The 56,878-nt window shown below is 46.0% G+C and carries 63 protein-coding genes and 1 pseudogene (2 of these 64 cut by a window edge); 23 read left to right on the forward strand and 41 right to left on the reverse strand.

The features are described from left to right. Both dhaK and MHI43_RS22730 read right to left on the reverse strand, forming a co-directional pair. On the reverse strand, positions 1–9 hold the start of the coding sequence (gene dhaK, locus MHI43_RS22725) for a dihydroxyacetone kinase subunit DhaK (RefSeq protein ID WP_036664218.1). It extends 1,752 nt beyond the left edge of the window; only the first 9 of its 1,761 coding nucleotides appear in the window; it begins with the start codon at positions 7–9; its stop codon lies beyond the left edge, outside the window. Between the two features lies 1 nt (position 10). Beyond that, entirely contained in the window at positions 11–1,147 is a 1,137-nt protein-coding gene (locus tag MHI43_RS22730) for a glycerol dehydrogenase (protein ID WP_036664220.1), read from the reverse strand. Positions 1,148–1,351: 204 nt separating this feature from the next. Between MHI43_RS22730 and MHI43_RS22735 the strand changes: the two genes are divergently transcribed. Next, complete coding sequence (locus MHI43_RS22735; RefSeq protein ID WP_036664222.1) at positions 1,352–2,398, forward strand: PocR ligand-binding domain-containing protein; 1,047 nt, start codon at positions 1,352–1,354, stop codon at positions 2,396–2,398. A gap of 89 nt (positions 2,399–2,487) precedes the next feature. Here MHI43_RS22735 and MHI43_RS22740 read toward each other — a convergent pair whose 3' ends face one another. The 9 genes and pseudogenes from MHI43_RS22740 to MHI43_RS22780 all read right to left on the reverse strand — a co-directional run. Continuing rightward, on the reverse strand, positions 2,488–3,066 hold the full coding sequence (locus MHI43_RS22740) for a GNAT family N-acetyltransferase (RefSeq protein ID WP_036664224.1): 579 nt from the start codon (positions 3,064–3,066) through the stop codon (positions 2,488–2,490). Further along, positions 3,057–4,040: a nucleoside-triphosphatase gene (locus MHI43_RS22745; protein WP_341283166.1), complete on the reverse strand. Its 984-nt coding sequence runs from the start codon at positions 4,038–4,040 to the stop codon at positions 3,057–3,059. The genes MHI43_RS22740 and MHI43_RS22745 overlap by 10 nt, the downstream gene beginning before the upstream one ends. A gap of 140 nt (positions 4,041–4,180) precedes the next feature. Continuing rightward, entirely contained in the window at positions 4,181–4,939 is a 759-nt protein-coding gene (locus MHI43_RS22750; RefSeq protein WP_036664228.1) for an ABC transporter ATP-binding protein, read from the reverse strand. A gap of 3 nt (positions 4,940–4,942) precedes the next feature. Further along, positions 4,943–7,258 carry an FtsX-like permease family protein gene (locus MHI43_RS22755; protein ID WP_036664230.1) on the reverse strand — a complete coding sequence of 772 codons (2,316 nt, stop codon included), beginning with the start codon at positions 7,256–7,258 and terminating at the stop codon, positions 4,943–4,945. A gap of 120 nt (positions 7,259–7,378) precedes the next feature. Beyond that, positions 7,379–8,032, reverse strand: coding sequence for a TetR/AcrR family transcriptional regulator (locus tag MHI43_RS22760; RefSeq protein WP_015736596.1), 654 nt, complete (start codon positions 8,030–8,032; stop codon positions 7,379–7,381). A 167-nt stretch (positions 8,033–8,199) separates the two neighbouring features. Next, positions 8,200–8,574, reverse strand: coding sequence for a hypothetical protein (locus MHI43_RS22765; protein ID WP_015736597.1), 375 nt, complete (start codon positions 8,572–8,574; stop codon positions 8,200–8,202). A gap of 133 nt (positions 8,575–8,707) precedes the next feature. Continuing rightward, positions 8,708–9,262 (reverse strand): GNAT family N-acetyltransferase, encoded by a 555-nt coding sequence (locus MHI43_RS22770; RefSeq protein WP_036664232.1) that lies wholly within the window; start codon positions 9,260–9,262, stop codon positions 8,708–8,710. After that, positions 9,259–9,567: an ATP-binding protein gene (locus MHI43_RS22775; RefSeq protein ID WP_036664234.1), complete on the reverse strand. Its 309-nt coding sequence runs from the start codon at positions 9,565–9,567 to the stop codon at positions 9,259–9,261. The genes MHI43_RS22770 and MHI43_RS22775 overlap by 4 nt, the downstream gene beginning before the upstream one ends. Positions 9,568–9,571: 4 nt before the next feature. Next, positions 9,572–10,030 (reverse strand): annotated as a pseudogene (locus MHI43_RS22780) (response regulator); the annotation flags it as partial. Positions 10,031–10,222: 192 nt separating this feature from the next. Between MHI43_RS22780 and MHI43_RS22785 the strand changes: the two are divergent. After that, positions 10,223–10,945 carry an ATP-binding cassette domain-containing protein gene (locus MHI43_RS22785; RefSeq protein ID WP_235201848.1) on the forward strand — a complete coding sequence of 241 codons (723 nt, stop codon included), beginning with the start codon at positions 10,223–10,225 and terminating at the stop codon, positions 10,943–10,945. Next, positions 10,938–11,636 (forward strand): ABC transporter permease, encoded by a 699-nt coding sequence (locus MHI43_RS22790; protein ID WP_036664238.1) that lies wholly within the window; start codon positions 10,938–10,940, stop codon positions 11,634–11,636. Before MHI43_RS22785 ends, MHI43_RS22790 begins: the two co-directional genes overlap by 8 nt. A 275-nt stretch (positions 11,637–11,911) precedes the next feature. Here MHI43_RS22790 and MHI43_RS22795 read toward each other — a convergent pair whose 3' ends face one another. Both MHI43_RS22795 and MHI43_RS22800 read right to left on the reverse strand, forming a co-directional pair. Continuing rightward, positions 11,912–12,664: a hypothetical protein gene (locus tag MHI43_RS22795; RefSeq protein ID WP_036664240.1), complete on the reverse strand. Its 753-nt coding sequence runs from the start codon at positions 12,662–12,664 to the stop codon at positions 11,912–11,914. Between the two features lie 56 nt (positions 12,665–12,720). After that, positions 12,721–13,185: a GyrI-like domain-containing protein gene (locus tag MHI43_RS22800; RefSeq protein ID WP_036664242.1), complete on the reverse strand. Its 465-nt coding sequence runs from the start codon at positions 13,183–13,185 to the stop codon at positions 12,721–12,723. 345 nt (positions 13,186–13,530) lie between these two features. On the opposite strand from MHI43_RS22800, the gene MHI43_RS22805 reads away from it, so the two are divergent. Further along, on the forward strand, positions 13,531–13,581 hold the full coding sequence (locus tag MHI43_RS22805; protein ID WP_229716897.1) for a putative holin-like toxin: 51 nt from the start codon (positions 13,531–13,533) through the stop codon (positions 13,579–13,581). Positions 13,582–13,778: 197 nt separating this feature from the next. Here the strand turns inward: MHI43_RS22805 and MHI43_RS22810 are convergent, their stop codons facing one another. Both MHI43_RS22810 and MHI43_RS22815 read right to left on the reverse strand, forming a co-directional pair. Continuing rightward, positions 13,779–14,552 carry an SDR family NAD(P)-dependent oxidoreductase gene (locus tag MHI43_RS22810; RefSeq protein WP_036664244.1) on the reverse strand — a complete coding sequence of 258 codons (774 nt, stop codon included), beginning with the start codon at positions 14,550–14,552 and terminating at the stop codon, positions 13,779–13,781. Between the two features lie 54 nt (positions 14,553–14,606). Further along, the gene (locus MHI43_RS22815; RefSeq protein ID WP_036664246.1) at positions 14,607–15,344 is read right to left on the reverse strand and encodes an SDR family NAD(P)-dependent oxidoreductase; all 738 of its coding nucleotides are present in this window, start codon (positions 15,342–15,344) and stop codon (positions 14,607–14,609) included. 196 nt (positions 15,345–15,540) lie between these two features. Here MHI43_RS22815 and MHI43_RS22820 point away from each other — a divergent pair, with 196 nt between their 5' ends. Beyond that, positions 15,541–16,155, forward strand: a complete 615-nt coding sequence (locus MHI43_RS22820; protein ID WP_015736607.1) for a TetR/AcrR family transcriptional regulator — start codon at positions 15,541–15,543, stop codon at positions 16,153–16,155. 35 nt (positions 16,156–16,190) lie between these two features. On the opposite strand, the gene MHI43_RS22825 is transcribed toward MHI43_RS22820, so the two are convergent. The 9 genes from MHI43_RS22825 to MHI43_RS22865 form a co-directional block, all read right to left on the reverse strand. Beyond that, the gene (locus tag MHI43_RS22825) at positions 16,191–16,838 is read right to left on the reverse strand and encodes an elongation factor G-binding protein (protein WP_015736608.1); all 648 of its coding nucleotides are present in this window, start codon (positions 16,836–16,838) and stop codon (positions 16,191–16,193) included. A gap of 250 nt (positions 16,839–17,088) precedes the next feature. Beyond that, a complete protein-coding gene (locus MHI43_RS22830) occupies positions 17,089–17,547 on the reverse strand; it encodes a GyrI-like domain-containing protein (protein ID WP_036664247.1) in 459 nt (152 codons plus the stop codon). Positions 17,548–17,754: 207 nt separating this feature from the next. After that, entirely contained in the window at positions 17,755–17,850 is a 96-nt protein-coding gene (locus MHI43_RS22835) for a putative holin-like toxin (RefSeq protein WP_015736610.1), read from the reverse strand. Between the two features lie 150 nt (positions 17,851–18,000). Continuing rightward, positions 18,001–18,750: a GNAT family N-acetyltransferase gene (locus MHI43_RS22840; RefSeq protein ID WP_036664248.1), complete on the reverse strand. Its 750-nt coding sequence runs from the start codon at positions 18,748–18,750 to the stop codon at positions 18,001–18,003. A 51-nt stretch (positions 18,751–18,801) separates the two neighbouring features. Further along, entirely contained in the window at positions 18,802–19,341 is a 540-nt protein-coding gene (locus MHI43_RS22845) for a DinB family protein (RefSeq protein WP_036664249.1), read from the reverse strand. Positions 19,342–19,395: 54 nt separating this feature from the next. Next, positions 19,396–19,803: an NUDIX domain-containing protein gene (locus tag MHI43_RS22850; RefSeq protein WP_036664250.1), complete on the reverse strand. Its 408-nt coding sequence runs from the start codon at positions 19,801–19,803 to the stop codon at positions 19,396–19,398. Next, positions 19,800–20,348: an HAD-IIIA family hydrolase gene (locus MHI43_RS22855; protein WP_036664251.1), complete on the reverse strand. Its 549-nt coding sequence runs from the start codon at positions 20,346–20,348 to the stop codon at positions 19,800–19,802. The genes MHI43_RS22850 and MHI43_RS22855 overlap by 4 nt, the downstream gene beginning before the upstream one ends. A 103-nt stretch (positions 20,349–20,451) precedes the next feature. Beyond that, on the reverse strand, positions 20,452–20,949 hold the full coding sequence (locus tag MHI43_RS22860) for a hypothetical protein (RefSeq protein WP_036664252.1): 498 nt from the start codon (positions 20,947–20,949) through the stop codon (positions 20,452–20,454). A 24-nt stretch (positions 20,950–20,973) separates the two neighbouring features. Beyond that, positions 20,974–21,480: a GNAT family N-acetyltransferase gene (locus MHI43_RS22865; RefSeq protein ID WP_036664253.1), complete on the reverse strand. Its 507-nt coding sequence runs from the start codon at positions 21,478–21,480 to the stop codon at positions 20,974–20,976. Positions 21,481–21,725: 245 nt separating this feature from the next. Here MHI43_RS22865 and MHI43_RS22870 point away from each other — a divergent pair, with 245 nt between their 5' ends. The 3 genes from MHI43_RS22870 to MHI43_RS22880 all read left to right on the forward strand — a co-directional run bounded on the left by MHI43_RS22870 (position 21,726) and on the right by MHI43_RS22880 (position 23,802). Continuing rightward, positions 21,726–22,157, forward strand: a complete 432-nt coding sequence (locus MHI43_RS22870) for a BlaI/MecI/CopY family transcriptional regulator (protein WP_036664254.1) — start codon at positions 21,726–21,728, stop codon at positions 22,155–22,157. Next, positions 22,154–22,954 (forward strand): M56 family metallopeptidase, encoded by an 801-nt coding sequence (locus MHI43_RS22875; RefSeq protein ID WP_036664255.1) that lies wholly within the window; start codon positions 22,154–22,156, stop codon positions 22,952–22,954. The genes MHI43_RS22870 and MHI43_RS22875 overlap by 4 nt, the downstream gene beginning before the upstream one ends. 89 nt (positions 22,955–23,043) lie before the next feature. Continuing rightward, the gene (locus MHI43_RS22880) at positions 23,044–23,802 is read left to right on the forward strand and encodes a prolipoprotein diacylglyceryl transferase (protein WP_036664256.1); all 759 of its coding nucleotides are present in this window, start codon (positions 23,044–23,046) and stop codon (positions 23,800–23,802) included. Positions 23,803–23,988: 186 nt separating this feature from the next. Here MHI43_RS22880 and MHI43_RS22885 read toward each other — a convergent pair whose 3' ends face one another. From MHI43_RS22885 to MHI43_RS22895, 3 genes are all read right to left on the reverse strand, one after another. Further along, the gene (locus MHI43_RS22885) at positions 23,989–25,173 is read right to left on the reverse strand and encodes a DHHA1 domain-containing protein (RefSeq protein ID WP_015736620.1); all 1,185 of its coding nucleotides are present in this window, start codon (positions 25,171–25,173) and stop codon (positions 23,989–23,991) included. Positions 25,174–25,398: 225 nt separating this feature from the next. Next, positions 25,399–25,752: an acylphosphatase gene (locus MHI43_RS22890; protein ID WP_051425392.1), complete on the reverse strand. Its 354-nt coding sequence runs from the start codon at positions 25,750–25,752 to the stop codon at positions 25,399–25,401. An 88-nt stretch (positions 25,753–25,840) separates the two neighbouring features. Beyond that, positions 25,841–26,389, reverse strand: a complete 549-nt coding sequence (locus tag MHI43_RS22895; RefSeq protein ID WP_036664257.1) for a GNAT family protein — start codon at positions 26,387–26,389, stop codon at positions 25,841–25,843. 178 nt (positions 26,390–26,567) lie between these two features. Here MHI43_RS22895 and MHI43_RS22900 point away from each other — a divergent pair, with 178 nt between their 5' ends. Further along, the gene (locus MHI43_RS22900) at positions 26,568–26,666 is read left to right on the forward strand and encodes a putative holin-like toxin (RefSeq protein ID WP_235201840.1); all 99 of its coding nucleotides are present in this window, start codon (positions 26,568–26,570) and stop codon (positions 26,664–26,666) included. 333 nt (positions 26,667–26,999) lie between these two features. Here MHI43_RS22900 and MHI43_RS22905 read toward each other — a convergent pair whose 3' ends face one another. Continuing rightward, entirely contained in the window at positions 27,000–27,614 is a 615-nt protein-coding gene (locus MHI43_RS22905) for an alpha/beta hydrolase (RefSeq protein ID WP_036664258.1), read from the reverse strand. A 774-nt stretch (positions 27,615–28,388) separates the two neighbouring features. Here MHI43_RS22905 and MHI43_RS22910 point away from each other — a divergent pair. From MHI43_RS22910 to MHI43_RS22925, 4 genes are read left to right on the forward strand one after another with little or no spacing between them, the layout of a single operon-like run. After that, the gene (locus MHI43_RS22910) at positions 28,389–29,552 is read left to right on the forward strand and encodes a betaine/proline/choline family ABC transporter ATP-binding protein (protein WP_036664260.1); all 1,164 of its coding nucleotides are present in this window, start codon (positions 28,389–28,391) and stop codon (positions 29,550–29,552) included. 1 nt (position 29,553) lies between these two features. Beyond that, positions 29,554–30,219 carry an ABC transporter permease gene (locus MHI43_RS22915; RefSeq protein ID WP_009589947.1) on the forward strand — a complete coding sequence of 222 codons (666 nt, stop codon included), beginning with the start codon at positions 29,554–29,556 and terminating at the stop codon, positions 30,217–30,219. Beyond that, positions 30,216–31,169, forward strand: a complete 954-nt coding sequence (locus MHI43_RS22920) for a glycine betaine ABC transporter substrate-binding protein (RefSeq protein ID WP_081746338.1) — start codon at positions 30,216–30,218, stop codon at positions 31,167–31,169. The genes MHI43_RS22915 and MHI43_RS22920 overlap by 4 nt, the downstream gene beginning before the upstream one ends. A 13-nt stretch (positions 31,170–31,182) precedes the next feature. After that, positions 31,183–31,884: an ABC transporter permease gene (locus MHI43_RS22925; protein ID WP_036664261.1), complete on the forward strand. Its 702-nt coding sequence runs from the start codon at positions 31,183–31,185 to the stop codon at positions 31,882–31,884. Between the two features lie 81 nt (positions 31,885–31,965). On the opposite strand, the gene MHI43_RS22930 is transcribed toward MHI43_RS22925, so the two are convergent. Both MHI43_RS22930 and MHI43_RS22935 read right to left on the reverse strand, forming a co-directional pair. After that, complete coding sequence (locus MHI43_RS22930) at positions 31,966–32,490, reverse strand: AAA family ATPase (protein WP_036664263.1); 525 nt, start codon at positions 32,488–32,490, stop codon at positions 31,966–31,968. 188 nt (positions 32,491–32,678) lie between these two features. After that, complete coding sequence (locus MHI43_RS22935) at positions 32,679–32,954, reverse strand: YciI family protein (RefSeq protein WP_015736629.1); 276 nt, start codon at positions 32,952–32,954, stop codon at positions 32,679–32,681. Positions 32,955–33,476: 522 nt separating this feature from the next. Here MHI43_RS22935 and MHI43_RS22940 point away from each other — a divergent pair. The 9 genes from MHI43_RS22940 to MHI43_RS22980 all read left to right on the forward strand — a co-directional run bounded on the left by MHI43_RS22940 (position 33,477) and on the right by MHI43_RS22980 (position 44,024). Next, positions 33,477–34,934, forward strand: coding sequence for an extracellular solute-binding protein (locus MHI43_RS22940; protein WP_341283167.1), 1,458 nt, complete (start codon positions 33,477–33,479; stop codon positions 34,932–34,934). A gap of 70 nt (positions 34,935–35,004) precedes the next feature. Continuing rightward, positions 35,005–35,967 carry an ABC transporter permease subunit gene (locus MHI43_RS22945; RefSeq protein WP_051425393.1) on the forward strand — a complete coding sequence of 321 codons (963 nt, stop codon included), beginning with the start codon at positions 35,005–35,007 and terminating at the stop codon, positions 35,965–35,967. Positions 35,968–35,979: 12 nt separating this feature from the next. Further along, complete coding sequence (locus MHI43_RS22950) at positions 35,980–36,861, forward strand: carbohydrate ABC transporter permease (protein WP_036664264.1); 882 nt, start codon at positions 35,980–35,982, stop codon at positions 36,859–36,861. A gap of 94 nt (positions 36,862–36,955) precedes the next feature. Next, positions 36,956–39,328, forward strand: a complete 2,373-nt coding sequence (locus tag MHI43_RS22955; protein ID WP_036664266.1) for an AraC family transcriptional regulator — start codon at positions 36,956–36,958, stop codon at positions 39,326–39,328. Between the two features lie 231 nt (positions 39,329–39,559). Continuing rightward, positions 39,560–40,987: a PQQ-dependent sugar dehydrogenase gene (locus tag MHI43_RS22960; RefSeq protein ID WP_036664267.1), complete on the forward strand. Its 1,428-nt coding sequence runs from the start codon at positions 39,560–39,562 to the stop codon at positions 40,985–40,987. Continuing rightward, positions 40,984–41,823, forward strand: coding sequence for an ATP-binding cassette domain-containing protein (locus MHI43_RS22965; protein WP_051425394.1), 840 nt, complete (start codon positions 40,984–40,986; stop codon positions 41,821–41,823). Before MHI43_RS22960 ends, MHI43_RS22965 begins: the two co-directional genes overlap by 4 nt. Next, the gene (locus MHI43_RS22970; RefSeq protein ID WP_036664269.1) at positions 41,823–42,680 is read left to right on the forward strand and encodes an ATP-binding cassette domain-containing protein; all 858 of its coding nucleotides are present in this window, start codon (positions 41,823–41,825) and stop codon (positions 42,678–42,680) included. Before MHI43_RS22965 ends, MHI43_RS22970 begins: the two co-directional genes overlap by 1 nt. A 1-nt stretch (position 42,681) precedes the next feature. Then, positions 42,682–43,446 carry an energy-coupling factor transporter transmembrane component T gene (locus MHI43_RS22975; protein ID WP_036664270.1) on the forward strand — a complete coding sequence of 255 codons (765 nt, stop codon included), beginning with the start codon at positions 42,682–42,684 and terminating at the stop codon, positions 43,444–43,446. 5 nt (positions 43,447–43,451) lie between these two features. Then, positions 43,452–44,024, forward strand: coding sequence for a hypothetical protein (locus tag MHI43_RS22980; RefSeq protein WP_341283168.1), 573 nt, complete (start codon positions 43,452–43,454; stop codon positions 44,022–44,024). A gap of 152 nt (positions 44,025–44,176) precedes the next feature. On the opposite strand, the gene MHI43_RS22985 is transcribed toward MHI43_RS22980, so the two are convergent. The 6 genes from MHI43_RS22985 to MHI43_RS23010 form a co-directional block, all read right to left on the reverse strand. Beyond that, positions 44,177–45,088 (reverse strand): aminoglycoside phosphotransferase family protein, encoded by a 912-nt coding sequence (locus MHI43_RS22985; protein WP_235201841.1) that lies wholly within the window; start codon positions 45,086–45,088, stop codon positions 44,177–44,179. A gap of 80 nt (positions 45,089–45,168) precedes the next feature. Then, positions 45,169–45,675, reverse strand: a complete 507-nt coding sequence (locus tag MHI43_RS22990; protein WP_036664274.1) for a DinB family protein — start codon at positions 45,673–45,675, stop codon at positions 45,169–45,171. A 388-nt stretch (positions 45,676–46,063) separates the two neighbouring features. Further along, positions 46,064–47,119: an ankyrin repeat domain-containing protein gene (locus MHI43_RS22995; RefSeq protein WP_036664275.1), complete on the reverse strand. Its 1,056-nt coding sequence runs from the start codon at positions 47,117–47,119 to the stop codon at positions 46,064–46,066. A 398-nt stretch (positions 47,120–47,517) separates the two neighbouring features. Further along, complete coding sequence (locus MHI43_RS23000; RefSeq protein ID WP_036664277.1) at positions 47,518–47,991, reverse strand: hypothetical protein; 474 nt, start codon at positions 47,989–47,991, stop codon at positions 47,518–47,520. Positions 47,992–48,556: 565 nt separating this feature from the next. After that, positions 48,557–49,018, reverse strand: coding sequence for a hypothetical protein (locus tag MHI43_RS23005; RefSeq protein ID WP_036664280.1), 462 nt, complete (start codon positions 49,016–49,018; stop codon positions 48,557–48,559). 438 nt (positions 49,019–49,456) lie between these two features. Further along, positions 49,457–50,848 (reverse strand): glycoside hydrolase family 4, encoded by a 1,392-nt coding sequence (locus MHI43_RS23010; protein ID WP_036664283.1) that lies wholly within the window; start codon positions 50,846–50,848, stop codon positions 49,457–49,459. Positions 50,849–51,021: 173 nt separating this feature from the next. On the opposite strand from MHI43_RS23010, the gene MHI43_RS23015 reads away from it, so the two are divergent. Next, positions 51,022–51,873: an AraC family transcriptional regulator gene (locus MHI43_RS23015; protein WP_036664285.1), complete on the forward strand. Its 852-nt coding sequence runs from the start codon at positions 51,022–51,024 to the stop codon at positions 51,871–51,873. Between the two features lie 151 nt (positions 51,874–52,024). On the opposite strand, the gene MHI43_RS23020 is transcribed toward MHI43_RS23015, so the two are convergent. The 5 genes from MHI43_RS23020 to MHI43_RS23040 all read right to left on the reverse strand — a co-directional run. After that, the gene (locus MHI43_RS23020; protein WP_036664287.1) at positions 52,025–53,107 is read right to left on the reverse strand and encodes a Gfo/Idh/MocA family oxidoreductase; all 1,083 of its coding nucleotides are present in this window, start codon (positions 53,105–53,107) and stop codon (positions 52,025–52,027) included. A gap of 18 nt (positions 53,108–53,125) precedes the next feature. Continuing rightward, positions 53,126–54,109: a Gfo/Idh/MocA family oxidoreductase gene (locus MHI43_RS23025; RefSeq protein WP_015736647.1), complete on the reverse strand. Its 984-nt coding sequence runs from the start codon at positions 54,107–54,109 to the stop codon at positions 53,126–53,128. 40 nt (positions 54,110–54,149) lie between these two features. Then, positions 54,150–54,938 (reverse strand): phytanoyl-CoA dioxygenase family protein, encoded by a 789-nt coding sequence (locus MHI43_RS23030; protein WP_036664289.1) that lies wholly within the window; start codon positions 54,936–54,938, stop codon positions 54,150–54,152. A gap of 81 nt (positions 54,939–55,019) precedes the next feature. After that, on the reverse strand, positions 55,020–56,711 hold the full coding sequence (locus MHI43_RS23035; protein WP_235201843.1) for an extracellular solute-binding protein: 1,692 nt from the start codon (positions 56,709–56,711) through the stop codon (positions 55,020–55,022). Between the two features lie 59 nt (positions 56,712–56,770). After that, on the reverse strand, positions 56,771–56,878 hold the 3' end of the coding sequence (locus MHI43_RS23040; protein WP_015736650.1) for a carbohydrate ABC transporter permease. 813 nt of this gene lie beyond the right edge of the window; the window shows 108 of its 921 coding nt (coding positions 814–921); its start codon lies beyond the right edge, outside the window — the gene reads right to left on this strand; the stop codon is at positions 56,771–56,773.

The following is a 56,878-nucleotide window of genomic DNA, read 5'->3' on the forward strand; positions in this document are numbered from 1 at the left end:
TTTCTTCATCTTAGACCTCCTTGCTTGATTTATATTGACGGCCCAACTGGTCAGCCGCCATAATGGCCGATGCTACCGCTTCCTCCGTAATCGGGAACGGCATCGAATGAATGGATTCCTCGGCAATGCATGCCTTCTTGGCAACCTCAAGCAATTCCTCGTAAGTGACATGCTCTACGCCGATGTCCGCCAGGCATACGGGAAGACCGATCGACAGACAGAAATCCAGCACTTCCTTCATTTCATCCTGTTCCGCATTCTCAAGCACCAATTGGGCAATCGTGCTGAAGGCTACCTTCTCGCCGTGATAATAATGGTGCGTTCCTTCCAAAGCCGTCAAGCCATTGTGAATCGCATGAATCGCTGCCAATCCGCCGCTCTCGAAGCCCAAACCCGATAACAGAATATTCGTCTCGATGATATTCTCCAGCGCAGGCGTCACGATGTTCTGATCGCAGGCCAGTTTCGCTCGATATCCGTTCTCGAGCAGGGTGTCATAGCATAGCTTGGCAAGTCCCAACGCGGTGATCGTTCCCTTCGCCTCGCCGCATACGCCTTCGCGAACGCCGCACGGCAAACCGGCATTGACATTGGAGTACGATTGAGCCGTCGCTCTTGCTTCGAAATAGGTAGAGAGCGCGTCCCCCATTCCAGCAACAAGGAATCTAGTCGGCGCTTTGGCAATAACCGTTGTATCGATCATGACGACGCTTGGGCTTTGCTTAAAATAAGCGTAATCGTCGAATTCGCCTTCGGGGGTATAGAGAACCGCCGAATGGCTTGTCGGTGCATCCGTTGCCGCAATCGTCGGAACGATAATCAGTGCCTCGCCTTCGGCTACGCATTTTGCCGTATCAATCGCTTTGCCTCCGCCGAGGCCGATCGTGCAGGCACATTGATGCTCCTTGGCCAAAGCCTGCAATCTGGCAACCTCCTCCTGGGAGCATTCTCCACGGAATCCGCTTTCAACGAGCGTTATATTAAATGTCTGTTTCGTTGCGTCCAGCTTGTCTTTCACGCGGGCAACGTCATCCGGATGGGCGATCAGCAGCGCGGAATCTCCGAATGTTTTAACGAAATACCCCAGATTCAACAGTTCGTTCTCACCTTGCACATATTTTGTCGGACTGATAAATGCCCTTCTCATTTTTCATTCCTCCTAGATTGACTATATGTATTATTATAGGTTGTGCTCATTCGGGAAGCATGAAACAATGAGATCGGAATAAAGCGTTTTCTTATCGTGTTTTTTTGTCATCTAGATGGCAAATTGTATTATCTTGTCCTTTAGTAGAGTTATTCGCTATAATGATGAATAGAATTTCTATTACGTTCATAGGAGAATATCGTCATGTCCAAATCCCGGTTCGATTTAGAAGAAATCATCGATTTGGAGAAATGGGAGAAGCTGCAGGATTCCTTATCGCTCGTGACCAAAATGGCGATCCTTACGGTCGATTACAAGGGCGTTCCCGTGACCAAGCACAGCTACTGCCAGCCTTTCTGCCAAGGCGTGCGCCAGGATGGCCATCTCTCGCAGTATTGCCAAAAATGCGATGCGCGAGCCGGCATTGAAGCGGTTCGCCAGAACAAGCCATACATCTATCTGTGCCATTTTAACATTATCGATATCGCCATTCCGATCATCATTGATAACCAATATCTTGGTGCGATCATGGCCGGACAGCTCAAGCTCCGGGAGCCTGAAGCGCCGATGCTGGAGCAGATCGTGTCCCGGCCGCCCAATGCGGAGTCAAACCGGAAGTTCAAGGAACTCGAAGGGGATTACAACGCCCTGCCAGTCCTGTCATACGAGGAAGTAACGAGGTGCGTGGATCTGCTGCTGCAATTGAGCACGTATATCGTGGAGGAAGCCATTCAAAAGCATACCACGGTGGATATGTACAAAAAAGTGCTCACGTCTAACATGGACGCGCCAGTGTCGGTTGAAACGCTGAGGGAGTCCGATCGCGCGGTCCGCAGCATTCAATCCATCCAGCAGGAGCTGTCAGGGGCGCTGATCGACACCAAATTGAAGAATGGCGCCGGGCGGTTTGCTTCTTCGAATCCGGTGCTTCAGCCCGCGTTTGATTACATTTTTACGCACAAGCATGAAAATTTCAGCCTGAAGGAGATGGCCAAGCTGTGCCACATCAGCCCCAGCTATTTCAGCCGTATATTTACGAAAGAGACCGGGGAGAATTTCTCCGTCTTCATCGCCCGGCTTAAGATTGAATGGGCCAAGCGGCTGCTGGAATCCACCGATTCGCCGATCCATCAAGTGAGCGATGATCTAGGATTTTGCGACACAGGCTATTTCATCAAAACGTTCAAAAAGTTCGAGAACCTCACCCCGGCCGTGTACCGGAACATGTATGCCGAGATATCCGCGAAGTAATCGTTCCAGGCTGTCGACCATTCATGTAAAAATCCCTACGTGCATGCACGAAGGGATTTTTGCGATGGCCGTTATCCGGCCAAGCCCCGTTAACGGGTCTTGTTCTGATTCCGGTAGTCATCCACGACAATGGAATATAATTTCAGATCTTCATGTTTGCCTTTCACGAATATCGACTGTCTTATGATTCCCTCAAAAGTCATGCCGGTCTTTTCCATCACTCTGGCTGATCCTAGGTTTGACGGCAGACAGCTGGCTTCGATTCTAACCAGCTTCATTCGTTCAAATCCATAAGAGATGATGGTCCTGATCACTTCGGTCATGTAACCACGATTCCAATATTCCTTGGACAAGGCATATCCCAGTTCTGCTTTGTCATGATGAACGTTCCAAGCCATAAATCCTGAAGTTCCGATGACCCTTCCGGTTTCTTTGTCCACGATCCCCCACGGGGCCACGTCATGATGGTCGTATTTTTGCAGCACCTTGTTTAGATAATGGCGGGTATCTTCCATCGTTTGATGCGTCGGCCAGGAGGTATATCTCGATACCTCATCATCTGATCCGTAACGAAAGATATCTGGCTCGTCCTCGCTTCTTAATTTTCTTAAAATCGTTCGGCCTGTTTCTAAAGTTGGCAGATCCGAGAAGATATCTTCTATCCGCATGTCCTTCCCCCCTCCAATGCCTTCAAAATATCCTTTATCAATAATTCCGGCATCCTATCACGATTGAATTCGTTTAAGCTGATGATGCCGACTTCCTTCCGATATTTAATTATATCTATTTCAGGGTGACTCTCGACGGGTATCGTTCCTAGAACAATCCGGCGATCACTAATAATCTCATGTACCATGCTTTGGAAAGAGGCAGACAGCATCTGCATAAATCCCATTTCGTCAATGACGATGATTTTCTTGGAGGACAAGGCTTCCCGTAATTTATGAATAGCAAAATCCTCGAATTTCTCAACATCTACGCCGTACCTGCCAACTCGAACATGGCTGGGACTTTCCACATTTGCAATCTCTACGCTTTCTCCATCGACAGCCACGCATCTGAAACCGATTCGATCGCCTGCATTCGTTATTTCCTCCGTATAAAAACCGCCGCAAAGATCAGGGCCGACGAGATGTATGAGTTTCTTGATCAGGGTCGTTTTGCCCATCCTCGGCTTCCCCGTGAGTAAAAATGCCGTTATGGCATTCAGCGGTTTTCCGTCCAATCTGGACAGCAGCTTATACTGAGGCGGGTTCAAATCCCAAGTCTCATAAGGGACCGAACGTTCTGCACGGATGGCGTCCAGCGTGCGCGATTGAATGTGGGGCCTTTTTATGTATTCATCCAGGTTGGAATCTACCAAGTCTACGAATTTCGCTTCCACAATTTCTTCTGGTTGAATGGTTATTTCTCCGCTGACGTATTCCGCATGAAAAACGACGGACAACACGTGCAGCCTCTCATTGTAGTAGACTCCTGAAATGCCTAAAGGGCGTATAACCACGCCCGTCTCCTCCAGAAACTCCCGGCACACCGCTTGATCTGGCGGCTCCCCGGCATCAACGAAGCCTCCGGGCAGTTCCCACGTATCCGAACGCAAATGCGTCCGAACCATCAGCACATGTCCGTCTCTATTCTTCACTAAAGCTGAAACAGCAACCAAATGCTTTGACTGTTCGAACATCGATTAACACCGCCATTTCCATGTTTTATCTATCATTTCAATGACTGATCAAGTGAAGAATTCGTTTGAAGCATTTTTTGTTTTTCCATCATTATACATTATATTCCGATCTCCAGCATTTTCGCCCTCACATTCTCAACCCTGCGATCCATATCCGTTCCGTCGTACTTGGGAAGCTTGAGTTCACTGACCATGTTCCCGTCGCGCATAAACATAATGCGCTCCGTCCGGGCCGCCACGTTAGCGTCATGTGTTACAAGCATGACCGCCGTGCCTTCCGCGTTGATTTCAGAGAAAATGTCCATGATTTCCTGCGCGGATTTGGAGTTGAGCGCGCCCGTAGGCTCATCGCCAAAAATGATTCTCGGGCTGTTCATCAGCGCCCGGCAGATTCCCGCACGCTGAAGCTGTCCTCCCGAAACCTGAGTGATGTCTCGCTTTTCCAGCTCTGCGATTCCCACCCTGTTCATAAGAGTTCTTGCTTTTTTTGTTATGGATGCAACGTTTTTTCGTTGGTCCCGCATGGATGGAAGAATGATATTATCGAGGATATTGAGGTTTTTCAGCATCGTTGGCTGCTGGAAGACAAAACCCATATGGGTCCTCCGTATATCTGAAAGCTCATTCTCCGAGGCTGCCGATAAATCCTTGCTGTCAAAAAAGACCGTTCCGCCATTCACGCCATCCGTCCCGCTCAATGCAAACATGAACGTTGATTTTCCCGAACCCGACGGCCCCATAACCGAAACGAACTCGCCCTCGTGAATGTAGGCGGACACGCCATCCAGAACACGGCGCTGGTCATCACCTTCGCCGAAAGATTTTACGATATCATCGCAGATAATCAACTTCTTCATAGGTTACTCCTTCATATGTTCGGATATTTTGATTCGTCCAGCGCCAGAAACGCCGATCACGGTTGCGATCAGCACCGCGCCGATCATCAACATGGGGCTGAACAGATACGCCGAAAGCGGATCGATCGCAAAATGAAATGTCGACGCTCCAAACGAGGAAATTGCGGCACCTGCAAGCATCTCACCGACCGTGTTGGCCAGAAGCGTTCCAACCATGATGCCGACAATCAGGACAAATACCGAACGCGAGACATACTGCACCTTCATATCCGAGTTCGTAAAGCCAAAGGCTTTCATGACGGCAATCGCATGCCGGTCCTTGGCAACCAGCATTTTCATAAACAGCAAGGTAACGAGAACCGCTATCATCAGCGCAACCGTAACGGCAGCGTTGGAGGCCGTTTTGACGGAGCTAATGGTCGAGCCGAACGTTTGCGATACAAAGTCGTCAATGTCCGAGATCTTTGCATAATCGAACCTCTCCGCATAGGCGGAGACCTTCTCATGGACAAGCGTTTGATCGGATAGCTCAGCGCAGACGATGCTCCACATCGTGTCCGCCGTATCGTCGGTGAATACAGCCTTTGCGGTTTTGCCGCCGTTGGTAATGTCGGAGTAGATTCCGCTTACCGTGAGGGCTTTCGCCTTCCCCTCAATCACCACCGTGATGATATCGCCGATCTTTTTGCCCAACTCATCGGCGTTTATCGCCGAAAGCGCAATTTCGTCTTCTGCGGGTGCTTTGCCCTTGGCATATGCTATAGGGAACACTGTATGGTCCCCAAGCTCGATTTTGATATTTTCCTCCGTCCCGTCTCCCGTTTTGATTTTGAATGTTTTGGTTGTAAGGACGGCTGTCTTTGTAATGGCAGGGTCGTTGTTCATCGTATGTAGAATCTCGGCTGTTTTTTCCGACATTTGCTCGGTCTGCTGAATGTCAACCCGCATGTCGTAGCTTCCGATGCCCATATATTGAATAAAGCTTTTGGACGAGATCGTGTTGTGCAGGTTCTGCGGTACGATCATGATAAATGCCGAGATCACGATTACCGTCAGGCTTGTAGCGTAAAGTCTTTTCCTGGCGAGAACGTCTTTGATCCCGAGAAAAACATTGGTGCTAAACAGCCTGTTTCCGCTCAGATTAAAGCTTCCGGCGCCCGTGTTTTTCTCGGGTGAAGTGCCAAAGCGTATCGCTTCTGAAGCCGATATGGTCCGAAAGCGATTCAGAACTCTGCTTACATAGGCGATGATCGTCAGAAAGACAAGCAGTATGCCGATGAGCCCGAACGGCAAGGCATAAGAAGAATGGCTGCTTTCTCCCATGTAGAGACGTATGTTCTCAAGAAGCAATCCTTTGAAAGGCACCGAAAGCGCAAAGCCGAGAATACTGCCTGCCGCGGTAATCGCAGCATATTTCGCGAGATAGATCTTTTTCATATCGGAAACACGCAGCCCTATCGCCTTCATGACGCCGATTTCACGGTAATCGTCTTCGATTTTGGCTAAGAGGGTAAAGCGTATGCACATCAGAGATATCGCTACGACAAGAATGCTAACGAGAAGGATAACGCCGATCATCATCCCGTCGGAAAGGGCGTTCATCATTTGGAACAGCTTATAGGTAACCGTAGGTCCGTTCGCTTCAAGACCCGCGGAAGCATAGTCTGCTTCAAATGTGCCTAGCTCCGACAAATCCCTTAGTCTGAACTCAATCAAATATTCCGTACTGCCCGAGTTTTTGATCTCCGCGTAATCCTTGTCACTGACCAGAAAACGCTTGGAGGCGGAGAGCGTGGAATTCATCTGCGAATCGCGGAGGAATCCGGCAACGGTAAATGCCTTCCCGCTGATCACCGCAACATCCCCGACCCTTGCCATATTGTCTCTCATATAATTTATGGGAACATATAACTCGCCGTCGTCTGCGTGAATGATGTTCCCGTCCAAATCAAGCAGATAATCGAATTTCTTGCTCTGTATGCTGAATCCGTTATCCTGAACGCTATGGGCAAGCGAATGCTCCCCTAACCGAATCCGCGCACCGTCCATGTTGAGAAATTCTGTCACTTGAAAATCTTCGACATTGCCTTGCTGCTTGGCAAAGGCTGCAAGCCGCGCAGTATCGATGTCACCCGAATGCATTTGCATAAAATGCGGGGTTTTGGCTTGCGTCATGAGTGTATGTACCGCTCCGGATAAATTTAAAATGAGCACGGCCGCGAGCGAAACCAGCATCGCTGCTGCCGCAACGAAGATCATGGTCATCAACGTGATCCATTTGCTTTTGGATATATCCCTTCGGATGATTCTGAAATACATAAGGTCCCCCTGTGTTCAAGCATTTTAACCGATGTCTACCATAACAGCCTTCCTAAGATGAAGAGGAGAAAGGACTGCTTCTCTGCCGTCGCCCCTGCTGATGAGCTTTCCTGCGCTGATTCATGCTTGTCCGCTTTCATCTCCTCCACCAAACATCCCCATAACCTCCATCAGGCTTCCGCTTTCTGCGCCGAGCAGCCTCTCGACGTTGCAAACAAAGGCCAGAACTCGCTGCCCTCGCTCCTCGTCCGTCATCGTTACCAGATCTTCATCAAAAACGGTATTCGCATAGATCACTACCATTTCCATGCATTCATACGGGAACGGCGTGCTGAACAGCCCCTGCTCGATGCCTTCGCGAATGATGTCCGTCAGGATCGGCGGAACACCGTTAATAATGACCTTATGTATCTTTTGATGCATGAGCGCATTCTGAGGCTTGTGAATATGCTCCATGATTTCCTTGCTGCTCTCTCCATCGCCGCTTATGTTCAGCGACATCACAACGCGGATGATGCGCTCGATTACCGGTATGCTCTTGTCCAAGGCAATGGCCTGTGCCCGATCCAACAATCGGACGGTATAGCGGTCAATCAGCGCATCCATGATGTCCTCCTTCGACTTGAAGTGATGATACAAAGTTCCGCGCGCAATGCCGACCTTTTCGAGAATATCGTTGGTACTTGTGCCGTCAAAGCCCTTCTGACCGAATAGCGTATCCGCTGCGTCAAGGATTTCATTCTTGCGTTCCTCCGCTTTTTTTACGATTCGCATGCTTCCCCCTCCTTTCCTAGACCGACTGTCTGTCTGTAATATCATATCATGCCGCTTTCCGTTGTCAAGGCCGTTGTTATCTGAAAAAATAAAAAGCGACCCATCCCCTATTAAGGGATGAGCCGTTTTTTATTTGTGCTCTGCTTTTTTTTGCAAAATTGCTTATCTTACTGTCTTATGACGAGGATGTCTTGAGGCGGTCTGGCAGTGCTTTGAATTTGGGTAATTTCTGCGTCCGTAAGGTTGCGACCTACCACAATGAACGAAGATGTCACGTTGTTGAAATTAAAGTTTTCCAGGTTCGCTACGTTTTGGCTTCCTCTGAACACACGGAACGACCCCTGAAAGTTGATTCCCGAGAACAACACAAGCGTTACTTCAGAACGCTGCACCACATTCCGGAGCCGAAAACTCGAAAGAACGTTGTTAAACCGAAATGCTCCGAGGTCACGAACCGCAACGCCTCCTCGTCTGAAGAGAATCCGACGAACGGAAAAATTAGTACCTGACCACAGCGCAAGACGCACATCACGATTTGCCATCTATATCACTCCTTAGCTGGGAATGATATAGTATATTACCAGAGTCATAGAATGGTAAAAGACAAAAACCACCGTTAAATCGTTTGTTTTTCGGATGTACCCGCGATCCAGTTTTTGATTTCAACCAGAGTCCTTAGCTGTTCTCTGATACATACTCTTCCCTCAACAGACCATAATGCGCAAGGTCTTCATATTCACCCCATTTTTTTACATGTTGTCTTAACAGTCCTTCATGCTTCATTCCTAGCTTTTGCATGACTTTGCCTGATGCAGGATTGTTCCCCAGATGACGTGCAAAAATGCGGTTTAATCGCATTTCTTCAAACGCATATTGTACGATTCCTTTTGCCGCTTCCGTACAATAGCCATGATTCTTGTATTTTCTCCCTATCCAATATCCAAGCTCACCGTGATCAAAATTTCGATTGCAGCCTATACTGATTGCGCCAATTACGTAATTTTCTTCTTTATGTACAATAGCTAGCTCAAGGGATCGATCTTCATTGAAGTTAGCAAAATGGGACTCTATCCATTGTTCTGCCATCCCATCTTCGTACGGGTGCGGAATATATAGCGTTGTTTCTGCAATATACTTATCGCCTGCCAGTTCCTGTACAACTCTTGCATCTTCTAAACTGAACGGCCGTAAAATCAACCTTTCTAATTGGATCGTCGGTAGTTTCTTCATCCATATCTCCCTCCTTCTTTCGGCAATCGAATCGTAAACGTTGTCCCTTGCGAAGGCTTGCTCTCCACTGTGATGGTGCCGTCATGAGCTTGAATCAGCTTGTAAACGATCGCCATTCCCAGTCCGGTGCCCTCAGAGGCAGCATCCGTCGTGGTCCCGCGATAATATTGCTGGAACAGATGTGCTACCGTATCGGCCGGCATGCCTATGCCATTGTCCGTAATGCGGATAGCGGCAAACTCTCCTGCGTCCGTGATCCGGACGAAAATCTCCGTAAACTCCGGATTATGAATGATCGAGTTCATCATGGCCCTTCACGATTAACGTTGCCGATTCCGGATGAAATGAGAGGTACCCGTAATCGTATGCCGTGTTTTGTTGAAGTGCGTTCTCCATAATCTTTTGCCTACGAAGAATCGCCTTGATTCGGGCAATGACCTCCAATGGATTAAAGGGCTTTGTTATATAATCGTCCCCGCCGATGCCTAACCCCGTTAACTTATCGAAGTCGGTAGAGCGCGCGCTGATGAAAATGATCGGCGCATTCGTATGTTTCCGGATCTCCGTGCAGAGTTCAAAGCCGCTTAGATCCGGGAGCATAATATCAAGCAGGATTATGTCATATGATTTTTCTTTGACGCGCAGCAGTGCGCCTTTTCCGGATGAGACCGTGTCAATATGCGTAAAGTTTTCTTTTCGGAGCGTAATCTCCAATAACTTCAAAATACCAATCTCGTCATCGACGGCCAATATGGTTGCAGATTCCATTTGCTATTCTTCCCTCGTTTCAATCTAATCCAGAACATGTATTTCTATCTTACCTTATTTCATCCTTTACGAGTTTACGCGATGTCAAATGTTACGAGTTTTTTCCGCTCCGTTTACTTTATTTTTACTTTCGTTCCTTAAGCTAAATGTAGCACATCAATCAGAGAGCGGGAGGAAATCAGAGTGGAAACCATGATTCAAATCCATCAAGTAAGCAAGGTATACAAAGGTACAGAAACCATTACGAACGTCAATATGAACGTCCGAAGAGGGGAAATTTACGGGTTTTTGGGTCCGAACGGTGCCGGGAAAACCACCATTATGAAAATGATCTTAAACCTGGTCAAACCGTCTTCCGGTGAAATCCGAGTATTCGATCAACCGGTTCTCCCCACATCCTTTCAATTCTTGAAAAGAATCGGCAGCATCATTGAGTATCCCGTGTTTTATGACCGGCTTACGGCCGAAGCCAACTTGGATCTTCATTGCAGATACGTCGGATATCACAATAAGTCTGCGATTAAGGAAGCGCTGGAGATCGTAGGCCTTCACGGAGTCGGGAAGAAGAAAATCCATGAATTCTCGCTCGGTATGAAGCAGCGATTAGGAATTGCGCGGGCCATTGTGACGAAACCGGACATCCTCATTCTGGATGAACCGATCAACGGACTGGATCCGATCGGAATTAAGGATATTCGGGAGCTCTTACTGCTATTCAAGAAGAACTACGGAACCACCATTCTCATATCGAGCCATATCGTGTCGGAAATCGAATCGGTTGCCGATACGATCGGCATTATTCATCAGGGGCAATTATTAAACGAAGTAAAGATGGCGGACATCCGGGGACAGCATGCCGGGTCGTTGGAGGCGTATTTCATCAATCTCGTTCATGGAGGCAAACGCTATGCTTAAATTGATACAGCTGGAATGGCAGAAGAATAACCTGTCCGGATATTTCAAGGGATTAGCCATTTGCATTGTGGCTATTTTCGCTGCCGTTACGCTGATGGCGCTGGGTTCCAAAGGGGAAAACGAGCCCATGAGTTATGCAGATTTCATATCGTTATCAGGTGTTTTGATTCGAATCACCTATATCATTTTCTCAAGCGTTATTCTGTCCCGTTTAGTGATTGACGAATACAAGAGCAGCATGATCCAAGTGTTGTTCACTTACCCGCTGCAGCGAAAAAAAATTATTCAAGCCAAGTTATCGATTGTGTTTGGATTCTGTTTTTTCAGCATCATCATAACAACGTTCCTGATCCATCTGTTAACGTACCTCTTGAATCCGATGATCGGTTTATTTGACGCGCCTATTCCTGTCGCTGCCATGATGGCCGCTGTTCCGGCCACGGTGCTAAACGCCTTTATGATGGCCGGCATCAGCCTCATTCCGTTATCGTTCGGCATGAGAAAGAAATCGGCGCCTTCCACGATTACTTCGGCTGTCATTATTGGATTCTTGATTAACGCATCGGTGTCCGACGGGGGAAGCTCGTCCAGCTTGTTCCAATTCATCGCCATCCCGATTGTTCTCTGCCTGCTTGGCCTGATCCTTGGCTATCTTGCTTTTAACAAAGTGGATCGAACCGATGTAGCTTAAGAGACATGTAGCATTTGAACGGAGGAACAGCATTGTCTTGGTAGCCGTCAGCGGGTTGGCGATGGTCTGTTAAGGCATAGGGAAACCAACATTTAATCATGAAGCTTCCTTTGAAGCCAGCCTTATCACAGAAATTGAAATCCATAAGGAAAACGAAACGGACTATTGCCGGCAAGCCCTAGCCAGGGAAAATCCCCTAGAGCCGCACGGCAATAGCTGTTTTTTCCTTTTGGATGTAACGTTCTCCCCAGACTTAAGGTGTTAAAAGTCCAGCGTTAAGGATGCGAAGACTTCTTCGAGTAGACTTCCAATGCCCTTATGACAACTTCTTCATGGATCCCGCTCATCGTATGTATTCGTTCTGCCCATTCCCCGATATCCTTCAGCTGAGGCTCCGCTATTCTGCCTTCCTTGGAACTTAGGTAGCTTTCGTAATGATCGAATTCCCAATGGAGAACCTCCTGATCCGTAAAAATCCTCTTTTCTACAAGCGGATCGCTGAACAGGCGCTGCGTTTTTTGCCCGGCGATGATCAATGCCTCATCGGATACAGGCGTCAAGTCGAATGCTTGGCTGCTTTCCTTTCCGTTTGGTCTTCCGTAGGTTACCAAGAGACGATTCGCTCTGGTGTTCAGTTTAATGCGTGAACCTGGAAAGAAACCGTCGACAAATTCTTCCGTATACGCTTCATGACCCGGTTCCAACAAAATGGGCTCAATCCATTGATCTCCAAGATCGCAGAAATATTTATTGCCCTCTTCGTTGACGGCGACCACGGCGACATGCAAATGCTCCGTCAGCACTCCATAACAGGGGCGTTTGTTCTGTCTGAATTCATCGATTAACCAAATCGCCAAATCAAAACAATTGCCCGACGTTCCATATAATGCGCGATGCTCTTTCATGACATCCGTTGTTCGTTGTTTGCATTCCGGGTCTATTAAGCTGTGCCAGGCTTTCGTTAAGGTTTCCATCGGAAAATCGTTGAACTTCCTCCATACCTGCATGATATCTTCAGTCGCTCGCATATTCCTTCCTCCCTTTACGGCTTCTGTCATCTATGATACATGTTCGGGCATCCTTCCTATTCCTTCGGATAATAAATTTCCGTTACGCCATTCGGCTGCAAGGTGTCGTTAAAGGTTTCAAATCTTGCCTTGGCAGCATTGACGCCATATTTGCTCCGATGATCGGTTTCGCAGAAATACTGCCAGAATGAACAAATATGTTTCTCCTCGAACCGGAAAACCTCGTATTCCTCTTCCGGAAGATTCAAGGATACCATGCCCTCCGGGATCTCCCCGATACGACTTACTATCAAGGCTACCGTCATCTTCGATCCGTCATCATGGATTACCATGTACGTATTCGGATCGGCAGTTTGATGCTGTATTTCGTCTCTTCTGGATCTAAGGGTTGCAAACAAGCGCTGTTCGTCCTTATAGGATTGCGGAAGCTCATTCTGAACGCCGATTAACCATCGATTGCCTAAGCGTTCTCTTCGAACCGACCACAGATCTTCCATATGGACTTGGCTAATCTCCGTCATTTCATATCCCCTTTCTAATTCCAATTTGCCGTGCACAACAGTTTTCGGATCCTTCCATTCTGCAAAAAAGTCACACCTTCGCTTTAGTTGTAGTGGGATCATTTCACATAACGTTCCCTCGTCTACGAAGTGACCCGGTCTTAGATAACTCTTATCTTAGGCCGGGTCAATTGTTGTCTGATTATTCTGTTATGCCTTACTCTCTGATATTATTTATTCGTTTTTATTATTCTTCGTTATGCTATAATTTCCCTAGTACAATATACGGCTAAAAGGGCGGTCGGCTAGTCTCCCGGAAGGGAGGTGAAGCCCATGGAGGTCAAAGACGCACTTTCCTTAATGTTCATGTTCGGTATGTTCATTTTGGCGCTTCTTACCTACATGAAAAAGAAATAGACCGCCCTGCCTAAGGTAACGGTCTATTTCGACCACCACTTAGCGGCCGACTGCTCTTTATGCAGTTATTGTGCTTAGGAGTCGTGTTCCAGCACGGCTCCTTACTTATTCTTACCTCAGTATAACTCAATTTATAACGTTTTTATAGGTTCGTTTGTTTATTTTTATTAAAATCTTGGCTGTCTGGTGCTGTAAACTTATTGGTTGATTTGGCCGCCATCCACGGTATAAATGGATTGCGTTACATAGGACGCATCATCGGACAGCAAGAAAACAGCTACGTTGGCTACCTCTTCCGCTTCCCCGTATCGTCCGAGCGGAACGGCGGCGCCGAATGCTTTTCTTGCACCTTCGGCATCCTCAGGCACCGTATTTTTCTCGATTTGGCGCATCATGCGGGTATTGATTACTCCAGGCGCTACGGCATTCACTCTCACGCCGAACGGAGCAGCTTCTAATGCAACCACCTTCGTCATGCCGATCACGGCATGCTTGGAGCTATTGTATCCGACAAATCCGGGCGAACCGATAAGGCCTGCGCCGGAGGAGGTATTCACGATGCTGCCGTAACCTTGCTTTTTCATGACAGGAACCACGTATTTCAGTCCAAGGAAAGCACCCTTGACGTTGACATTGAAGACCATTTCAAAGGTTTCGGTCGGATAGTCCTCTACATTGGCAGTGATCCCTTCGATCCCCGCATTATTGAAAAAGCCGTCGATTTTACCAAACTTCTCGACCGTTGCATCCACATACGCTTTGACTTCCTCTTCTTTGGCGACATTGGCCTGCAGCGCAATTGCTCTGGAATCGTCCAGACCCAAATCGGAAATCACTTGTTGGACGGCTTCTAGGTTCAAATCGACCAGCGCAAGCTTGGCCCCCTGTTCCGCCAGTTTTTTGGCGGCTGCCGTTCCGATCCCGCCTGCTGCGCCAGTAATCACAATCACTTTTCCATCAAATTTGTTCATGGTGTATGCCTCCTAGTAAGATGTCATGATTCTCTGTATGTCTAAGTTCACCCATTATTGGGCTGTATATCCACCGTCAACCGTCAAGGTATTCCCCGTCATGAACGAGGAGTCATCCGAAGCCATGAACAGAACAGCCTTTGCCATTTCATCGGCTTGTCCCAAACGCTTCATCGGGGTGGCCGCTGCCAGCGCTTGCTTGCTCTCCTCCGGAATGATCGGTGTGTCGATAAAGCCGGGGCACAGCGCATTGATCCGAATATTGTGCTCGGCATACTCCAGTGCCAGGGAACGGGTCAAGTTAATGACTCCTCCTTTAGCGGCGTTATAAGCCGCGGAACCGGGCGAGCCGACCCAACCGTACATGGATGCGGTATTAACGATCGTGCCTCCGCCTGCTTTTAACATTTCACGGATAGCTTCCCGGGCGACCAGGAATACGCCGTCCAAGTCCACGTTTACGGTGTTTCGCCACTCGGAGTACTCTAGATCATGCGAAGAATGAACGCGCCCGATGCCAGCGTTGTTAAATACAACATCCACTTTGCCAAAAGCTTCGGTCGCTTGCTTAAAGATATTGGCTACTTCTTCCTCGCTGGTAATATTCGCTTTAACGAACAACGCCTCGTGATGAAGCGCCTTCAATTCGGCTTCAAACGCCTTGCCCTTGTCCTCATTGAGATCGACAAGCACCACTTTGGCTCCTTCTTCAACGAAAAGACGCGCGGTCGCCGCACCGATGCCGGATGCACCACCGGTAATTACAGCAACCTTGTTTTGTAATTTTCCCATCTTGGATACCCCCGTATAATGGATTAAAATAGTACTATATTGATTACAATTAAATTAAGATATTAAATTTAGTACTATTTTGCTTACAATTCAATTGTACTATTCTGTTCACATTTAACAATCATTAACCTGTGATGAAGTGTCGATCTAGTCAACACTTGGAACCAAACTGTCTTTTTGGGGGGGCGCTCTTTCCGTGAATCATGAACAAATCGTGACATCGGCACGAAGAAATCGGACGAAAGAACATCTGAAATCCGCCTTTATTCAACTTGTAAAAGAGAAGGGTTATCATGCTGTAACGGTGAAAGACATCGTGGATAAGGCTGCTTATAACCGCAGCACCTTCTATGTCCATTACCAGGACAAAATCGAATTAGCCGACGATCTGCTGGCTTCCATGCTTCAGGGCTTGGAGGAATCGGTGGGCAAGCCCTACATACCGGGACACAAAGTGTATACGGCTAACCTCAATGCCCCCTCCTTTAATATCGTGGCCTACATTTACGAGCACCGCGATTTTTTTGAGCTGATCAAATACGAGGATACCTTGCCGGGATTGCATACGGAATTCCCACAAACGATCGTAAAAATCTATCAGGAACGATTTATATTCGAAACGATTAACCAGATCCCGGTGAACATGGACTACTTCAAGCGGTACACCGCCTACGGCTTTCATGGGTTGATTCTGAACTGGATTCGAAACGATTTCAGGGAATCGCAGGAGGATTTTATTAAAGAGGTCATTGATCTAACGAGGACGCATATTTACTCGGTGGAGTATGTGAACAAAGCGGACGAAACCTAAATAGGCTGCCTCTAGGGCAGCCTATTTCTAATTTGTTATTTGCTGGCGGAGAGAATGAACTTCTCCAGAGCTGCCGTGTCGGTAATGCTGTGATTGCAGCCTTGGCTATCCAGACAAACATAATGGCTTATGGCAGACAGATTATCCGCCGAAGCACCGGACGGCTTGGTCTTGACCGAGAACGAGGCGAGCTCTTGGTGCCGATTGCAGAAGAGGCAATACCCTTTCTTGTTGGTCGGCGTGATTCTCCCCTCGATCCCGATGAAGCGTTCTTCGAGCGGGTATACGATAAATAACCTGTTGCTGGCAATATCGACCCAGCCCAAATAGGTTACGTATCGAAAATCGATCGAGGTCAGATCCGGTAATTTCAATTTCTTATTTTTAGGAAATAACTTCTGAATCTGTTTTGGCGTAATCGTCGGAAAAGACTCCAGGTAAGGTTCCAAGTCGTTCAGATATCGCTCGAAATCCTCGGCCTTCTCGAATGTAGAGACTTGGCCCAGCATCCGCTTCTGATCCTCGGTCAGCGATGGAAAGGCATCCATGATGTTGGCAACAGAACTGAACCTGACGGTTTCCAGAACGCGTCGATCCGCAACGGTTCGCAACGTCTTCAGAAGGAATTCCGATTGTTTTTTAATCACGTTAAACTGGTGGTTTCTAATAAATGTCGTACTCATAGCTTTCAGCCCCTTATTCTTATTTAAGTTCAATAAGGTGCAAAGCCTGTTATTAGAAACGATAAAGTTAAGTTTGGGCGATCGAATTCATCCTATCGCACCCCACGCAAAGTATCGCCCCAAATCAGGCTTTGCATGAGGACTTCCTAGCTAATGAGCAATTCAGCATTGCCATCGGTGTAACCCCCAATCCCATTTCATACGCAAAATTATATCAGCAAGTTATGGAAGGCGCAATTAGCTGCTGCATCTATTTAATGGTGTCATACAAGTCTACTTCAATATGGTTGACATCCCCATGTCCCCATTCATCTGAAATCTCCAGATGCCAGGATCTTAGCAATCTTTCATGTTTATTTTCTTTTATCCTGTTTTGGAGTTCTTCATATGTATTTCTGACTTCATAATTAGGTCCCTTATGTCGCTGGACTGCATATTTTTGTTTCGGAATTACTACAGATACCATCCCTTCTGGAACCTCCGTTATGTCATTCACTTCAACACATACCCAATAACCATCCTCCTCTTCCGTTAAATCTTCAACGAAGAATGCCCCAATCAATCTTGCCGGTTGTACAACTTCAGAAATCTCATTCAGCCTTTCCTTAAGTAAGACAGAAGCCTTTGGAATCTCATGGACATACTGGTCACCAGGGCATACTACTCTTATTCCTACTAAATTCATTCCATTGAGTTCGACAATCTTCATTTGGCATACGCCCCCTTTGTTGGATTTATCTCAACATTCGTTTATTTATTCCATGCTTTGATTCATCATTTCTAATATGTTAGTATATAATTAATAAAGACCAAGTGCTGTGAACACTTGGTCAGTACAATTGGCTTGGATGGTTTATTCCCTTCTAAGTCGCATAGGAACAAAACCCACCTCTGGCTCTAACCTTTGGGTGGGTTTTTATTTTCTCTTGTTGTTATTATTGATGTATGTTAAAAGAGCAATAATGAACGTTCCAAAGAGGAACATGATCGTTAATGCATCTTTCACTTCCATGGCTTCACCTCCTTTCGAAGGGAAACCATGCCCACCCAAGATTCAATTGTAGTTATATTTTACCTTTATTGAGATACGGGTACAAGCGTTCTCATATTATTAAGTTCATAAAAAAATTATGCTCAGCGTTTTGGTTCAATTTCATATTTCTTATTTAGATTTAGACTCGAAATCCCTAAAATCAACTCGCCAATCCGTCACGAACGCGGGGTAATACCCCACTCGATAAGCCACTCTTTGGGAGGCGATATTGCTAGAGATCACATCATAAGTCGGCACGCGTCCGCGATGTAATACCTCAAACGTTAAACGGTCTACAAGATAAGAGGCCAATCCCATTTGGCGAAATTCAGGGAGTACCTCGATTCCGATTTGCCACATCGCGGCACACACGTTACAAGCCCCTGCCAAACCAACAATCCTGCCATGGTGCTGGGCGATTACGGCCAATACCGTCTGATACGGAGACCCCGGGTCGGTTACAATGGCATCCTCCAATCCCTCAAGCCCCATGAGCCTTGAAATCTCATTCTCCTCCACCACTTCATACGAAAACCCGGCCGGTGGCGGCATCGGCTGGATTCTCTCTAGATCCGGGAGGAAATGCAAATAAAGTCCTCTAATAAACGGCAGCGAAAAAATCGTATCCCTGTCTTTCCCTTGCATAAACGTTTTGGCAATCGCCAGCCGTTCCGGCGTAGCCGACACCACAATGGATTTGCCCATCGACAAAATTTCGAAATAACGTTCATTTCTCGGATACGGTCTCCGCCCTGGATTCTCTCTGGCGTCTACAAAAATCACGCGGTCTTTTTCCTTGTTTAAGTCATCCACCGTACAATTCAGATCAATCGCCAGCTGGGTCTGCACGATATGTATCATTTCTTTATGCGTCATCATGGTTTTATGTCCTTTCTTAGGGGGAAGCCATATTACAAAATAACTTCCCTTCTACTCACTTTCCATTCCACTCCTTTGCTCGGAGTACCACTTTCTAAGCTGATTAATATGGGCCTGATGATAACGGTTATGGTCGGCCATATGCCACAAGCCCCAGCGAAGGGTGGCTTGCTTTTCATTCTCGTGTCCGAATGTGACGATGCGATCCAGATCGGCATCCGTTAACTGCGAGAATGCATCTTTCAGTAAATTGAATACAACTTCATATTTAGATAGGAGCGTGTCCAGAGAGATCCCTCTGACCATTGGCAGCTTGTTATGTTCATCGATCATCGGGCCGTACTCGTCCTTTAACGACGGGGGGAGCACCTCTCTTTTGATCCGATAAACCCAATTCAGATCAACGTACGTGATATGTTTTATTAATTGAGCGGCGCTATTATAATGGCCACCAGGTCCCTTATAATCAACTTCCTCTTGCGACATGCCCTCGGTTATGGACTTTAGCCGCTCACTGTTCTCTCTGACAGCGCCATATAACATGCCCACGATCGTTGACATATTCTCTTCGCCTTGCAAATCATATAGCATCCTAACACAGCCTTTCTTGTAAAAATAAGCAGCATTCCCAAAACCCTCACGATTCTAGAACTCGACATAGATCGGATGTGCTGCCGGGTTTAAACACATTTCAATTCGCTCCCGGAAGTTCATAAAGTTAACCATCTGCAGTGCTTCTTCGATTGGAAAAAAAGCAGTCTCCAAACTCTCTTCGGTTATGATCGGGACTCCTCCAACAGACTTGGCCAGAAACAATGTATTGCATATACTGTCTTTCACATTATGGAAGATACCGCAAAACTGCATAATTTCTATATCGATCCCTGATTCTTCCTTCGTTTCCCTGATCGCAGCTTGTTCGGGAGATTCTCCGATCTCCACGACGCCCCCAGGCATCTCCCATCCTCGCTGCGGACCTTTAATGAGCAAAATCTCGTCCTTTTCATTGATTACGATTGCAGCGGCAGACACAAAATGCTTGGCTGGATTCATTTATTTACTCCCCCTTCTAATATCCATGTCACGGCTTCATTCAAGTCTGTCGCGATAAAATCAGGATACGCATCTTTCCATTTCCCGAAGTACTCGTGGTTATTATATTTTTCCAGTTCCTTGGCTCCGGCCCCCGTCATCACTAACGCTTTCTTGCAGCCGGCTTCTTTGGCAGCCACCATATCCGTCCACCTGTCCCCTATGACATAACACTTGGCTAAGTCCAGATGATTTTCTTCTGCGGCTTTTAACAGCATCCCTGCGGATGGCTTTCTACATTCACAACCCGCTCCATGCTCATGCGCACAAAGATAGATCTTGTCAAAACCAAAGGCTGACAATTCCGACTCGAATTCTCCCATCGTTGCTTCGCCACGAGCAATTCCAGGTTGATTCGTAAACGAACAAATAAACATGCCAGCGGCTCTGAGAGATTGAAGCGAATCCTTTACCTTCGGATAAAGCTCAAATTCACCGGGCAAAACAACCCGATCGGTTCCTCCAAGAGTTCCGTCCCTATCTATAAAAACCGCTTGCCTGACCAAAACACCACCCCCATTTTCCGAGCATTACACAGTGCAGACACCTTGTTATAGGATGTCAGAATCCTAAACGATTAAAAAATCGCTGCCGATGCACCGCTCTTTCTTATTCACTTTCGTCCCAAATGGCGTCTGCGCCATAACCTAAATACTCACGCACCTCTAGAACCTCACTGCCCCGTATCACAATTTCCATGCCATTTTCAGAGTCCCACTCTGCTCCTCCACCCAGGATAGCTCCGAAAGTATGATCGTTTCGATCATAAGGATTTCGATAAAGGTCAACTTCCCCTACGGACATAAACTCCAAAATATCCGCTCCAGACACCTCACCTAACCCGGGAGGATAATCAGCCGTATCGCTGGACATTTTGAGGTCTTTCCACTCGCATGCTTTCTTGCATATTTCATGTACGGTTTCAGCCGGCAGCTGATTCAGCACGTCTTGTATGTAAATTTCCGCTTCCTTCACACTCATGTCTTCCGTGCTGAAACGATATTCGACATTACATTGGAACAACGCAAGATACCCAAACCCAGACATGCCGCTTTCATCTGAAGGATCCTCGACACCAACGTTTTTCAACTGAAATCTTTCGGTCACTCTATCTCCTCCTGAATCATCCGTCTATTTTTGATTTTTATATAATGTAAAATACATCAAACGATCCTTTAAATCAGGCTCTTTAGTGAATCCCGTCTTCTCTAATAACCTTTGTGATTGAACGTTTTCAATTTCCGTTGTCGCTTCGATACAATCAAGTTTCATCAAATTAAACCCAATCGGAATCAGTTCATGCAAAGCCTCTTGCATGAATCCTTTCCCCCAGTAATCCGGGGATAGATCAAAACCGATCTCAGCTCTTGTTTCTTCTTCGTCCTTTATCCAACAATGAAACCCACATGTTCCAATGAGTTCGTTCTTGTCTTTTCCGAACAGCCCGTACCTGCAGCCCGAATCCTGGATATGAAACATAATAATGTCCACTGCTTCATGTATGTCTTTACATGCTTCGATATCCATAAATTTTGTGACTTCGGGGTAAGAAAAGTGCCTGTATATGGATTCAGCATCATCAAGTGTTAATTCTCGCATGAACAGTCTATTGGTTTCAATCATCGGAAATTCTACCATTCGTAATCGCCCTTTGCCTTAAATTAAACCTCATTGAACTTCTCCTATTTCTTCTATTCTCGACTGCACGGCAAAAAACCTTTTGTCACGGACGTTTTCAGTCACCAATGCAGCGCCCGACAAATGAAGGATACACTACAGAACGAACAGAGGGAAAAGCTATGATCGCTCAGATAGGCGGAACGAAGGGAAGTTGACTTTTGTCCATAACCATACTACGATGTGTAGTATGAGGTGAGATAGGAATGAAGATTAAGAAAATGAATATCGAGGGCGAGGGCCTGAATCGATTTTTTGGACCACTGGAGTCAAGAATTATGGATATCCTCTGGTCTTCGGAGGCACTGAGTATCAAGGAAGTGCAATCGATCCTGAATCAGGAGAGCCCGATCTCGATCAATACGGTGATGACCGTCATGAATCGTCTTCTGGATAAAGGCCTGCTGACAAAGGCGATGACGGGAACCGGCCGGACACGGGCAGCCAAGTTCAGTCCGCTGCAGTCAAGGGAGCAATTTCTCACCGAACAGACGAAAGAAGTGTCGCAGGGACTCATTCAAGAGTATGGGAGCTTGGTCGTGAACCACATGATCGATGCGCTGGATGATGTCGATCCCGAGGTGATCGCAAAGCTGGAGCGTAAATTAAACGATATCAAACGCGGGAAAAAGCAATGAATCCTACCATACGGCTAAGATGTGCCTACGCACTGATGATCGCATTCGTAGCTGTTGTCATGGTACATATGGGAATGCTCATTACATACCAGATCCAAAACGGAGTGGTTCAAGGCCCCGTACTGAATTACGCCTTAATCGACATTGTCATTGCGTATACCCTTGGTCAGATCATTTGGCGAAGTACCCGGCAGTTGGTCTTATCGCAAAAATGGTTAAGGCACTTCCGTGCCAACAGGCACGACAAATTAACCAAGCGCCTCAATTACAAATACCGCGACTGGGGCACCGAAATCATCGTGGTACAGGACGATGCCTTTGTGGCTCTGACGATGGGTCTTCTGCGACCGAAAATTGTCGTATCCACTACCGTTTTAGAGATGTTTACTGACAAGGAAATAAAGGCGATTTTACTGCATGAACGATATCACTGCCGCAATTACGATGGATTAAAAATGTTTTTTTCAACCTTGGTGGCGGACGCCTTTGGATATTTGCCGATCGTTAAACCGATTCTTCGCTACTATCAGACGTGGCAAGAGCTGTTTGCTGACCGCTACGCCATCCGGCAGATGGGTACGGAGCTGTATTTAGGCAGCGTCTTATTACAATTAGCGAAACTCGGTAAGCTTCAGCGGTATGAGACAGCCGTGCATTTTGCGAATACGACATTGGAGTATCGGGTCATGCAGGTTCTTGAGCCTGATCGAGGGGTCAATGTTCCGTTAGCCCTGCTGAAGCCTTTTCTGAGATCCTGTTCCATTTTGCTGCTCCTAATGTTGGGCGGGGATTCATAATCCCTTTTTTTGAATGATTACACTACAATATGTAGTTCAATCACAATCGCGTTTAGACGGAAGAATTTTATCAAATAGGAGATGAACATATGCACAATGAACTCATTCATATCGGACCTCTGACCATTTACGGCTATGGATTGATGATTGCAATCGGAATCCTTATCGCTTACAAGGTTGTTGCTTATAGAGCAGCTTCTAGACAAGTAGAACTATCCCATGTTTCCTCTCTGACTTTTTGGAGCTTATTAGGCGGATTGGTCGGCGCTAAGCTTTTGTTTTGGATCACTCAAATGAACCATATCATCCAGGATCCTTCGATGGTTCTGAATTTTTCGGAAGGATTCGTGGTGTACGGTGGAATTATCGGGGGGATTGGAGTCGGTTATGCCTATTGTAAGAAGAAAAAGATAAACTTTCTAAAATACCTTGACCTTTTTGTGCCCTCCCTTGCATTAGCGCAGGGCTTTGGAAGAATCGGCTGCCTTCTCGCCGGTTGCTGCTATGGTGAAGAAACGGAGGGGTGGTTTGGAATTACGTTTCACGATTCCGAGCTGGCCCCGAATGATGTCAAACTCATTCCTACGCAAATATTAGAGAGCGTATTCAGCTTTTCTATTTTTTTCTTGCTGATCTATATGGCTAGAAGAAAAAGACCTGACGGCCTAATAGCAGGTCTTTATCTCATACTTTATAGTTTAGGGAGATTTATTATCGAATTTTTCAGAGGCGATATCATCCGAGGCCAGTTCGGTGCTCTCGCTACTTCGCAGTGGATCGCATTAGCCGTTGTTTTGCTCACGTGCATCGTATTCTTAACCCGGACTCAAAAAAAGATGACGACATAAGATACAGATCATTATATTGGTATCCACTAAGCACTCGACAAAAGACAGAAGTCCTTAAGTATATTGTGCTTACTGACTAAAATAAAGAGAACTCGAAACAGGCCGGGGCCCAGCCTTCATCAATGAAAGCCGAGCCCCGAGGTTGCCTTCTATTCGTAGAGGAACGGTTTCTGCTAATCGGATCGCTTATTCCTCTTCTGGCTGACCTAATGATTGCGCCGTAAACCGGTAAAATGCCATGGCATCCTCCACGGTGCTAAAGCCAGCTTGGGCAATCTTATCGCTGCCCCCGCCTTTTCCTCGATAATCGGCCAGATGCTGTTTGAGAAAAGCACCGCAAGCAGGTCCGCTCTCCCCTCCTTGGGCGAGAACCACCTTATGGTCCGAGTTGGACGCGAAAAGCACGATAACCTCGGCTTGTTCGGTAAGCTTGGCTGCCAAGTTCTGCATATCCTTCATCGGCTTGTCCGCAAAAACATGTTTGACCAGTCTGCCTTGGCGCTCAGCCAACAGCTTCCCGGCCAGGTAAGCGTCATTCTCGGCCTTCACTGCGTTTAGTTCAGCTTGGAGCTGCTTCTGCTCCTGATCCCATTTGGCAATCCGGTCCAGAATCTCTTCCTTTGCCGTATTGAACCTGGCTGACAGGCTTCCGAGAATCTCCATTCCGGCATTAAATTCTTTCAATGCCCGATATCCACACTTAAAATACAGACGCATATGTCCCTTCTGTTTCTCTGCTCTCAGCAGCTTGATCATTCCGATCTCACCGGTTGCCGAGACATGGGTGCCGCCGCATGCGTTATATTCGATACCTTCGATTTCAACGATCCGAATATCGTCGGTTACCTTCGGCTGCTTCACCAGCGGCAGGGCGGCCGCCTGCTCCCGGCTCACAACATAATTCGTTACCTGTCGATTAAGGTAAATCTGGTCGTTGACTTCCAGCTCCAGCATCATCAGCTGATGCTGAGGCAGATCCGATCGGGCGATATCGATGGTAGCATAATCCTGACCCAGGTGGAAGCTGAGCGTCTCCGCCTCGCATACCTGCAGACACATGGCCGACAGCAGGTGCTGACCGCTATGATGCTGCATATGGTCGAACCTTCTGTCCCAATCCAGCCGGCAGGTTACCTCTTCCCTCTCCGGTAAACGTTCGATTTTATGCAGTATCTCTCCGTCCTCCTGAACGACATCAAGAACCGGGATTTTATCGATCCACCCGAGATCACAGGGTTGTCCTCCGCCATGCGGATAAAAGGCCGTCTCTTCCAGTACCAGGTAGGTACCGTCCTCCCGTTCCAGCTTCCGCGTGATTCGTGTCTCCCACTCCCGGGTATAAGCGGATTCATAATACAGCTTCTTTGTCATCTTCATGTCCTCACAGTTCCCAAGTTATAAATTCATACTGATATCAGCTTACTATAAAACGGTCCCGCAGCGCCAAATTCCATTCAATAAAAAAAGAGCGCCTGCCGGCAATGCCAACAGCACGGTCCTTGAACAAGAGGTTAGGGCATTACCTCATAGATTCCATCCTCTTCCGCAATGTACAAATCATTCCCCATGATGAATCCGGGGTTTGCTGTATATATTTTATTCTGCGATCATAAAGCTTTCTTCTTCCTCTTTAATAGGCAGATCAGCCACCGTCACCTTCTTTACGGACGCCCGTTTCAATGAACGCATGCAACGGACCAGAAAATCAATTTGTGACGCTTCCCCTTGAAATTCCGCTTCCACACTTCCATCCTGTAAATTTCTCACCCATCCCGTTAAATTCATTCTTCGAGCGATGCAATATATTTCCAAGCGAAATCCTACCTTCTGCACCTTACCGGAAAAAACAGCTTTTTTTCTGACGATGTTGCCCGGTGTGCGTTCAGGTAACTTAACCCGGTTGGCATGCCAAATGACATAGTCATTTCTTAATTTCTTAAGTACGCTCATTTCCCCGCAGCCTCCTTATATAAATTGGGATTCCCTTCACTTCAACATCGTGTAAACAACATAAATCGCTGCTGCATCAAACCACTACTTAACGCGCTTGATAATCTCTTTTAAGTAATGCATAGATGACCGTATCAACAAATTGATTCCTCCAATAAAAGTGCTGCTTCAATGTCCCTTCTTCATTTAATCCCATCTTCTCCAGCAACTTTCTTGATGCCGTATTCTCTGGCTCTACGAATGCTTCAATCCGGTTTAATTCAAGATGGTTAAATCCGAACTCCATGATCTTCTGAATCGCCTCCGTCATGTAACCTTGCCGCCAATATTCTGGTGCCAGCTCATATCCAATCTCAGCTTTATAGTGATGTTTCATCCAACCATGATATCCGCATGTTCCAATGACTTTGCTTTCCGACCGTAAAGTGATTCCCCAACGAATGGCCTGATTGTTTTCAAACCTGTGATTCCATCTACGAATCAGTTCATCTGCTTGTTCAATATGCATAAAACTCTCCACATCATAAAATTTCGTAACGGTGTCCATAGAGAAATAATGAAAGATGTCTCTAGAATCCTCTGGTTTAATTTGTCTTAATACCAATCTTTCTGTTTCTAATAGGGGGAATTGAGGCATGTTGTTCTCCTTACTTGGTTTGGGTCATTTCTCTAAACGTTTCTGTATCTACAAACTTATGTATTCCAGTTATTAGTATTTCAATGATATGTGTTCTGGTTTTATATGTTATAATTTTCTAGTACAATAATCGGCTATAAGGGCGGTCGGCTAATCTCCCCGAAGGGAGGTGATGCCCATGGAGGTCAAAGATGCCATCTCCTTAATGTTCATGTTCGGCATGTTCATGTTCGGCATGTTCATTTTGGCATTGCTCACCTACATGAAAAAGAAATAGACCGCCCTGGCTAAGGTAACGGTCTATTTCTCGACCTAACTAGTGTGGCCGACTGCTCTTTATGCAGTTATTGTACGCTGGAGTCGTGTTCCCGCACGGCTCCTTACTCATTCTTACCTCAGTATAACTCATTTTATAACGGTTTTATAGGATTTTATTAGTTTATTTTTACAGTAGCGTTTCAAATGTATTGTACTCAGCTATCTCACAAAACGTTGTTATCACGAACACGAGAACTAATATAATAGCTTCACTGCCGGACGAGGGACGAATGTCTCGAATCGTGAATTTGGTGTTAGACAAATTCGTCTTGTTTTTCATACAGAACTTACTCTAATTCAGAAAATTCGTATATATCCCTACCAGTTTGCTTAGAATCTCAACACTTTCCGGAGCATGATTGGTCTCTAAAGAATGGTTGGCATTAGGAATTTCGATGACCTCTGTGGCCTTGTCTAGTTTAATTCGGTTGGCATGTTCATGATTAAACACTTCATCCTTTGAACCATAAACCACAAGTCCCTTAAACCTGTTGATATAGTGAATGGTGTCCTTAATTGGCGTCAAAAATAGATGCTTTATTGGAATTTCAAGTTTTTCATGAACTTCTCCAGCAACGATTGTTCCTATGCTCTTACTAATAAAGACAACTTGTTTATACTTGCTAATGACTCGTTGAACCGATTCGTGGCACTCTTCTATTACTCTTTGCAGATCATGAATATCCAAATCCGTTCTCGCGGCTTGATAGCCATATTCAAGTACCATTAAGTCATAACCGCTTTGAATCGCGGAAGTTCCAGCAAAATGTAGAATGGGCTTATCACAGGGATAGTTTTTTCCAGGAAACAGAACAACCAACTTACTATTGTCCTCTTGAAGTTGATAATATTTTTGTCTCATTTCCGTTTTCCAAAACGAAGGCACCGTTAAAATCTCTAATTTCATGGTCTCCATCCTCTCCGGCTTCAGGTGATTTTTCAGCTAACATCTTATCTCCGCACTTCATCAGCACCTCCATATTACGTGTATTCGCGCTCTTCGTAAATACTCCCAGTCATTGGCAGGATATCTCCTATCTCCGAGGACGCTTCTGGCCCCTAGGCACCAAATCTTCAAAATCGTTCGATGTACATGTTTCATCCCTTGACAAAGTGGGTAAATGTATAAAACATATTATTGCACCGTTGCAGTTATACGGTCCTACTCAACAAGGACTCGTTGCCTGCAAACGCATTTTGCATATATCCATTTGGGCTGAGAGAAGCAGTGGCGTAGCTGCTTGATTCTCACAGGTATATCAGGATTCATGGACGAAGACACAAATGATCCTTATATACGAATAGGGGCTAAAAGGCTTGGAATACTTCCTTCGGATGGATGTAATAAGGGATTGCACACCGCTTAGAAAGCTAATATGCATATAAAGGTGGAATTTGGGGCATGTAAGTCTATGCCATAACAAAGATTGCCGACTTAAATTGTTAATACCCTCAGGGTTTCCTCTTGGTTTTCTCCACCCCTAGATGATGCGCTTAATCCTATTCCATTTTGATTTCTTTTAGAGCTAACTTGCTTAGCTTCATTTCTGTTTCTACATAACGAGGCTGCCGCCTTCCCTACTCAGCAATATACTTTTCCTCAACTCTTTTTTGGGTCCCCGATGGATGATATGCCAAATGCTCCGCATAATATGGATACTGCTTGCAAAGGGGCGATTGAATGATAGTACTGGAGCATGTGAACAAGGTTTATGAAAATGGCTTTCACGCGCTGAAGGACATTAATCTCGAATTCAAAAAAGGGGAAATTACCGTCCTCATCGGTCCGAGCGGCTGCGGCAAATCAACAACCATGAAGCTGATCAACGCGCTCAACACGCCATCCTCGGGTAAAGTTCTGATTGACGGTCAGGATATCTCCAGATTGAATCCGGTTGAACTGCGACGCAATATCGGCTATGTCATTCAAAGCGTTGGTTTATTTCCGCATATGAATATCTCCAGGAACGCGGGCGTGGTTCCGCGTCTGAAGAAGTGGGATAAAGACAAAACAGATCAAAAAGTAAATGAATTGTTGGACATGGTTGGACTGGATCACACCATTTATGGCACTCGCTATCCATCCGAGCTAAGCGGCGGACAACAGCAGCGCGTAGGCGTCGTGCGGGCGCTTGCGGCTGAACCCGATATCATCCTGATGGACGAGCCGTTCTCCGCACTGGATCCCATCAGCCGCGAGCAGCTTCAGGATGAGCTGATCCGGCTTCAGCAGGAGCTCAATAAGACCATTATTTTTGTAACCCATGATATGGATGAAGCTATTAAAATCGCGGATACCATCGTTCTGATGAAAGATGGCGAAGTGGTTCAAACGGGTAGACCGGACAGCATATTACGGCATCCAGCAAATGATTTTGTGCGTGACTTTATCGGTTCGAAACGTCTGCAAAATGAAAATGAAAGCGCATATGAAATTCCGCTTGTGGATGAAGTGATGATTACGAATCCGGTCACGGCATTCCCGAGCCGGGGATTGGCTGAAGCCATCAAGATGATGGAAATGAAGCGGGTCGATTCGCTGCTGATCGTGGACCGTAACCGTCAGCTTCAAGGCGCGGTTTCGATCTACCGGGTTCTCGACCAATACGGCGAAGAAGGCAAAACCGTCGCGGATGTGATGCATCCGGTCCGTTTTTCCGTGGCTTCGGGAAGCACGCTTCCGCAGGCCATCGAGATTATGGATAGCCACCAGCTCAGCAACCTCCCTGTCGTAGACAGCAATAACCGGTTCCTCGGATTAATCACAAGAGGCAGTGTGGTTAAACATCTGGCCGAAGTCTATCCAACGATGGTTCCTCCGGTGCTGAACGGAGAGGGTGAGTGATATGAATGCATTTTGGAGCTTCATCACGGATCGTTATCCGGATATTCTGAAGGCATTGCAGGAGCATCTGGTCCTCTCGTTCTCTGCCGTGCTGCTCGGGACTGTGATTGCCGTACCGATCGGAATCCTGCTGGTCTACAACCGGGTCGGCTGGTTGAACAGCATCGTCTTTTTCGTTGCGAATCTGTTTCAGACGGTACCGAGCCTGGCGCTCCTGGCGATTCTGATTCCGCTGCTCGGGATCGGCATGAAGCCGGCCATACTCGCATTGTTTCTGTATTCCCTGATGCCTATTCTGCGGAATACCTATGACGGTTTTCACTCCGTGGATAAAGGCGTGCTCAATTCGGCCAGAGGGATGGGATACAGCACCGCCCAAACGATTTTGAAAATTCAGCTTCCCCTATCGCTTCCTTACATCATGTCCGGTGTACGCATTACGACCGTGTACATCATCAGCTGGGCAACACTGGCTTCCCTGATCGGTGCTGGCGGTTTAGGCCAGCTCATCGTATCCGGACTTGGGGTCAATAAACCCGAGATGATATTCATCGGTGGCATCGGTGCAATTCTGTTGGCGCTTGTAGCTGACGGACTGCTTGGTCTGCTGGAGGGCTGGCTAAGCAAGCACTACCATCAGAATCAAACCCGGGACGCTGCGATATGAGTAACTTCAACCGTAAACAGCGAGCCGGACGGAACAAGGAAGGCGTGATGAAACTGAACAAGCTGAAAAGGATACCGATGTTAGTCTGCCTGATGGCTCTTTCCGCTATTACCTCCGCATGCGGAATTCAAAGCGACCTTACCATCGGGACGCAAACCTATACCGAAACCAAGATTATTGCCGAAATGTATAAAGCGCTGATTGAAGACCAAACCGATCTGAAGGTGGATGTTATCCCGGATCTGGCATCAAGTTCATTGGTCATCAATGCGATGAAGCGAAACGACGTTCAGATGGCAACGCTATATACCGGTGAGATTTTCAACAACCATTTCCCGATCAGCGGCACCAAAGACCGCGATAAAGTCTTGAAGGAGGCACAGGAGGGATTCCAGGAACACTTCGGGTTCACCTGGATGAATCCGCTGGGTTTTGAGAACACCTACGCGTTCACGGTAAGAAAGGATCTTGCCGAAGCCAACGGGTACACCAAAATTTCCGACGTCAAAAAAGACATGGCCTCCATGAAGCTTGGGGTAGATACAACGTGGCTGGAGAGAAGCACGGATGGATATCCGGCATTCTCCAAAGCATACGACATCAAATTTGGTCAGGTCTTCCCCATGGAAATCAGCCTGGTCTACAGCGCGGTAGCCAATGAGCAGGTGGATATCGTGTTGGCCTATTCAACGGATTCCCGGCTGAAAGCCTACCAATTGCAGACGCTTCAGGATGACCAGCAATTCTTCCCTCCCTATGATGCAAGTCCGGTATTGCGTTCGGACCTTTTGAAGAAGCATCCTGAAATTGAGGATACGATAGCGCCTTTAATCGGTCATCTGGATGCAGATACGATGATATCGCTTAATTATCAGGTGGACATTGAGAAGAAAAGCGAGCGGGAGGTCGCGATCGCGTACTTGAAAGAGCAGGGCTTCTTGAAAAGCTAAAAGGAGGGTAAGCATGGAAAGTGAACATTTAACATTTACCGACTTTTTGTCGTATATATCACGAAATCAAGAATTGCTCTGGGAGTATTTCATCCAGCATATTACGATGGTGGTTATCGGGCTGGGGCTGGCATTCATCGTCGGCGTGCCGCTTGGCATTCTCTGCTCTAAGAGTAAATGGGCGGCCAAGGTCATTTTGTTTATCACCAACATCCTGCAGGTGGTACCAAGCTTAGCCATGCTCGTGGTTCTCATGTTATGGATGGGACTCGGAACGACAACGGTCATGGTGGGACTCTTTCTGTATTCCCTGAATCCAATCGCGCGGAATACGTACGTGGGGTTAAAACAGGTGGATCCCAGCTATCTGGAATCGGGAAAAGGTATCGGGATGAGCCCCTTCCAAATGCTCGTGAAAGTACGTTTTCCGCTGGCGCTGACGTACATCATGTCGGGCCTGCGTATCGCGGCCGTTATTGCTATTGGCGTGGTAACGATCGCTCCCCTCGTGGGAGGAGGCGGGCTGGGACGAGAAATTTACGCTGGACTAAACAGCAACAACTCCCTGCGGATTTTTGCAGGCGCCATTCCTGCCGCGGTGCTGGCAATCGTTGCGGATATCGTGCTTGGCATGCTGCAGCGTAAGATGGATCTGGCCAAGCGGAAGTCAGCCGGTGCGGCTCCATCGCCTGCGAAAATGCAAAATATAAACTGAGGTTTATAGAGGGTACATTCTAAGGGGCATTCCAAGAGATCTTCGATCTTGCGGAGTGCTCTTTTCTTTTTGTTGTTAGTATTATTTTCCCTTTAGATAATCCAAGACACTGTTTAAGTAACTTTCAATGGATTGCGAAGAATCAATAGTCAGACACTTTATATCTAATGGTCGTTTACTTTCATTTAAACCAGATATAAATGATTCTTCAGTCGTCTCCGATATTTGGCTTATCATTCGTTTTCGATTTTGAAGTCTGTTACTAATTTCCTTGCAATCGTTAAGGTAACATTCTATATATTTGTATTTGGCGTGATATTTCTTTGCTAATCGCAATCCATGATCAAGCATCTCCGAATATAAACAAGGAGCATCAAATATAACATCATGACCTTGCGATAAATAAAACTCGACCAAATCCCAATCAACCGTGTATGAAATTTTGCCAAGATGTTTCATTTCAATATCAAGTCCTTCTGCTGACTTTAATATTGCCGTTTTAGATATATCATGGTCAACAATGACTGCCCCAGTTATATTGGCAATTCGTCTAGCAAGCGTTGATTTTCCCGAGCCCGGAAAACCCGACATTTGGAGGAAATACACTTCAGCACCTCGCTTTACTCTTATTTTAACTAATCTAAAATTGTTTTTTCTCTAGGTACTGTGCTTTTCACAAATTCCTCTCGATGAAAGATGGTTCAACTATATAAGTTTTTCTTGTATAGATCATTTTTTGTCCTTTCTGTTTTTCGGGAATTTCCTAACAGTTGAATTGCAAGATGTATCATATCTTAAAGTAAATAATTATTTTCTTCATTAGCCAGCATTAGCGTTCGGATTTCATATGATTTGCACCCCGATGCAATAAACGGGTCAGCATTGGCAATATTTGTTGCTTCCATTAAATCCTCTGCTTGAATGATGACGATTCCTCCAGGATAATCCGCAAAAGGGCCACAAAGCATAAGTTTGCCTTGCGATTCTAAGCCTCTTAAATACTCCACGTGACCCTTAATGATTTCTTGATTTAACGGTTTTTGATTGTTCATTAAATAAACAAATGTCATCTACTTCTCCTCCTCCCGAACATAGCAAACCGTCTGAGCATCCACACAAGACCACGGGGAGCACCATCTAGCGTGCACCTTCTTTCACCCGTGTTTTTGTTTATGGCATAGCTGTTCATCATGTACGTCTCCGGCTTAAACTTGTTGGAACTATGCGAAGATTGGCTGGGGTTTGCGGCTCGCTGCTTAGCCCCAAAGATTTGCAATCTCTCCCCACTGTAGAAGGGACAATCTTTAATATGGTCGATTCAGTTTTATATTCGCCAGTGCTTGATCTTAATAATGGCAACCCTTTCCTGATTTTATATGATTCCGGAAAAAACAACCATCCTTTATGCTGAATATGTCAAAAGCACATCAAATATGGAGGAGGAACTACGGTTTATGCAGATGAGCAGGAACATCATCAATAAGCTTATACCTGTTATAACATCTCTGGGACTGGCTGCCACAGCGATTGTCGGCTGCAGCAGTGATGAAATGCCAAAGGGGAATACGGAATCCACAGAGTCAACCCAACCTTTGAGCAACTTATCGTATTGGAAAGAGATGCATCACGACGCAGCCGCCATTATGAAAAGCTATGGAGAGATTACCGCTATTCAAGAAATCGAAAATAAAACCGGTGTCAAAATCGATTACCAACACCCGGCCCAAGGCCAAGGCGGTGAACAATTCAACTTGATGATGGCCTCGAAATCGCTGCCCGATGTCGTTGAGTATTCGTGGAATAATTATCCGGGAGGCGCTCAAAAAGCGATTAAGGATGGTAAAATCATTCCATTAAATGACTATTTGGACCATGCGCCTAACTTCAAAAAGCTGCTGGACGAAAACCCGGAATGGAGAAGACAAGCGTCGACGGACGATGGCGATATTATCGGTTTTCCGTTCATCCGCCCCGTGAGAAAACTGCAAACCCACTCCGGCCCGGTTGTACGTAAAGATTGGTTGGACAAGTTGGATTTGCCTATTCCTAGAACCATCGATGAATGGTACACCGTTTTGAAAGCGTTTAAGGAACAAGATCCCAACGGCAACGGAAAGGCGGATGAAATTCCGATCATGATGGGAGCAGGCGAACTTGCTTTTACTGGCGCTTTTGGAATCCCGAACGGCTTCTATCATGAAGGAAATACAGTCAAATATGGCCCTGTTCAACCCGAATATAAGCAATACCTTACAACTATGAACCGTTGGTACAATGAGGGCTTGCTGGACAAAGACTTTGCAGCCAATGACAGCAAAATGTACGATGCCAAAATAACCGGCAATCAGGTCGGTGCGGCTGTTATGGCTGTAGGCGGAGGCATGGGCAGGTTTATGGATTTAATGGAGTCTAAGGAACCGCAATTCAAGCTTGTTGCCACACCCTATCCGACATTACAATCCGGCGGTAAACCGATATTCGGTCAAATGGACAATCAGATTGTCGGCATATTCACAGCTATAACTGAAAGCAACAAGCACATCGCTGAAACCGTAAAATTCTTCGATTATTTCTATAGTGAAGAAGGACGAATGATCATGAACTTCGGTAAAGAAGGCACATCCTATACGATGGATGACGGTTATCCGAAGTATATGGATTCCGTCCTGAACAATCCGGAAGGATTGCCGCTTGCCCAATCCCTTAAAATGCATGTCTTGTCCGCTGATGCGGGTCCTTTCTTGCAGGATGTACGCTATATAGAGCAATATGCGGCCAGACCGGAGCAGCAAGAGGCTTTGACAGTCTGGGCAGAACCTTCGAATGAAAAAAGAATGCCTCCGATCACCATCGCCAGGGAAAACAATAGCCGATATGCCTCGATCATGAACGATATCGATACGTATAAAAATGAAATGATCGTAAAATTTATTATGGGCGCAGAATCGCTGGATAAGTTCGATGAGTATGTCGCTACCATGAAAAGCATGGGTATCGACGAGGCAATTCAAATGCAGCAATCCGGATTGGAACGCTACAACAACCGATAAAATGCCTACTACACTGAAGACGGAAAGCTTGCGGCTTGCCGTTCTCCGGTATTCAAAGAAGGAGTAAACCATGCCTAATGTACAGAGAAACATTGTGAAGACGGCAACGGGAAACCGGGCAGAGAAGAAATGGAGCATGATAAAAAAGGACATTATTCGGAACCGCTACATTTATCTTATCCTGCTGCCCGTCGTTGCCTACTACATCGTTTTTCATTACGGACCCATGTATGGTCTGCAAATCGCTTTTAAAGATTACGGACTTGCAGACGGAATTTGGGGAAGTCCATGGATGGGTTTCGATCACTTTGAAAGTTTTTTTGGAAACTACTACTTTTGGAGACTGATTCGGAACACCTTGCTGATCAATATCTATGAATTGCTGTTTGCGTTCCCCGCTTCGATCATACTTGCCTTATTGCTTAATGAGATTCGCAGGAATTTTTTTAAACGGATCGTACAGACGATAAGCTATCTCCCGCACTTTATCTCCATCGTCGTTGTGGTCGGGATGATGATCGATTTCTTTGCCCGCGACGGTCTGGTGAATCAACTTCTTGGCATGATCGGACTTGAACCGATTGCCTTCATGCAGGAGCCGGGGTGGTTTCGGTTCATGTACGTATCCTCCGGCGTCTGGCAGGGAATCGGATGGGGCTCTATTATCTATCTCGCCGCCATAGCCAACATCGATCCGACTCTCTATGATGCGGCCCGGATTGACGGAGCGGGACGATGGAAACAGACCTTGCATATTACCCTGCCCGGAATCATGCCGACCATTGTGATATTGCTCATTCTTAACATGGGATCCATGCTTTCCGTCGGGAGCGAGAAAATTATTTTGATGTACAATCCGATGACCTATGAGACGGCCGATGTCATCTCCACCTATGTATTCAGGAAAGGTATCCTGGGAGCCGATTTCGGTTACACCGCTGCCGTTGGGTTATTCAATTCGGTCATCAGCTTCATTCTGATCGTACTCGCCAATTCCATTAGCAAAAGAGTGAGCGAACATAAATTGTGGTAAGGGAGGAACGGTATGTTTCACAAACGCAGCCTTGGTGAATTGATATTTTCCGTCGTCAATACATGCTTCATGCTCCTGCTTTGCTTCGTCACGCTTTATCCGTTCCTTTACGTATTATTCGCATCTTTAAGCGATCCTGCAGAAATCGCCCGATTCCGCGGCATGCTGTTTTTCCCTACCGGGTTTAATCTGGATGCGTATAAAGCCGTCATGGATAATCCCATGATTCTGACCGGTTACCGGAACACCCTCTTCTATGTCGCTGGCGGCACAATCATCAACCTATTCATGACAACGCTCGGTGCCTATGCCCTTTCTCGCCGCAACGTCTATTTCAACAATTCCATCATGTTCATCATCGTGATCACGATGGTGTTCAATGGGGGGCTCATTCCAACCTTTCTGCTGGTGAACAGTCTCGGCATGCTGGATACGCCTTGGGCTCTTCTCTTGCCAGGGGCTATCAGTTCATTTAACTTGATCATTATGCGAACCGCCTTTCAAGCGGTACCCGTTAGTTTGGAGGAATCCGCCCGGATCGACGGGGCCAATGATTGGATCATTATGAGCAGAATCATTGTTCCTCTTTCGATGCCCGTTATTGCCGTCATGGTTTTGTGGTATGCAGTGGGGCATTGGAATTCATACTTTAGCGCATTGATTTATTTGCGTGATCGGGAGTTATTTCCTCTACAGCTTGTGCTCCGTGAAATTCTGATCTCGAACAGTACGGACAGTATGACGACCGATGCAGCAGCCACAGATCGGTTGGACATCGGGATCACGATCAAATATGCGACGATTATCATATCTACGCTTCCAATATTATGCCTGTACCCGTTTCTGCAAAAGTATTTTGTGCACGGTGTCCTGATTGGTGCGTTAAAAGAATGATCATCACACGAATCGGTCATCCAACGAAGGGAGCAAGCTTGCTCTTCCCGAATTATAGGGATTGAGCAAGCTTTTCTATACTAGGAGGATCGCCATGTTTTCAATCATTCGAAGAAAGAATGCCGGAAGCAAAAGAAGGAGCCTATTCATCAGGATGCTCGTATCCAATTGTCTTCTGCTCCTGGTTCCCATTCTGATTTGGTTTGTGTTCTATACCAATATTGAACATATCATGAAATCCAATGCGGAACGGTCCAATCTCGGCATGCTGGAGCAGATGCGTCTCAATATAGACAGCCATTTTAAAGAAATTGAACAATTATCCCATCAAATTATACTCAATCCGAAGCTCCGTTATTTATTGGATACGGAAAACAAAGACTTGTCAGAACGGTATCATTTGGTCCAGTTTACAAGGGATTATTTAAAAATGCACTCGAGAATGACCAAGGATTTTGTGTACGATTTCTATATTTTTTTGGACCGAAGCGATTCTGTGATCAAACCGAATCTCGTAACCGATTCTCACAACTTTTATGATAAATATTATCGCTTTGAACATCTGACCTATGAAGAATGGCGTAAGCAGATGACTAGCTATCATAGTCAAACCTACCTGCCGTCCTCCATCTTACAACGAAACGGCTACCTGAAGGATGACCCCATGCAAGTGATTACCTTTATGCAATCGTTGCCGGTCGAAGAAACATCCAATATGAAAGGGAATCTTACGGTTCTGATTGATGAAACCAAGATTCACGAAATGACACGACAAATCGAGTCCGCAAACGGGAGTTCCGTTTATATCGTGAACCAAAATCATGAACTCATCAGCAGTACCCCAGGTGCAAGTCCGTTATCAAACTCGATATTGAATGAACTGAAGTCGAACTCCGGTTTACGCAATTACAATCTGAACGGTCAAGATGTAACGGTATCATTCACAACCTCGGGACAAGTCGGATGGTACTATATTGCTGTGATGCCTTTGAATGTATATTTGCAGAAAGTGAAACAAATGGAGCATCTTGCGCTGTGGCTTCTCTTGCTATGTATCCTTGCGGGGAGCGCGGCTGCATATGGAATCGCGTATCGAAACTATTTTCCAATCAAAAGAATGATAGAGGCGATTCAGGCCGGAAAGTCTCATCCACGTAAACCTGCTGTGAATGAATTTGATTACATCCTGGAAATGATGAAAATTTCCTGGGACGAGGAAAGGCATATTAAAAACAAACTGACTCAACAACTGCCCATTCTGCGTTCTAACTATTTACATCGAGTGCTTCAAGGCTACTTTGAGCCTCCAGAGCAAATGAAACAATCGCTGGAATTTATGGGCATCCATTTTCCGTTTCCTCATTTTATCGTCATTCTCGTTCAAGTGGACGACATGACCCGGTTCGCACCGAACCAAAGTGAAAAACAATGGGCATTGGTGCGATTTATCATCTCCAATTTGGCTGAAGATACAGTCTATGAAGGGCATACGATACATACGATCGACTTGGAGAAAGACCGGCTGGCCCTGCTCGTTAATCTATTGCCGGATCAGATGGATCATCCGGCTTGCCGGGTGAAGGACATCGTATCCGGATTGCATCGCATGCTGGAGACTAGGTTCAAGCTGGAGATCAGCATAGCCATAAGCGGCGTTCATAAGGGCCAGCATCAGATTGGAGAAGCCTATTTGGAAGCGGCTGCCGCCTTGGAGTACAGGATGGTCAATGGGCAGCTGTCGACCTTTTACTATCATGATATTCGCCAGAAAAAGCTGCAGTATTATTACCCTGTCGAAACCGAGCTGCAGTTAATCAACTGTATTCGAAGCGGCGATACAGAGCAAGTGGTCCAACTGCTTACACAGCTGTTCGATCGAAATTTTCGGGACAAATCCATCACTCCGGAGCTTGGGAGATGCCTATTATTCAGTCTTGCCGGTACCCTGCTGCGTATCATGGCATCAGATTCGGATACGCTGGCTTACCGGAAGCTTACAGAAGGTGACATCCATCCTGTGCGCTTCCTGCTTTCCTGTAAAACAACCGACGAAATGTTTGAAAAAGCGAAAGACCTGTATGTATCGGCCGCCGAATCGTTCAAACTGGAACGAAGCGATCACAATGAACAGCTACTGCTGCAAATTCAAACATGCATTCAAGCGAATTACGCCGATCCCAATATGAGCTTGAATTTAGTGTCTGAGCATTTGCAGATCACGCCGCAATATATTTCACAATTTTTTAAAAGAGTGAGTGGACAGAACTTCAACGACTACCTGACTGTCGTACGCATGGATCACGCTAAGAAACTGATGTCGGATCCTGGACTGACCAACGCACAGATTGCCAAGATGGTCGGTTATACAAGCGATACGGTTTTCATTCGGGTTTTTAAGAAGATCGAAGGCATAACTCCCGGTAAATATAGAGAGAGTATTACGAAATGTGTTGGATTAAGTGAATAGGAATATATACTACATTATTCTACATTGGCAGCACATCTCTCATTAAAAGAAAGGATGTGCTGCTGATAGTTTTGCGCTCATATTTCTCCGAGGATTTTTATCATTGCTCGTCTTTTTTTCCATGGACCATAGTGCACAATGATATGGACTCTGCTAACCGCTCCTCCGGAATAATAACCGGTTCTAATCATAAACTTATACAAGAAAGCCATAAAAGGAGGGTTAAGTGAATTGACGAAAGTTAAAGTTAGTTTACGGCCCATTGTTAGCAAGCTAAATTTACCCACGGTGTTGAAAACAACGATTCTTCCGGGCGACTCCATCGAAAGATTATTCATTGCGACTCAGGTAGGAGAGATCTTTTACATAGGAAACGGAGTTATAGAGACTTTCTTAGATATTCGCCCGCGAATCCTGAAACTAGGTGGTTCTAACGGCGGATATGATGAACGGGGACTGCTGGGGCTAGCATTTCATCCCCAATTTTATGTTAATCGTCTGTTTTATCTCCATTATTCAGTAGCTGGAACCCAAGGTCCAGGGGCCCTTCCAGGTGCTCCTCCTGAATCTTTTAAGCCTACCCCGTGCGATGCTAGCACCTTAAACCTAAAGTGGGCAAATAGAGAACATCAATACGATCATATCGATACAGTCGAAGAATGGATTCTGCAATCGAATGGCCAACCTCACAAAAGGCGGACGTTACTTAATATCAGAAGGCCATTTTTAAATCATAACGGTGTCAATAGCCTAAACTTTTCCCCTGAAACAGGAAAGCTTGTTTTGACAACCGGTGATGGCGGATCAGGCTATGATCCGTTCAATTTAAGCCAAGACGATATGGAAATCGCAGGTAAAATCATCGAAATTGATGTCGTTAAGAATACGTATATCGATAATCCGCCCGTCGTTACGCGTTTTAATGAACTGCCCGTACCCATTCAGGAAACGCTTACGGTAATCGCCAAAGGCGTTCGCAATATACCCGGCATTTCATTTCAAAGGTTTTACAATCAGTATATCAAATACGTAGGAAATGTCGGACAGGATCTCGTAGAGTCGATTTTTTCGTTCGTTCATTATAAACCGATACCGGTTACTCAGCTTATACAAGCTTCTTTAATGAAAACGGAACCTGATCATGAAGGATTTATTAACTTGGGCTGGCGCGGGTGGGAAGGTGCTTTTCCGACCTCGATCATAACCGGCTGCTCTGCAAATCCGGCTTTGAACGAGAAAACCATTGCTTATTACGAGGAAGCCGTAAGAACTTCCGTACGGCGTCTTCAGCCTCTGACAAGTTATTTTCATGAAGATTCCCGAACCGATAAATTTAGAGCAACTGCACTTACAGGAGTACAGCCCTATATGGGATGTGAAATCCCCTCTCTATCAGGAAACGTTGTGTTTACCGACCTGGCTCGAGGGCCTGAATCTCAACTTCCCGTTAGAGGGGTCTTAGCTTACACCAAGGTAAGAACGGATGGTAAGCTAAATGATTTTCATGTTATTGAAACCGATGATCCGTTTGGGTCTCAATCCGCGTATTATGTTAGTCTGGGAACGAATCTGAATCAAACCAGACTCTATTTAGGGGTTTATGGCTCGATGAAAGTGGCTGATGCTAACCAAGGTACCGTTTTTGAAATTATTCCATGATTCATAACGAACCAAATCCGGCCAGAATGATGGAAAACGTTATTTCGTTCAATAACGTATGGTTCCGGTACGATTCGCACCAGGATTGGACACTTCGGGAAATCAATCTAACCCTTGATGAAGGAGAATGGCTTACGATCGTGGGTGGTAACGGTTCCGGAAAATCAACGTTAGTTCGATTGATTAACGGTCTGCTCCAACCTACATCGGGAGAAGTCACCGTTTACGGAAAGAAAACATGCAACTACGGGAACTTATGGGATATTCGCCAAAATGTAGGTATGGTATTCCCCAACGCGGAGAATCAAATTGTCGGCATGACCGTTCAGGAGGATACGGCTTTTGGCTTGTATAATATCGGCTTTTCCCCGGAAGAAGCAGAATCCCGTTGCCGATCCGTCTTGCAATTGCTTGGACTCTATGAACTGAAAGATCGTCCTCCATATTTTCTATCCGGCGGGGAAAAACAAAAGTTGGCGATTGCCGGAGTTCTGACCATGGAGCCCAAACTGATCATTGTTGACGAGTCCACTTCCATGCTCGATACCCAAAGCGCCCGGCATATTCATGAGATTATGTCCGAACTGCATCGTAACGGATACACGCTTATCCAGGTGACCCATGAGGTCGAAGAGATTTTCACTGCCGATCGTCTTATTGTGATGCAGAAAGGCAAGATCCGGTTCGATGGAACACCCCAAGAAGCGGCGGCAAATTCGTGCGTTTTTACGGACTCCGGCCTTCTCCCTCCGTTTTCTGTTCGAATGCGTGATCTTGCCAAGCAAAAAGGGCTGAATGTACCTGCTACGAATGAATTTGAATTCGGGGATGAGTGATGGATATTGTTTTAGAGAACGTCAATTGCATGCTTGCCGCCAGAACCCCTTTTAATACAAAAGCCATTGATCGAATCTCGCTGCATGTTCCTGCAGGGCAGTTCGTGGCGATTATGGGGCCGACCGGGAGCGGAAAAACCACATTGGGACAGTTGATGGGAGGCCTGATCCTCCCTCAATCAGGGGTAGTACGGATCGGACCTTACCGAGTCCATAAAAAGTCCGGCCGTCTCCGCCTTTGGAAAACAATCGGATTCTTGTTCCAATTCCCCGAGCACCAAGTCATAGAGGATACGGTTTTCAACCATATCGGAGCCAGACTACATCGACTAAGCACGAGGCGGGAATGGGTTGCCGAGCAAGTGAAACAAACGATGGAAGCCGTAGGGCTGTGCTTTTCGCAGTTCAAAGACCGGTCGCCTTTTCAAATCAGCGGAGGTGAATTGCGGCGGATCGCACTGGCAGGAGTACTCGTTTCGGAGCCGAAAATTCTCATTCTGGACGAACCGACAGCGGGCCTGGATAACTGGGAACGCAGCAGAGTGTTATCGTATATAAAGCAAGTTCATAATGAGAGAAAAATGACGGTTCTCTACATGACTCATCGGCTTGAAGAGGCCCTCGAATACGCTGATCGGATTCTCGTGTTGGACCATGGTCAATTATACGCGGATTTCCACCCTTGTAACATTCGGGATCACTGGCAGCGGTTGGAGCGAATCGGTTTTGTGAAAACGCCTCTCCTCCGTTTTATAGATTCACTCGAAGAACGGTCCGCCAACAAACTGCTCGAAAGTGTATATAAAGAGGAGCAATTGATATCATTCATCACAACGCTCTCTAGGGAGGAACTGTGACATGCAATGGTTGAAGCTGCTGTCTTTCGGGCCGTCTATGAATACGCGCTCTTTTATGCAAGACTTGGATCCTCGTTCAAAACTTATCTTTACAGCGACCTATTTATCTTTGGTTACCATCTCAAATGATCTGGTCAGCGTGGTTTTCTATGCAATCGTTGGATTGTTGTTGATTCTCGCCGCCCGGTTGCCGCTAGCTTATTTATGGAACGGCCTGCAGGGTATGCTTCCCCTTCTGCTCACGCTGTTTTGTTTCCACATGCTGTTAGGCGATCTTAAACATGCAATTCTCCTGCCTTGCAAGCTCATTTTTTTTATCACAACGGCTATAGCGCTCAATGCAACAACCCCTCCGACCAAGCTGGCAGACGGTCTAGAGGCCATCCTACGCCCGCTTACTCTCGTTCGATTTCCGGTTCAGAACTTCGTATTTATGATCTCGGTGGCCTTCCGGTTTATTCCGCTCTTTATCGATGAAACCGACTCCATGTTGAAATCGCAAAAAGTGAAACACGCGTGTTATAAAGGCGAAGGTCTTCGAACCACAACACAATCTCTTCTTCAGCTTCTCGTTGCTCTGTTCGTTGCCGTGCTTCGCCGTGCGAACCAACTGGCTCTCGCGATGGACGCTCGTTGTTACTTACCGGGAAATAAAATCCGGGCACGCCGTTTACGGTTTAGTTGGCGCGATTGGATGACGATCCTTTCTGCGCTGGCTCTGCTTCTGATCCATATGCTGTTGAAAGGAGAAGTTTTTGAACGATGAATCCCATGAAGAATTACTGGTTAAAGCCTGTAAGTGCAGAAGTTTCAGAGATTCACACCCGTTATGGAGCGGCACGATTTGCCACAAGAAAAATGATTACGGTCGCTTTTCTTGCCTCGTTATCCGCTATTTTTCAATCCATGGGAGGCTTATTGCCAGGGATAGGCTACTTGATTAGTCCCCTCGCCACAGCCCCCATCGTGTTATGTACGATCCTTTCCGTCGGTTCCGGTCTGACCGGCTTTTTGCTCGCGGTGCTGCTTCTCTTTTTTATCCAACCAAGCGAACTGATCGTTTTTCCTTTCACGACAGGTTTATTGGGGCTTGGGATTGGCGGTTCGCTGTTATATTTGAAATTACGCTTGCCAGCCGTGATTGCCGGATCGTTTTCTTTGTGGGCGGGAATCCTTTTGTTGCTATACGTTTTTCGATTTCCTGTTCTGGGCCCTGCAGTTTCATCTACAGTTAGCCTAAGTACGATCTCTATCGTTTATGTGTTCTCGCTTTTCTACAGCTGGCTATGGGTAGAAATAAGCAGGTATCTCATTACGAAAATAAGTAAGGGATTACTTGAATAAGACGGGGCAGTCTGCCAATTCATAGCCCAACACATTGCAATGACGCCCCACTCGTTAGGATTGGTACGCTTGCGCAGCATTGTATGGCCATTCCTCTTCGAAAACCCTCTACCGGAACGAGGGCCGGATGGCCCCCAGCGTGAAAGAATTGCCTACACTCGATTTTTCTGTTTCCCTAAGTCTCTTCTTATTTCTGCAACTAGCTTCTTCTTCTCAACATCAGATATGGCATCGGCAGACAATTTCCTTGCTAAAATCGGTATTATCCAAGGCACTACATCATCATAAGAAATCCCAGAGAGTCTATAGTATTCGTCTATAAATATGTCAATTAGATCCTCACGAATCGAATCAAACATATCTCTAGTTTCCTCGGGAAAGGAGGACGGCAATACGGCATATCGAATCATTACAATATACTCAGCAATATCTGCTTCAGGATTTCCTATGGTTGCATTCATCCAGTCTAACAAGATTGCTTCTCCGTCATCCTTAACGATTACGTTGCGTGGATTTGGATCACCATGACATAGGCATTGTTTCGTTTCTAGCGATTCTAATAAGGAAATTGCGCTCTCTTTTTCACTGGCACTCAGGTAATTAACACTCAGAATGTTTGATTTTATTATGCTTTTCTGGCAAGGCAATTCCTTACCTTCAGCTAATGCTTGGTGAACGCGAAATAGTAGTTGAGCTGTAAGCTGGACGTCCGCTTGTTTAACTTCGTTGTTATGGCTAACGATAACCTGATTAAAAAAACGCTCCATCATAGTTTTACCTGCAATATGTTCGAATACAATCCCCGGTCTTCCACTCATTTTCGTTAACTCAAAAGGCTGAGGAATAGGGAGTCCACATTCCCAAGCGATGCAATTATTCAAATACTCTCTTCTTAAAGCTTCGAAACTTGTATTCTCTTTGGCTAGTTTTATGATTCTATTATCCCCTACTTCGAAAACCTCAGAGCATCCACCTTCTCCGATTTTTTGTCCTAATGTATATAACATTAAAGGTAATTCCTTTCTTTTATGTTTTTGTATTTCAGCTAACGTAAATGTATTCACGACGTCAAACTCCCATATGCCTGATGCATGAATAAAATGGTATAGGTTGTACCCACCTTTTTTTCGAATATGCAGCTTATTTATTTAAGTCTATCTATAATTTCATTTATTTGATTAATATGCCTTTGTTCATGTAAGTACAGTGATTTAACCCATTCAATTAATAACATCTCTTTAAAGACTGGGTGTATAAAATGTCTTTTACTCAGCACTGACTCGTCTTCTACTGTATTTAATAGTTCAAGTAACTTCTGTCTTGAATTGTTTAGTTTCTCAATGATCTCTTCATATTCTAAAAATTCATCCGTTGGTTTAGCAATGTCAGGAGCTTCTAGCTTTTGACTTCGATCAAGTAGAAATTCGACTGATTTATTTTCTATAAATGAATCTTCTTTGCTCTTTAACCCTTTCTTTATAGCTACGACATATAATTCCTCTGTTTTAAAAAGGTGTTGACAAACCTGACTAATACTCCAACTGTTTAAGTCTTTCTGTTGGTTTAATTGATCTCCGCTCAACCCAGTAAGAATTCCAAATAATTCGTCTCTGGTCTCTTTTAATTTTTGTTTGATTTCTTGAAGCTCCATAAAAAACTCCCTTTCTTTAATATTTTGCGGATATTTCCTATAACGTTCTTGTATTCACGAATCCTAACCCCTTAAAGGAGCAGAGCGACTGGCTACCATGCATTTAGGTGGTGCAGAGTTGTCTGCCTGAAATGACTTCTTCCATGTCTCTGGCAGACCAAGGGGTGTAAGCCGCGTTTCGTGAATATGGTGTTATCAGATGTCAATATCTTCTTCGAGTAATTCTACAACGCACTTCATTAGTTCCTTCATTTCACTTCGTTCTTTACATTTCTTATGTATTAAATTTAAATAATATCCCCTTTTTCTTAGCTACAAAGTGCTTAGACAAAGGGGATGTATTCTGCTTAAAAATGCTTATTATATACATGGATAAGTCGAATATATGTTATCGCTTATAGTCAGGCTGCTCCAGAGTAATAGGATTCGAATTGCTGAGAACCCAATGCACTGCCAGCTCGCACAGTCTCGCAGGTTCATCGCTGCCATTTCCGTTGTGAAGTTCTTTCACTAATATTCCTGCCTCCTGAAGTGAAGCGGGATTTAATGGTGTACCCAAACTAAAGTAATGTATCAAACGATTGAGCATTTTACGATATTGATGATCCCAATTCATACCGCCATTATCTAAAATTTCATATGACACTTTACCAGTAATCCGGATAACCTCACCCTGTACGGTTTTCGCATTTCCTTTTGAAGGAATGAGTAAATTCCAGAGTTCATGATGTTGTGCCTGCCATCCCTTTGTTGATACTGTTATCGAAGAGACGCCGTCGTGCGTCTCTCGCTTCTCTACTGGAGGAACATCAAATAGCTCATATAGACGTAAAAGTGCCTCATCGGTTTGATTCAAATATTCTTTATTAAAACCTTCTCTGTGAAATTCAAAGTCGTTTCCGATTCGCTTAATAGAGTCTTGCATCTCCGGCGTTACAGTGGTTCCAGCGTTTAGCAAAATATCGGCAACTTCCGCCATATTGACAATATCCGCGTTCCTGCACATGGCCAAAGCTTTTTCTAATGGAGTCTGTCTCATCTTATTTGTTGCGCTGATATTAGCGCCTTTAGCAACCAACGTGTGAACCGCTTTTGGTTTAAATGAACCTGCGGCGGCAAATAACGGTGTCTCGTTCTGATAATCAACGGCTTCCAGATCTGCACCCAAATCAAGGAGCAGCTCCGTATGACCGCACCAACTCATTGCATGCTTGTGCAGAGGCGTTGCTCCGTAATTGTCTCTAGCATTGATATCAGCACCCTGTTCCACGAGCCAGCGAACCAATTCATTCGGTACTTGGTAAAAGCTCAAGGCTGTTGATTTACTGTAACCGCCACGGGCATCCAATTCGCATCGGGTAAATACCTCTTGTAATGCGGATAAATCGCCTGCTTCAATGAGTTCGTCAAAATTTTTCGGTAAGGTTTTTTTCTTCTTGCCCATATGTGCTTTCTCTCCTGACGTCAGAATTTATATATCTTCTTCATTTCGATAAAAATCCTATATTTTACCATTTTTCACTCGGATCGAGAGGCGAATAGCCCAATGCGTCAATAATAAAGATTGTATCTATCCTGCTTGCAATTGGACTTTGCAATATTAATAACCTCCCATGAAAAACATAAATGATTTGTTGGTTTAATAAGTTGCACTAATTTCTGATAACGTTCCTTATTTACGACGAGAGCCGGCCTTAGATAGCTCCTATCTTAGGTCGGCTCGATGTCATCCGAGTTATCTTCCATGATTATACATCGGACGATCGAGGGGTGTAAGCCCCCGCAACGCGAATATTATGTTATAGATGTATCTCCTGCCTTCTTGAACTGCTAACATGATGTTTATAAAGCGTCATAATAAATGTTTTTTATGTATTTTCGATCCCCATAACGGATTTCTTTTGGATAATCTTCGCTGTTGATCTCCAACTTCAGTAAATCATCATGACTCTCTTTTGTTTTACTTTTAATCTCTGCCCCAGAATGAATATTATATAGTATATTCCTTATCTGCTTATCATATTTAATTTCACAACGGACTCCTAATTTCACCATGTTATGCTGATCGGTAAAATCGTTAAACAAATCTATTAATATAAAACTATCCTTATCATCTTTCTTAAAAAAGACAAAAATGTCTCCCTTTCCTGCCCTATGTGGTCCTTCACCATAAGATAAATATTGGTTATACAATTCCATCTTATTAAAACCAATATCTAGTTGTCTCATTATTTCTTCTAAATTGAATACCTCGTCCGTATCATCTATCAAATCAAAAAACGGTAGATAAAAAGAAAACTCAATATATCTCTTCATACTTAATTTCCTTTCATTTCCCTCGGCAAGCGAAATGCGATACGGGATACTCTTTCACCTTTACGTTGGGTAGGCTACGCCAAGTATTTGCCCCATACGCTGATATATCATCTTTCGCTGCTCTGCCAGTGATTGTCGATTGTCCTGCGCAGCGGAAAAGGCGCTCGGCTGCCAACCAAAGCCTACCCTGACTGCAGTTAAACAGCAGGGTTATTTTTTGGGTTTTGTTGAATGAGCCGTCTTATCTTCTCGCATTTTCAAATAAATATAGAGTAGTATGCTTCCAAAGAATGATATTTCAACTGCCCCGGTAAGAATCCTCATCCATCGCGTTTCTTTCAAATCAAATAAGATATGTCCTATACAGTATACTGCCGATAGCATGATAACCCATTGAAGTAGTGACTTTTTCATTCGCCAGTCTCCCCCTCTTAGTGACTAAATAGTCTAATAATTCTTAATACTTGATTAAGGTAGCATACACTGCAAAGTATGATTGTGGAATTTTGGAGTTAAAATGAAACGGACTAGCGTGACTAGTCCGTTTCTGTTGTTCATATTAGGTCTATTGAACTTCTAGTGCTTTTTTAATTTTATCATTCAAATCTTTATCTCTCGATATAGTAATGTATTCGTCCGATTTATTAAAATAATTCTCTGAGCCTAGGATTAATAGTTGTTCTACACCATTCTCTGAAACGACATATTTATATTCCCCACTATCAGTTGCTTCCTCTACTACAATATCTATTTCCTTGCCGTTCTTATGTTCAAGATGTACAAGTTCGAAAACTCCCATATCAGATTTAATGTACATCGAGTAATTAGGATTTGTATTGAAGAATGCAGTGTACTTAGAATTGTGAATTTCTTGAATTTTGAGCCCCTCATTGTTTAAAAGATCGAGTATCTCCTTAGCATGTTGATATTCGCTTGGTACAACTAATGGCTTTGATTCCTGTTGCGAACACCCGAGAGTCAGGGTGCTTAAAATGAACACGAAAATGATACAGATCTTTCTCAACAAAAAATCACCTCTTAATCATATACTATTAGTAATGTTAAACATTTACAAGTTCTTAAGATCACTAACGACCGGTTTTTCCTGTTTCGATATCCAGCAATACGCTTCAATACCCATCTGAGCGTTGGAATTGCCTTTCGTTTCATTGGAATGGTATCTGTTACAAATAAGGTTTTACACGAGTCTTTGCGGCTGTCTAAATACTGTTTCAACCATACTTAACACTACCAAGTAAATACAGCTGCCACTTGAAGCATGCCGGCTCCACGCAATTCGACCGTATTAAACCAAAGACCACATGATCCCTGATTAGGGACTCTTGTGGTCTTTTCGCTCTGCTTTTTTAGTTTCCGCGGTAACCTGAGAGCAAATGCTTCACTTAGAACGAATGGCTCCCTTTAACCGGGGCTTAATGTACTCCGCATAAACTTTGAGTTCAGGTCAATCTTCGTACCAAGCGTCCGGGATCATCTCACGTTCCAGTACCAGCAGTTCTTTGATGATCTGGTCCGCGTCGCTGATGGAATTCACGAGCGGATCCGTCAGCATCGCTCTCCTCAGCTTCTCGTAGCTCTGTTCCACGACGGCCTCAGCCGTAAGCTCATGCGTATCCAGCACAAGCTCCTGCATGCCTCGAATTCCCCGCGGCATCTCGCCTACGTGGACCGGCTTTGCCCCTTCCATGCTTACGTCGCACAGGAGCTCCAGGAACGAGCCGTCGCTCATGTTCGTTACCGCCCCGCGGTTGAGCGTGTTGATGAAGAAGCGCTTCCCCAGATTTCCCACCATATTTTCGATAATGTCCGTCGCATGATCCGGGCCGAAAGTGCTCATGTAATCGGCAATCGGAATGTTCCCCGAGAGGAAGTCGTCCACCTGTTGCCACATCTCGTCGTGTCGCTGATATCGGTCCTCCGTCTCCCAAATCGATAACGGCGGAATGGAGTCCCGCGTCTTGCCGAGAGCTTGCCAGTACCGGACATACTCCTTTGTATGGGCCGTGCAAGTAGGAATGTATCCGAAAATATCGTACAGTTCATACGTGATGGCGTCGTTATGAAGCGCTTTTGCGCCGTGGTCGCCGCCATTGTTCTCTTCGCCAGCCGCCTTGCGCATGGCCTCCGCAATCGCAGGCATGACATTCTTTCCATCGAACTCCGCTTTCAGCAGCCACGTAAAATGATTGACGCCGGCGACGCGGAAGTCGAACTTCCGGTCAATCTCCGCGGTGAACTCGCTTTGGTCCCCGATAATGCCGGCCCGCACGGCATAATGGGCCTTCTTATGCGGCATATGATGGCTGTCGCACAGCGCGAACGATTTTAGCTTCGGCGCATATCGGTGCAATGCAATACCATGGACGGTAGATGGGTTAATATAGTTGATCACCCAGGCCTCGGGGCACAACTCCTCGATGTCTTTGGCGCATTCCATGATGACCGGAAGCTCCCGCATCGCTCGGAATATGCCGCCCGGTCCGATCGTATCTCCGGAGCACATGCGGATGCCGTACTTCAAAGATACTTGGCAATCGATACCCCGATATTTCACCGATTGTTCGGCAAAGCTGAGTACAACGAAGTCGGCCCCGGGAAGCACCTGTCTTCGGTCCGTCGAGCCCTCCACCTTCAAGGAGACGTTGTTCTCCCGAGCCACCATCTGGGCAAGTCTCACCATTTTCGACAGCCTTTCCTCATCCGTATCCACCAAAGCAAGCGTTCCCCGATTCAGGTATGGGGAGTGGACCATCTGCCATATGGACTGACGACCGAAAAAAAGGCTGCCTGCTCCGATGACGACCACCTTCGGCTGCTGCATATTGGAACCATTCATGATTAACCCTCCTCATAGGATATAAGTCCATTATAGGAGAGTGGCCGAAAAGCGGAATGTACGATAGTTATCAAAACATGTCATATAGTATGATAATTCACATCTCATAAATTCTTTAGTATACTTGCTTAAAACCAAGAATGTCATACGGTAGAGGAGACAGTGGAAATTCGATGTGCGCCAAGAAAATGAACATGAGTATAATCAACGAACTCTCGGAGTATATAAGTCTCCGGATGAGCTCCTATTTAGAACAGGCTCATGATCAGGGCTGGATCGAACACAAGTCGCATCCCGATTACGATCTCTGGTTCATTCAATCGGGCTCGGTTAAGATAACCATCGACGGGTTCGAACATACGGCTGTCCCGGGAGACGTGGTGTTTTTTTACCCCGATATGCCCTACATCGCCTCGACGACCGAGGATGTTTGCCGGTTCTTATACATACATTTCGATTTCGGCATCGGAGAACAACAGCGAATTTTGGGCGAGTTTCAACTCCCTGGTATTGTGGCGGGCGACCTGATCCGGGAGGAGGCGACACTGTTCACCAAAGCCTACCATCGATTGAAGCAAGGCAGCGGGACGTCGGGAAACCAGCTCTACCTAAAGGCTTCTCTTCTCGTCGTGATGGCTAAGATTCTCGAGCTTCACGGGCAAGGTGCCTACACCGGCAAATTTCTGAATGGCAGGAAGCCGAGAAAAACAGAAGGAAGCCTGGATGTCTTGCAGGACGTATTCCAATACGTGGATGCGAACTTGCAGCGTTCCATTCGGATGAACGAGCTCGCGGCGATTGCCGGCGTCTCCGAGAAGTATTTTATCTCCTATTTCAAGAAAAGCGTGGGCATCACGCCAGGGCAATACATTTCCCAAATCAAAATGAATCGAGCAAGAGATTATCTCTACGAAAAAAAATATACGATCCAACAGATCGCCGGCTTCCTCGGGTATCCCGATCCGTTCACGTTTTCGAAAGCCTTCAAGAAATATTACAACGTGCCTCCTTCGAAATTCGAGTAGCCAGACTTCTCTCTCTTTTGCCGATCATGACGCATCATAGAAAAAAATCCCCTCCAGTCAACAGTGTTGAGCCCATGATACCATGGACTCTTTTTTCACTGTCTCCATTAAGGGGATATTACAACGGAAAAGAGCTCTTTATTTCACGTCCTTATTCTTTATCAAAATAAACGGTTTTTCCTGTTTCTGCGGATATATACACGGCCTCTAATATTTGTGAAACAATCATCGCTTCCCTCGGTTTAACCAAGGGTTCGGTATCGTTCACGATACTATGAATCCATTGTTTGGCTTCATACTCGAAATCGGTCAACTCTTCTCCCCTGAATTGTTCTCGCGCATTCGGATTCACCTCGATTTTATTCAGGAACAAGCTCCCGTCCCGCTCGCCATTGATCCGCAGTTCATTTTTAGCAAAATCCGCTCCTCCCTTCGTTCCGCACAGCAGGTTGCCGCCACCTTCCGCAATGTTAAGGGCCCAGCTGGTTTCAATGATGACCGTCGCTCCATTTTTAAATTTCACATACCCGAAGGCCGAATCTTCTACCTCGAATTCATTTGGATCCCAGGCCCCCCATTCGTTCGCGGCATTTTCGGTATACTTCAGTTTATGGAAGACACTGCCGACGACGCTCTCCGGCTCATAGTTATCCATCAACCATAGGATCAGATCCAGGGAGTGGGTTCCAATATCGATCATGGGACCGCCACCCTGCTTCTCTTTATCCAGAAACACGCCCCATGTCGGAACGCCTCTTCTTCGGGTAGCGACCGCTTTTGCAAAATAGATATCTCCAAGTTCCCCATCGGCAATCATCTTTTTTAACAGCTGGCTTTTGGCGTTGGAACGATTCTGGTACCCGACGGTAAGCTTCTTGCCTGTTCGCAAGTGGGCTTCGTACATCGCTTTGGCCTCCGCACCTGTGACCGCCATTGGTTTTTCGCACATGACATGTTTGCCGCTTTCGAGCGCATTAATGGAAATCGTCGCGTGCGAGCTGTTCGGTGTTAGCACATGCACGACCTCAATCTCTTCCATGGCAAGCAGATCGTTGTAATTCGTAAACACCTTTGCGTCTGGCGTGCCGTATTTTTTCGCGGCTTCCTCTGCTCTTTCCGGCTTCAAGTCGCAGAAGGCCACCATCTGTACGTTGTCTAACTTGGATAAACACGGCATATGTTTCCCGTTCGCAATCATTCCGCAACCGATGATCCCTACTTTTACGGTTCTCATGGAATTCCCTCCCTCGCGTTATTTGAACTCTACCGTTCGGTTTTCCTTATGAGCGATGTATGCCGCTTCCAATAGCTCCGTCAATTTCGTTCCCTCTTCCAAACCGAAGGGCATCGGCTTGTCATGAATTAAGGCATCCGCCCATTGGATGATCGGAAGCGGCTGCTCTTTAGGGAGTTGAGTGGGTGAGATCCATCCGGAGAAGGGGGAATCGAGCTTCTTCGAGATGACTCTAACGGTATCATCCGAGATCATCAAGGTGCCCTCCGTACCGTAAATCTCAAGTGCAGAAGGGGTTCTGTACGTCACAAGGCTTGTTTCGACCAATGCGACCGCATTGTTGACGAACTCAATGGAGCACTGCGCATTATCTTCCACTGCACGATGGGTGAAATAATGAAACATGGAGGTGATTCGTTTAGGCTGACCCAATATCCAGCTGGCTAAGTACATCGGATGACATCCCAAATCCATCATCGCTCCGCCGCCGGTTTGCTTCTCATCGTACCAGTATTCCGGGAGCCAATTGTTCAATGCGCCGTCGTGGCCGTTCCGAATGCGCAAAAGCGTCACGTCCCCCAATACATGGTCATCGATCAGCTGCTTCGCGAACAATTGGTGAGGCCTTGTGCGAGCCGGAAATGAAATGCAGAACTTGACGCCTGCTTTGCGTACCGCTGCAGAAATTCGATTACATTCTTCTACGGTAAGAGCCATGGCTTTCTCGGTAAAGATGTGTTTGCCAGCCTCAGCGGCAGCTACCATGACGTCAGCGTGCATGCTTGTAGGGGCATCCACCACGACGCCATCGATGTCTTCCCGCTCTAGCAGCGTATCCAAATCCGCTTCAAAATCCGTTCCCAATTGGGCAGCCCATTCGCTTCCCCGTTCAGGCTGTTCGTCCCATACTGCCGTGAGTTTGACGTTACCGTGAGATAGCAACCTTCTTGCATAATCATCTGCATGCACATGCCACTTACTTAACATCGCAACGTTCAACATGCGTTTCCCCTCCGTCATCGTTTATATTTTTTACAAGATTTTAGTTTTCTTCAAAGGGAGGTGGCGTATAACTTGCTCCAAATGGCGCATCAGGCCTTGAAAAATCCCCCATTAAAGCTCTTCGCACAGGCGTAGTTCTTTGCATAAAGTTGACATCGTTATGAAAACGGTCCGAGGGCTTTACCCACGGAGGGCTATAGATGTAATGCATGGTATAGCGGTCGTAATCCCAATTATGTTCGTGCGCCCGATGCCACACGGCGTTGTGAAACACCAGGACTGATCCTGCAGATGCACATATCACATGGCTGATCGGCGTACCCGAATTTGCTGTCCGAATCGAATCCGGTAGTGGAACGAGACTGCGGTGGCTGCCTGGAATGAGCTCCATATTCCCCATGCCGGGTTCTTCCTGATCGGTCAATAAAAATGATGCACGGAGCTGAATAAGGGGGACTGGGTACCCCAGATTCTTAAAATCGAAAGCGCTGGATCCGTCTTGATGCCAGCCTCCCATCCTCCCCCTTGCCGGCTGCATCGTATTCCACCCGGACTGCATAATGAATCGATCGCCAAGTAAGCCCCTTATCTTCGGTAAAACCGATGGATGATCCATTAAGTTTTCAAGAGCGTGTTCAGACTCATACCCTCTGCCGACTTGACCCCAACCGACTGTACCTGCCGCTTCATGAAGTCGAATGGATGCCTGCAGGCATTCTTTGACCTCCTCTTTTGACAGCACATTCGGAATGACAAAATAACCCCACGATTCGAACATAAACTTATCGAGTTCAGTGAATGCGCCTGCTGAAACGACCGGGTTTAACATGAGTTGTCCCCTCTCTTGCGACTGACCTAATATTCATGAAATATTCGGGATGGCAGTAACACCATCCCGCAAACCTCTTCACTAGAACCCGACATCATCACGTTCTGCAGCTTTTTGAGCCACGAACTCCGCCATTTCTTCCACGCCGGCCGCTCTGAATTTTTCTTGAACGCTATGAAGCATATTGAGAGCTTCTTCATCTGACCCTGCAAAAAACGCTTTCTTAAATTCCTCATCGAAATTCAAACTGCTGGTTTTATCGATATATTCCTGATATTTAGGCCACTCTCTTGCAAGGTAGCTGGCGCTTACCTTGTCTATGATTTTGATCGGCAATCTTGCCGAGAAGCTCTCCTCCAGCTTTTGCCACTCCGTTTTTTGATCTTCGGGCGTAGGCCAAGTGACTTCATTGGAGAATGCCCCGATGAACCTGCCTGGAAGATAATTGAGCCCTGCGTCTCTCTTCAGATCCGGGTTTTCATCGAATTGTTTTTTCACATCCGGAATCCATTGAGGTATCCCGTTCTCCATGTTGTAGTGCGTTCCTTCGATCCCGAAATACGCAAGCAATCGGCCTTCTTCGCTGTTGACATAATCAATGTACCGCAATGCCGCATCGGGATCTTTGATGTTAGCGCTTAAGAAAAGGGCAGGGAATCCGGAACGGCCGGGTTTTTCCACTTGCGTTCGAATCTCTCCGCTCTTATTCTTCATCGGTCCGAGTAGTTCATATTGCATTTCCGGATTCGTTTTATACAGCGTTTTTTGTAAATCCGCTAACATAGGCTGGGCTCCGAATACGGCAAGCTTGCCCGTCGTCAGCTTTTCATTCGCTGTTGTACTCGTATTGTTGAAGGCTTCAAGATCAAACAAACCTTCCGTTAATAACTTTCTCATGTATAACAATCTAGCTTCATGATCCTTGGACTGCGTCCAGTGAATCAGTTTTCCATCTACTTCACGGTAGTCCGAAATCGTGTAATCCGTCCACCCGGCAAGGAATTGGCCGTAATCCCATCCGTTCCACATGGTTCCGGCAGGGATGACCGGCTTCCCGCCAATATCCTTGAAACCGCCATCTCGGATCTTGATCAATAGATCAACTAGTTCTTCTTGCGTATCAATATCCTCCGCTTTTACATTTAAAGCTTTCAGGATATCTCCCCTGGCAAAAAGGCCGTAATTCCAATTATGAATGCTCTCAGGGGTACCGTCCGGGGTCTCCGTAGGAATGAGATACGTCTTGCCTTCAAATTCGGGACTATTGAGATCGAACTCGGCAAAATCCTTCGCGATCCCGGTAGTCACAAGTCTTTTAATATTCGGGTATTTATCGAGATAAGGGGTTAAATCCAGAAGCTGCCCTTCCATGGCCGCCTTCTTGATGACTTGTCCTTCTCCTCCTGTCGTAGACCAGAAAGGTGCGTTAACGATATCCGGAACCGTACCGGAAGCAAAAATGGTGTTTAGCTTTTCTACTTCGCTTGTTGTGATGGATTCCAGTTTCAATGTGACCCCGGTTTTTTCTCTAATTTGTTGGGCTACGGGATTATTCTCCTGGTCCTGCGGGAAACCGGCTCCGCCACCGTTCCAAGCACTGAGGAAAGACAAGGTCACCGGTTTTATTTCTTCAGTACCTTGCTCCTTCGGACCTGTGTCAACCGTACCTGCATCCTCCCCTCCGCCTTTTCCCGTACATGCCGTCATGGTTGCTAGAAGCAGTAAAGCGATTAGTGTCATGCCAAGAACACTCCTGCGCTTGTTCTTCCTCATCCTACAATCCCCTTCCATTGGAAGTTTTTTTATATAAAAGGCATAGCCTTTTATACCGACTACTCCTTAAGAGAACCTACCAGTACGCCTTTCACAAAATATTTCTGAAGAAACGGATACACACAGATGATCGGCGTCGTTATAATGATGACGAACGTCATCCGCAA

The organism is Paenibacillus sp. FSL H8-0457 (genome assembly GCF_038051935.1).
GTDB lineage: Bacteria > Bacillota > Bacilli > Paenibacillales > Paenibacillaceae > Paenibacillus_AQ > Paenibacillus_AQ lautus_A.

Bases quoted from the DNA above. Each gene is read 5' to 3' on its own strand.
- MHI43_RS22915 (WP_009589947.1), top strand. From the start codon at position 29,554: ATGAATGCATTTTGGAGCTTCATCACGGATCGTTATCCGGATATTCTG.
- MHI43_RS23030 (WP_036664289.1), bottom strand. From the start codon at position 54,938: ATGTTAAACCCGGTCGTTTCAGCAGGCGCATTCACTGAACTCGATAAG.
- MHI43_RS22910 (WP_036664260.1), top strand. From the start codon at position 28,389: ATGATAGTACTGGAGCATGTGAACAAGGTTTATGAAAATGGCTTTCAC.
- MHI43_RS22905 (WP_036664258.1), bottom strand. From the start codon at position 27,614: ATGAAATTAGAGATTTTAACGGTGCCTTCGTTTTGGAAAACGGAAATG.
- MHI43_RS22785 (WP_235201848.1), top strand. From the start codon at position 10,223: ATGATTCAAATCCATCAAGTAAGCAAGGTATACAAAGGTACAGAAACC.
- MHI43_RS22925 (WP_036664261.1), top strand. From the start codon at position 31,183: ATGGAAAGTGAACATTTAACATTTACCGACTTTTTGTCGTATATATCA.
- MHI43_RS22790 (WP_036664238.1), top strand. From the start codon at position 10,938: ATGCTTAAATTGATACAGCTGGAATGGCAGAAGAATAACCTGTCCGGA.
- MHI43_RS22980 (WP_341283168.1), top strand. From the start codon at position 43,452: ATGAAGAATTACTGGTTAAAGCCTGTAAGTGCAGAAGTTTCAGAGATT.
- MHI43_RS22830 (WP_036664247.1), bottom strand. From the start codon at position 17,547: ATGAAGATTGTCGAACTCAATGGAATGAATTTAGTAGGAATAAGAGTA.
- MHI43_RS22965 (WP_051425394.1), top strand. From the start codon at position 40,984: ATGATTCATAACGAACCAAATCCGGCCAGAATGATGGAAAACGTTATT.
- MHI43_RS22815 (WP_036664246.1), bottom strand. From the start codon at position 15,344: ATGGGAAAATTACAAAACAAGGTTGCTGTAATTACCGGTGGTGCATCC.
- MHI43_RS22740 (WP_036664224.1), bottom strand. From the start codon at position 3,066: ATGCGGATAGAAGATATCTTCTCGGATCTGCCAACTTTAGAAACAGGC.
- MHI43_RS22995 (WP_036664275.1), bottom strand. From the start codon at position 47,119: ATGGGCAAGAAGAAAAAAACCTTACCGAAAAATTTTGACGAACTCATT.
- MHI43_RS22835 (WP_015736610.1), bottom strand. From the start codon at position 17,850: ATGGAAGTGAAAGATGCATTAACGATCATGTTCCTCTTTGGAACGTTC.
- MHI43_RS22920 (WP_081746338.1), top strand. From the start codon at position 30,216: ATGAGTAACTTCAACCGTAAACAGCGAGCCGGACGGAACAAGGAAGGC.
- MHI43_RS22900 (WP_235201840.1), top strand. From the start codon at position 26,568: ATGGAGGTCAAAGATGCCATCTCCTTAATGTTCATGTTCGGCATGTTC.
- MHI43_RS22825 (WP_015736608.1), bottom strand. From the start codon at position 16,838: ATGAGTACGACATTTATTAGAAACCACCAGTTTAACGTGATTAAAAAA.
- MHI43_RS22795 (WP_036664240.1), bottom strand. From the start codon at position 12,664: ATGCGAGCGACTGAAGATATCATGCAGGTATGGAGGAAGTTCAACGAT.
- MHI43_RS22870 (WP_036664254.1), top strand. From the start codon at position 21,726: ATGAAGATTAAGAAAATGAATATCGAGGGCGAGGGCCTGAATCGATTT.
- MHI43_RS22990 (WP_036664274.1), bottom strand. From the start codon at position 45,675: ATGGAGCTTCAAGAAATCAAACAAAAATTAAAAGAGACCAGAGACGAA.
- MHI43_RS22875 (WP_036664255.1), top strand. From the start codon at position 22,154: ATGAATCCTACCATACGGCTAAGATGTGCCTACGCACTGATGATCGCA.
- MHI43_RS22970 (WP_036664269.1), top strand. From the start codon at position 41,823: ATGGATATTGTTTTAGAGAACGTCAATTGCATGCTTGCCGCCAGAACC.
- MHI43_RS22850 (WP_036664250.1), bottom strand. From the start codon at position 19,803: ATGAATCCAGCCAAGCATTTTGTGTCTGCCGCTGCAATCGTAATCAAT.
- MHI43_RS22730 (WP_036664220.1), bottom strand. From the start codon at position 1,147: ATGAGAAGGGCATTTATCAGTCCGACAAAATATGTGCAAGGTGAGAAC.
- MHI43_RS22775 (WP_036664234.1), bottom strand. From the start codon at position 9,567: ATGAACTCGATCATTCATAATCCGGAGTTTACGGAGATTTTCGTCCGG.
- MHI43_RS22885 (WP_015736620.1), bottom strand. From the start codon at position 25,173: ATGACAAAGAAGCTGTATTATGAATCCGCTTATACCCGGGAGTGGGAG.
- MHI43_RS22945 (WP_051425393.1), top strand. From the start codon at position 35,005: ATGCCTAATGTACAGAGAAACATTGTGAAGACGGCAACGGGAAACCGG.
- MHI43_RS22840 (WP_036664248.1), bottom strand. From the start codon at position 18,750: ATGATGACGCATAAAGAAATGATACATATCGTGCAGACCCAGCTGGCG.
- MHI43_RS22950 (WP_036664264.1), top strand. From the start codon at position 35,980: ATGTTTCACAAACGCAGCCTTGGTGAATTGATATTTTCCGTCGTCAAT.
- MHI43_RS22935 (WP_015736629.1), bottom strand. From the start codon at position 32,954: ATGACATTTGTTTATTTAATGAACAATCAAAAACCGTTAAATCAAGAA.
- MHI43_RS23020 (WP_036664287.1), bottom strand. From the start codon at position 53,107: ATGAGAACCGTAAAAGTAGGGATCATCGGTTGCGGAATGATTGCGAAC.
- MHI43_RS22895 (WP_036664257.1), bottom strand. From the start codon at position 26,389: ATGCCTCAATTCCCCCTATTAGAAACAGAAAGATTGGTATTAAGACAA.
- MHI43_RS22770 (WP_036664232.1), bottom strand. From the start codon at position 9,262: ATGAAGAAACTACCGACGATCCAATTAGAAAGGTTGATTTTACGGCCG.
- MHI43_RS23015 (WP_036664285.1), top strand. From the start codon at position 51,022: ATGTGCGCCAAGAAAATGAACATGAGTATAATCAACGAACTCTCGGAG.
- MHI43_RS22880 (WP_036664256.1), top strand. From the start codon at position 23,044: ATGCACAATGAACTCATTCATATCGGACCTCTGACCATTTACGGCTAT.
- MHI43_RS22890 (WP_051425392.1), bottom strand. From the start codon at position 25,752: ATGAGCGTACTTAAGAAATTAAGAAATGACTATGTCATTTGGCATGCC.
- MHI43_RS22800 (WP_036664242.1), bottom strand. From the start codon at position 13,185: ATGACGGAGATTAGCCAAGTCCATATGGAAGATCTGTGGTCGGTTCGA.
- MHI43_RS22755 (WP_036664230.1), bottom strand. From the start codon at position 7,258: ATGTATTTCAGAATCATCCGAAGGGATATATCCAAAAGCAAATGGATC.
- MHI43_RS22760 (WP_015736596.1), bottom strand. From the start codon at position 8,032: ATGCGAATCGTAAAAAAAGCGGAGGAACGCAAGAATGAAATCCTTGAC.
- MHI43_RS22765 (WP_015736597.1), bottom strand. From the start codon at position 8,574: ATGGCAAATCGTGATGTGCGTCTTGCGCTGTGGTCAGGTACTAATTTT.
- MHI43_RS22750 (WP_036664228.1), bottom strand. From the start codon at position 4,939: ATGAAGAAGTTGATTATCTGCGATGATATCGTAAAATCTTTCGGCGAA.
- MHI43_RS22810 (WP_036664244.1), bottom strand. From the start codon at position 14,552: ATGAACAAATTTGATGGAAAAGTGATTGTGATTACTGGCGCAGCAGGC.
- MHI43_RS23035 (WP_235201843.1), bottom strand. From the start codon at position 56,711: ATGAGGAAGAACAAGCGCAGGAGTGTTCTTGGCATGACACTAATCGCT.
- MHI43_RS23000 (WP_036664277.1), bottom strand. From the start codon at position 47,991: ATGAAGAGATATATTGAGTTTTCTTTTTATCTACCGTTTTTTGATTTG.
- MHI43_RS22845 (WP_036664249.1), bottom strand. From the start codon at position 19,341: ATGCTATATGATTTGCAAGGCGAAGAGAATATGTCAACGATCGTGGGC.
- MHI43_RS23010 (WP_036664283.1), bottom strand. From the start codon at position 50,848: ATGAATGGTTCCAATATGCAGCAGCCGAAGGTGGTCGTCATCGGAGCA.
- MHI43_RS22735 (WP_036664222.1), top strand. From the start codon at position 1,352: ATGTCCAAATCCCGGTTCGATTTAGAAGAAATCATCGATTTGGAGAAA.
- MHI43_RS22955 (WP_036664266.1), top strand. From the start codon at position 36,956: ATGTTTTCAATCATTCGAAGAAAGAATGCCGGAAGCAAAAGAAGGAGC.
- MHI43_RS23025 (WP_015736647.1), bottom strand. From the start codon at position 54,109: ATGTTGAACGTTGCGATGTTAAGTAAGTGGCATGTGCATGCAGATGAT.
- MHI43_RS22975 (WP_036664270.1), top strand. From the start codon at position 42,682: ATGCAATGGTTGAAGCTGCTGTCTTTCGGGCCGTCTATGAATACGCGC.
- MHI43_RS22865 (WP_036664253.1), bottom strand. From the start codon at position 21,480: ATGGTAGAATTTCCGATGATTGAAACCAATAGACTGTTCATGCGAGAA.